The organism is Pseudarthrobacter woesei, from assembly GCF_055412745.1.
This window is the reverse complement of the sequence record NZ_JBVAYU010000004.1, coordinates 226097-283198: the sequence shown is the minus strand read 5'-3', so window position 1 is coordinate 283198 and position 57102 is coordinate 226097. Positions and strand designations below refer to the sequence as shown.

Here is a 57102-nt window from a genome sequence, read left to right as displayed (position 1 = left end):
CGGGTCTTTAACCCGGGCATCCCGGCTGAGCCATTCCGCTTTGGCCAGGACCAGGCCCGCGCCGGCCACCGGCGAGAACATTTATCAAACCTTGCCCAACCTCCACCCATCCGCCGGGGCGTGTGATTCGAATCACTCAAGACCAGCGGGACCTCCTCACTGGCCAAGAAAGAGGAGTTCATAGTGAATCGAAAATCAGTATTAGCCCTTGGAGGCTCAGCGGTTGCCTTACTTGCGGCAACCTCCCTGTCCGCAGCTCCGGCCCAGGCGCACGACGACCGAAGCGACACCAGAGACAACGACAAGAACGTCACCCTGACCGCCACCCTCACCCAACTCAATGGTTCCGGCGCTTCCGGAACTGCCAAGGCCGTCGTCGGCAACAAGATGATCAAGCGCATCGAAGTGCACGCCGAGGGCCTGACCCCCGACGCACCGCACGCCCAGCACATCCACTACGGCCAGCAGGCCCTGAACGAGTGCCCCACTCTGGCCCTGGACAGCAATCACGACGGCCGGCTGAATACGGTGGAAGGCATCCCCGCTTACGGCCCCGTGGTCGTGTCCCTGAACACCACCGGCGACACCACCCCGGCAAGCCTCCTGGCGGTGGACCGCTTCCCCGTTGCCAAGGACGGCAGCTATGACTACAAGCGCAAAAACATCAAATTCACCGACGTCGCCGGCACCGGCTACCCCGGCAACGGCGGCACCGGAACGGCGAAGGACATTGCAGAATCCATCCGCGACGGCGAAGGCGTTGTGGTGATCCACGGCATCGACTACAACCACAACGGCAAGTACGACTTCGATTCGGCCGGCGCCAGCGAGCTCGACCCGAAGCTTCCGGCCGAAGCCACCGATCCCGCAGCCTGCGGCGTCCTGGAAGACAGGTAGCGGTTCCGGGGACTTTCGGCACACCCAACTCCCTAAGAATACGGCGGGACCGGTCACCAAAGGTGACCGGTCCCGCCGTCGTACGGTGCTCTTTGGGACCCTCCAGACCGCGCGGTGTAACCGTCAGTACCGGATGGCCCGGACTCCGGAGCATGATGAAGATGCCGTCCTGGTATGGCATCGCTCGAAATGCTTTACTGGGTGCGTCAGCTCACTGGTGCCGGCAGCCCCCAGTCGGCACCGCGACAGCGCCAATAGCCGTCCTTTCCTCACACTCCAGCAACCCGGGGGCCGACATGCAGATGCCCAAACCGTCCGACGCCGACAAGGAGCGTTTCCGGTCCGTCCTGCCCCGCAACTCAAACATCGCGGTCAAGCCGATGTTCGGCAATCTGGGCGCGTTCGTCGGCGGCAACATGGCCGCACGCTGGGTGGCCAAAGCGTACTCCTTTGTCGCTGGCTTGCCGCCGAAGGCCCAAATCCGCCGCGGGTTCGGCAGTAGCCGTTGTCCTGACACGCGGCCCAACCCGCCCCGCGCCCAATAGCTTTTGTCTTTACAGCCATCCGGCATGCCAGGCGGCCCCGAACTGCATGCGTAACTCGTTGGATCAGCAAGTACCGCGACCCACTGATCAACCACCTATCGCGTTCAGGAGATCATCATGGCTACTCATACCAGCACCGCCGCAGCAACCCGCACCAACGTCCAGAAGGCAAGCCTCGCCGTCGGCGCCGTCTTCCTGCTGGTCGGCGTCCTGGGCTTCGTTCCGGGCATCACCAGCAACTACGACCAGCTGGCCTTCGCCGGCCACAACTCCGAGGCCCTGTTGCTGGGCCTCTTCCAGGTCTCGGCCCTGCACAACATCGTCCACCTGCTCTTCGGCGCGGCGGGCCTCCTGCTGGCCCGGACCGCGACCGGCGCCCGCTCCTTCCTGCTCTACGGCGGCGTGATCTACCTGGTGCTGTTTGTCTTCGGCCTGGTGGTCCCTGGAGATTCGGCCGCGAACTTCGTGCCGCTGAACGGCTTCGACAACATCCTGCACCTGCTGCTCGGCGTCGGCATGGTGGCTTTGGCCCTAATCCTCACCAAGGGCCACGCCAAGGCACGCGCCTAAGTCGGAGTCCGCAGAACCACCAGTCTCGACAGCCTCGGTCACCGCTGCCCGGTGGCCGGGGCTGTCGGCGCTGCCAGGGCTTCCGGCAATTCTCGCAGGGAGGCGACGGTGTAGTCGGGGGCAGTGAAATAGTTCGGATAGTTGGCCCCGTCCCGGTTGATCCATGCCGTGCGGAGGCCGGCCGCGGCCGCCCCGTGGATGTCCCAGGGGTGAACCGCCACCAGCAGCATCTGCCCGGGGTCCGTCGCGCAGGCCGACGCCGCGTGGTGGTAGGCGGCCCGTGCCGGCTTCCAGCCCGGGGCGTCTTCCACGGACAGCAGCCGATCAAACCGGTCCCGGATCCCGGCCGACGCGAGAAGTTCCTCCGCGACCCTGGCGGCGCCGTTGGACAGGGTGACCAGCCGGTACCCCGCCGCCCGCAAGGCACGCACTCCGTCCGCAACATCAGAATGCAGGCCCAGCCCTGCCATTCCCGCCATGACATGCTCCACCGCCCGGTCCCGGTCCGTGCCGGTGCCCGCGTCGGCCAGCAGCCCGCGCAGAACCTCCGCGCCGATCTCGGCAAAGGTGCCGTTGCCGCCGGCCGCCGTCAGGGCGAAGCCGTCGCGCATCAGCGTGGCGAACCAGAGTTTCGCCACCTGCGCGGGGGCTCCGACCTCGGCGAAGCGCTCCCCCATCGGCGCCATGTCCGAGAGCGTTTCATTGACGTCGAAAACGACGACGGACGGTGCGCTGTTCATGAGTTCTCCTTAATCGCCACGCAACATTGGATACGAGGCCCTGCAGGACCGGCGGGGGCTCAGGCCTTAGGGCAAATGACCCTACCCCGGACCCGCATGTCTTGTCACGCACTTACCTGCCCATTCACGTCCGCCTAGGACCTTCTCAATCCGCCGTGACTAGCGTGGCGGCCATGGACAACATTGCGCGCAGATCCCTTCTTTCCGCCGGCCTCGGGGCCGGGCGGCTTCGTGATCTGGACCCGGCTGGCAGTGGACCCGGTGGCCGAGGACGGCTTCGGCGGGATGCCGTCCCGCAACGTCGCGGTGGCGTGGGAAGTGGCGGAGGACGAGGGCATGCGCACGGTGGTAGCCCGCGGCGTCGAACACGCCCGGATCGAAACGGCGCACTCCGTGCACGTGGAGCTGAAAGGCCTGCGCCCAGGGCGCGAATACTTCTACCGGTTCCGCACCGGCCGGCACATCAGCCCGGTGGGCCGCACGCTGACCAGCCCTGCACTGCATGAGACGCCGTCGGCGCTGGCCATGGCGTTCGCCAGTTGCGCGCAGCACGAGCACGGCTACTTCACCGCCTACACGCGGCCGGCGCAGGACCAGCCGGATCTGGTTCTCCACCTGGGTGACTATCTGTACGAGTACAAGAAGGAATCTCAATGATGTTGTCAACGGATATTGGCGTGCCTATCGGGTGTCCCGGCCGTTCGCGGCCGGGACACCCGAGCGCTTCTAGTCCTTCCGGCCGGGGTAGAGCTTGCGGTCCTGCTCCGGCAGTTCGGCGGCTGTGGTGGGGAGGTTGTCAGGTCCGTCGGATTGGCCGGATGCCCAGTGGAAGAAGACCTCAGCGGTGATGGCTTCGAAGCAAGCGTCCTGGGACCGGAACCAGTACGTGGCGGTGTCGCCCTCGACATAGATTCCGTAGCCGAACAGCTCCCCGTTCCCGTCGCGGGTGCGGGTGGCGGCGACGATGAAGTAGGGCCACGCTCCGGCGTCCGACCCCTCACTGTCCCAGTTCGGCAGCACGGACCAGGCGGTGCCTTCGAGGTCTCCATCCAGTCGTAGCCATCTCCTGACCGGTTGTCGGCGGGAAGGACCGGGGCGGTGACCGGTTCGACGGTTTCCGCCGTGAGGTGGCGGGTGGCTGTTGCTTGGCTCATGAAGTGATGCTCCGTTTCGCTGCGGCGGGGCGGACGCCGGAAGTACCGGCTTCCCTGTCCCCCACCATGTTTTTGCCTGCTGGCGGAGCATCGCTTAGCTGTGCCCGACGGAACAGGGGCAACCCGAAGGGCAAGCAGCGGATGGATTGTGTGAGGAAATAAGCGAGGCCCTTTTCGTTCTTGCTTGATTCGGCTGGTAGACCGCGCCGGATGTTGACCGCATCGCCCTCCGAGACGCGCAGGAGCCTCCGGTCACAGCCCTGCGACCGTTGATGATTACCGGCGATCCTGCCGGAGTCCCTGGGTGAGGGGGCGAGCCCGACGACGCCAGCGCACCGGTCCGCCGTTTCGAAGACGGTGAGGTCCCCGCCGGTGGCGGCCTAGGAACTCCGCGGCGAGGACGGGTCCGAAGCCTGGCATGCTGAGCAGGGGCGTCCAGCTAGGCCAGCTGTTGCAGGTGAGCGCAGGTGTTGCAGCTGAGTACAGGTGCTACAGGTGTTGCGGGTGTTGCAGGTGAGCTCGACGTGGTACCATCCGGTGAGGTCAACAGAATACGGGGCGCTCGACGCGCTCACACTGGGGCTTTGGCGCCACCGCTTAATGACCAGGAGCCCAAGGATGAACATCCACAACCTGCTGCGCACCCACACTCGGAAACTGCTGTCGATCGGGATGGCGGGATTGCTGGCCGCCACGGGTCTGATCGTGGCGGGGGCGCCCGCAGCACAAGCCGCCGCGCTCACACAAACAACGTGGTCAGTGAGTAACAACCAGGCGGCCGCCGCCGGAGTCACCCATTCATACTCATTCAAGACCGCGACCGCTGGAGCGATCAAGACCATCACCTTCGCGGTCACCGGCGCCGGGCTCGGCGGGGCGCCGGCCATCGTGAAGGCTTACGGCATCGGCGCCGGCTCCGTCGCCCGCTCCGGACAGACCATCACCTACACTGTCACCTCGGCGGTGTCGGTTGCGGCCGGGATCCCGATCTATGTGGAGCTGTCGGGGTTGACCAACCCCGCGGCGGGCTCGTACACCGTAAACGTCGGCACCAATACTGCCGCGCCGGCGGTCATCGACGGCCCGACGGGGTCCAACACGGTCACGATGGCCGCGACGAACACCGCGGTCACCGCCACCATCGCCAAGAGCCTCACCTTCACCGTGGACACCACCGCGTTCCAGCTGGCCCTGGACCCGAGCCTTCCCGCACTTGCCGATCAGAGCCAGAACGTCGTGCTGACGGTCCAGACGAACGCCAACACCGGCTACACCCTGAGCGTCAGCGATGCGGCCACCGGCCTGCAGAGCAACTCCGCGGGGAACCCGGTACTTGCGAAGGCCTCGGCCGGCAAGGGGACCTCGGCGACGTGGCCCGGCGCTAACAGGTTCGGATATACCGTTACCGGCACCGGTGCGACCATCGACCCGGCCTTCAGTAGTACCAAGTACGCGGGCTACACCACAGCCGGTGAGCAGATCGCCAGCCGGACCGGCCCCACCGGCGGCACCGCCGACACCATCACGGTCACCAATCGGGTGGCCGTCGACTACGCCGCGGCGACCGGCGACTACACGGACACCATCACCTACACGGTAACGCCCAACTACACGTGACCGCGTCGGCCGCCGTCCCGGAACCGGGCGGGCCCCGACGGGCGCACCGGCGAACCCGCCGTTGGGCCAGCACACTCACCGGCATCGCAGTCCTCGCCTCAGTCCTCCTGATTCCCCCGACGCCGGCCGCGGCGGCACCCCGGCTGGCCCCGGCAACAGGTGCGGCCGGGGCGGGCAACAGCGCGCTCACCGTATCGGTGCCCCCGGCACCCGTCCCCGTGCACCCAGGTCAGGAAGCGGCGGTGGTGATCCGGCTCATCAACCAGGGCACCGACCCGGTCCGCGTGACCCTGAGCGACCGCGGAGCCGAGCTGGGCGACAACGGCAGCGTTCAGCTCATGGACCAGGCCGACCCCCTTTGGGCCGGACGCGTCACTTTCCCGGCCGGCGAAGTCACCATCCCGGGCCAGGACTTTCTGCCGGTTTCCCTGCAGATCCGGGTGCCGCAGTCGATCCATCCCGACCTCTACTTCCTCGGCCTCGTGGTCACCCCCGCACCGACAAAAGCCGGCTCCGTTCAAATCGTCAATCAGATCGGGGCGCTGATCACCCTGGACGTGCCCGGACCCCGGCAGCGCGAGCTTAGTGCCGTCCTCGACACTTCCCCGGTCCAACTCTCCGGGACCGCGACCGGGACCCTGCAGGTCCGCAATCCGGGCCGCTCCGTGGTCCGCTTCTTCGGCGAGAACAACGTCACCGCCTCCCCGGGAGGCGGCACGCCACAGCAGTACCGCATCGACTCGGCGATCCTGCCCGCGGGCAGACAAAGGTCGTTCCCCGTCGCCGCACCATCATCCTGGCCGATCGAACTGGTCACCATGGATGTTCGGCTCAGCTACCCCGATCAAACGGAGTCGCAGACCACGGAGGTCACTGCCAGCGCCGACATCCTCCTCATCCAGCCCTGGGTGCCCATCGTCGCAGCCCTCACCGTACTGACCGGCGTCACCATCCTGCTACTCCGCCGATTTCGGCCCCGCGCACGTGGACGCGCACGTCCGGTTGCTTCCGGCCGTGGCCGGCGCGTCATGAGGACGCCCGCTAACTGAGCCCTTTGAGCTGAAAATGCCGCGCAGCTGCAACGGCCAGTGTTGGTCGGCCGGTCACCTTGCGAGTGCCGGCAAGGATTCCTCAACTCAGCGGGTCCATTCCGGAACGCATCAAATAGGGTTGCTGGAACCGTGGGCAAATAGGGAGGCGGTCCACACACTCGCAGGCTCGAAGTTTCCTCCACCTTCCCCGCCGTCCAGGCGGACAGCCTCTTTTTGCAGACGAGAACCTGTTTCTGGTGGGGCGCACTTCAGGCCTGATTCTGAGCTCGCGGCGACTTCGTCAGGCTGCCAGACGCGGCGCCGGCTGGGACAGGACTGAAGGTGGTGCCTCCCCTGGGGTAGCCACGACCCTGCAACGGTCACGGAACCACCCGTCAACACCATAAGGACAGCTATGTGATCGGCGGCGGCAACCCGCGCGACCACGCCGGTCCCGAGACCACCAGCCTGGCCTGCTACCGGCAGCGGCACGCCCAGTACAAGGCCGACGCCGAGCTGCAGGCCGCGCAAGCGGTGGCGCCGTGGCTGGTGGTGTGGGATGACCACGAGGTGGACAACAACTGGGCGGACGAGGTCCCGGAGAACCAGGATGCCGGACAGCTGAACGGCACCACCGAGCATTTCCGGCAGCGCCGGGCCGCCGCGTTCCAGGCGTACTACGAGAACATGCCGCTGCGGGCCTCGTCCGTGCCGGCCGGGTTCGACATGAAGATCTACCGGCGGCTGCAGTGGGGCCAGCTGGCCAACTTCCACATGATGGACACCCGGCAGTACCGGGACGACCAGCTCGCCGGCGACGGCTGGCAGAAGAACGTGGCGGGGCGCCTAGCCGAGGACCGCACCATCACCGGCGCGGAGCAGGAGAAGTGGCTGCTGGACGGCTTCAGGAACTCCACGCAGCGCTGGGACATCCTGGGCCAGCAGGTGTTCTTCGCCGAGCGGGACCGGAACATGGCGCCGGAGATCGACGACGTCTCCATGGACGGGTGGGACGGCTACGCCGCATCGCGCCGCCGCATCACCCAGGGCTGGGTGAACGCCAAGGTGCGCAACGCCGTGGTCCTGACCGGAGACGTGCACCGCAACTGGGCAACGACGTCAAGGTGGACTACAAGGATCCGGCGTCGCCCGTGGTGGGCTCGGAGCTCGTCTGCACGTCTATCACGTCCACCGGTCACGGCTCAGGCTCCACCACGGACCCGACCATGGCCTGGAACCCGCACCTGAAGTTCTACAACGACAACCGCGGCTACGTAAACACCCGCATCACGAAGGACGCCATGACCGCGGGCTTCCGGGTGCTGGACTACGTCACGACGCCGGGAGCCCCCGTTTCCACGAAGGCGTCCTTCGCGATCCAGGACGGGGTTCCTGGGCTGCAGGCGCGGGGCTAGAAGCCGTTGCCGCCGCGGGCATACCCTGCGGGAGCAGGTAGAACAGCTCGGCCGCCGCGAAGGAGGCGGCGACGGAGACCGCGAGCGCCAGGGGTAGCGAGACGGACCGCAGCAAGGTGACGCCGGCCAGGAAAATCGGCAGATGGACCAGGTAGAGGCTGAAGGACACCCGTCCGTATGATTTATGTATGCCAATCTCGCGCCTCAAACCAGCCCTCCGTGCCATGCAGTCCGCCGCCGAGCAGTGCGGGGGTGCTCTGTGAGCGGCGGTCTCGTCGCGCTGCTGGATGACATCGCAGCCTTGGCCCGGATAGCGGCCGCGTCGGTGGACGACGTCGCTGCCGGGGCGGCGAAGGCGGGAGCCAAGGCCGCCGGCGTGGTGATCGACGACGCCGCCGTCACCCCGCAGTACGTGTCCGGGGCGGACCCGTCCCGCGAACTGCCGATGATCAAGCGGATCTTCTGGGGCTCGCTCCGGAACAAGCTGCTGATCATCCTGCCGGCGCTGCTGCTCATCAGCGCCTTCATCCCGGGGGTCATCCCGTTCATCCTCATGGCGGGCGGCACCTACCTCTGCTACGAGGGTGCCGAAAAGGTCTGGCACAAGATCCGCGGCGACCACGAGGCCGAGAAGGCGCCGGCGGTCGACCGGGGCCCGGAGGCGGAGGCCAAGGTCACCAAGGGCGCCATCACCACCGACTTCATCCTGTCCTGCGAGGTTATGGTCATCTCGATGAACGAGGTGGCCGGTGAGTCCTTGTGGGTCCGGGCACTCATCCTGGTCGTCGTGGCGATCACGATCACGGTGCTCGTGTACGGGGCCGTGGCGCTCATCGTCAAGATGGACGACATCGGCCTGCACCTGATGACCAAGGACTCTGCAGGATCCCAGCGCTTCGGCGAGCTGCTGGTCAAGGGGATGCCCGCCGTGCTGGCCGCGATCACATTTATCGGGACGATCGCCATGCTGTGGGTAGGTGGTCACATCATGCTGCAGGGGGCCTACGACCTCGGCTGGCACCTGCCGTATGACCTGGTCCACGTTCTCGAGGCACCTGTCGCCGGGATCCCGGCGCTGGGCGGCTTCCTGGCCTGGCTCGTGAACACCCTTTGCTCGGCCGTCCTCGGGCTCGCCTGGGGCCTCCTCGTCTTGGCCATCGTGCACCCGCTGCTGAAAGTGCTGCCGTTCGGCAAAAAGAAGGGCGGGCACGAGGAGGGCGACGTCCGGGCCGAACTTGCCGGTTATCGGCCGGCGAAACGTACCGCAGATTCCGCCTAGGCTAGCCGTCAGCTCCAGTGCAGCGGCCAGGGGCGCCATCCGCCGGTGACCTCCGCAGCCGGACCTCGGCGTCGTGGAGCCGGGCGGCGGTGAACGGGCCCGGTTCACCTTTGCCGCTTTCCGAGCCGGACCGTCCCGACGTGGTCATCAAGCCGATGTTCGGAAACCTGGGGGCGTCCGTGAAAGGCAACATGTTCGCCGGCCTGTTCGGCCCCACCCTCGGTCAGGCCGAGGAGAAGTAGCCAGGCCCTCCCCCGCCGAATACTGGGAATCGTTCTAGCTGAATAGCGGCGCCGGTCCTACTCGGCCCGTAGGCGACCAGGGTCAGCGGGGCAAAAGGCGGCTCTGCCGAGGACACCCATCGTGGCCACTGGCGGGCCCGGAACTTGGTCCTCGCCAACGCCCGACGGCGGGACCCACTATCTGGTGGGTCCCGCCGTCGTAGTCTCCCGGCTGTTGTCCGGGGCTGAAGTCGCCTAAATGCAGCTGGGCTGGTACGCCGGATCAGCTGGGCCGGAGGCCCGCCCCAGCGCGTGGGCCACGAACTGGTGCACCACGGGGTCGTTCGGCGTCTGGTCATGTTCGAAGACATCGGCCGGGCACTTGTCCTGGATGGTGATGTTGGTGACCTGCCGGGCCGGGCCGTTGAGGAACTGGCTGTTATAAGGAATGACCACTTCGTCGTAGACCGTGGACAGGACGGTGTAGGACGGCCCCGCAACGGTATCGCCGATGGAGTTCAGTTTCTGCATGAATGCCGATCCTGCCTGCTGGTCGGCGCAGGCAGCACAGCCCGCTGCGGTGAAGTCCGGAGGCGGGACGAATCCCGGCGGCGGAACGATCACACCTTTCGTGCCGTGGTTGGAGGGTGCGATGCCCACCAGCTGACGGACATACTTGGCGCCGCCGAGAAAGCCCATGTAGTAGCGGGGCATCATGCCGCCCTGGCTGTGGCCCACCAGATCCACCTTCTTGGCGCCGGTCGCGGAACGCACCTTGTCCACGAACGGGGCAAGTTCCTTCGCCGATTTGGTCACCGGCGCGGTGGCGTAGACGCCGTTCGTCTCGCCGTAGTTGAGGGCGAACACGCAGTACCCGGCGCTCTTGAGATACGGCGAGAGGGTGGACCAGTTCTTGTCCATGCTTTCAAAGGTTCCAGGCACCAGGATGACCGGATACGGATGTTCAGCGCTTGGTTTGCAGGACCAGTCGTTGGCGCCCGGCGGGGAAACGTCAAGGGTGCCCGCCTGGGCGGGAGCCACGGCGAGGGAGCCGGCAAGGACCGCGGCGGCGGCAATGGACAGGGTTCTGGTGAGCAGTGACATAGAAACCTCTTTGTTCGCGTGTCAGCGGGTGGGACCAGCCGCGACTGCCGGTTCGTCTTGCCGGTCGAATCGTTGCCGCGGTCCTAAGAGGCTAGGCAGATCAAGGGCCCATGCGGCGTGAACTGCACGAATGTGCGCTAAATTCGGCCGCTTAGCTCAACCTCGTGTTCCGCGGTCGAAACACCTCATTCACACCATAGCTACTGGTGAGTAGCTATTCTCGCTCGGGCCGCTGGCCCAGTGACGGCCGGGGGCATCTGCACAAACGTTCACTTCCTGCAAAACTGGTTCGGCCGAAAAACTGACTTCCGGGTACTGGACTAAGTCACGACGCCGGGATCCCCTCCCGCGCGAAGGCGTCCTTCGCGATCCGGGACGGAGCGCCGGGGCTGCGGTAGCGGGGCAGAGCCTGCCACAACCAGCCAGGACGTCGGCGAGCACGCCCCGCCGTTTTCGTCGGCTCTTCTGCCGTTGGCCTGCCCAAAACCTCTGTTACGCCCGCGTCGCCACTGCGCATTAGCCGCACTTACGAGGAAGAAGCATGAGGACAGCAGAACTGTGGCCCCGACGGTACGATCTCCCTAGCTGCCGGGCAGCACGGATTCGACCGGGCCGGAGATCGTTGGGGGACGACTGAATGGTGGAACTGAAACGCATCTACTGGAGCCGCCAGGCTCTGCGTGCGGCGTATTCGGCGGTCGTTGTGTGGTTGAGCACCTCCGTTGTCTTGGCGCTCATGCCGAAGACGAACGCGGCGGGCAACCGCAGCGCAGCCACCGTCGCTGAAATTCTTCGCGGCATGGTTGACGGCGTTCTGGCCGCGGCCGCCCTCCCCGGGCTTTTCGTGGTGGTTCTGATGATTGTTGCGGCCGTCATTCGCGCCAGAGACATCAAACGCCGGGACCCGGTCCGGCGTTTCAGTCGCCAGCAGCGCCGGGAGGGCATGGCACGCGCCGGTGGCCAGTGCGAGATGGAGTCCGGACTCCGAAAGCGGTGCCCACAGCCCGCTGAGCACGGTGACCATTTCTACCCGTGGTCCAAGGGCGGATCCACCAGCCTGCAGAACTTTGTCGCCGCCTGCGCCAGGTGCAACCGGACTAAGGGCGCGGGCGTTCCCTCGCCCGGTCATCAGGAAAGAATCGAACGACGACGGCGGGAGTACGTTGCGCCGGCCGGTTCCGTGAGCGTCGGCGCACGGCAGCCGCTCTCATGAGCAGCCCCAGTCGACGCCGCGCGAGTTTCCCGCTAAAGGCTCGCGTGTATCGATCCCAGCCACGTCTGCCGGGTCAAAGTCACGGTCGTTTCTTCGGGTTTAGCAAACCCTATTCGAGTTGCAGTTGAGGCTGGCGTGTACCACGGCCTTGGCTCTCTTCAGCATTTAGTAGGCCCTCTGCAGGATCTTCGATCAGGTCCGGCTCAAGGCCATTGTCGGACAAATACTTCATCGCCCTTTCGATGGTCTCGAGTTTCTTTTTCAGCTCTTTCAGGCCTTGGGCTGACTCGTCGGAGAACTCATCCAGACGTTCGTATTCCCGGCGGAACACACTCTCGTTCGCTGCCAGGATCCCCCACAATGCGTAATCCGGTTCAAGGTTTTGCCGCTGCCGCAATATTGCAGCGGCCAGACGACGCTGTACCACTGCTTCAACGGTTTCGGCTGTGGTATCAGGGCTGGCAAGGCTGAAGGCGATGCCACCGCCGCCCGCCCCAACCAGCGCGCCGGCGGTCAACAGTCCACCGATCATTCCGCCCGGGCCGAATCCGGCCAGGGCGCTTGTGATGATGGCTGCGCCGACCACTCCGGGTGCCGCAGCCAAGGCAAGGCCGCCGGTGGCCACCACGAGCGCAACGGCGCCAGCACCCAATGCCCCCCATTTTTTCCAATTGACCATAAGCGCCCCGCTGAGGACGTCCTGGGCCTTTTTTGCAGCCTCAAAAACGTGAGCACCGTATGGGCTTCCCAATCCCATCTCCGCAGTGAGGTCCTGCATGGCGCCGAGCCATTTATCGCGGTCAACGTTGATTTCAAACGGCCTGATGACATTTTCGGATGCAAGAACCGTGAGCAGGGTTACCGCATCTTCTTTGGACAGATGGCGGCTCGGCAGAGGCTCAGGCACCTTGGCTTCTGGGTCCGATGGGTCGAAGGCCAACCGGGCAACTTGCGACGGCAACGGCCTACCCGCTGCCCTATTCCGTTGGCGGATCTCATTGATGGCAGTCGCCTGCACCTGCCGCAAGGCTCCAGCAAATCTGACTCTTTGCTCGCCGTCAAGCCGTAATTTCAGCAGATAGGCATAGCGCAGGGCAACCAAAGCAGTGAGTTCAGATGCATCCAGTTGGATGTCCAGACCCTTGTCAACGCTGACGATTTCGGTGGATTTCGATCCGAAGAGCGCGAAACCTACGGCTTCGGCGACGGCGTCGTGGGAGAGGTATGCCTCAGCGTCGTGTACGTGGTGGTTGAATCCGGTACCAATGCGGAAGTCAAGCATCCAGTTGTACACCGAAGACAGGCCCCTGTGAGCCGCTACTGGATCCAACACGTTCCAGAAGTTGGCCCACCAGGCCAAGTTGGTGGGAGGCTCCTGCATGCTCTCGCGCAGTTTGTCGACGTCGAACCGGCCGCTGGCGAGTGGACTGCCGATGGTAACCAAGCCAACCACCTCGAGTCCTGTTGGCAATCGCTGAAGGAGGTCCGCGGCGATCACGGACCCCAGGCTATGACCGATAATCACGATCTGGCCGGAATCGGGCAGTTTTTCCAAAATTCGATGCAGAACCTGCGCCCGGATATCTCCGTTTCCGAGGTACTTGCGTACTTGCCCGAAGCCGGGAAGGTTGGCGGACCCGTTGACGACTAATTCAGCGCCGCCCCAGCCATTCCCTTGGTTGTGTCTTCCCAGCCGGAATTCGAGTGCTGCCGTGCGGCGCTCGAAGTCCCGGCGATTCTGGCGGACTTTATCCCTGGCCGGTTGCTTGACGGTTATTCGAGGGAGCGAAGAGGTTTCGTCGCTCCCTCGTAGTGCATGAGCGTAGGTTGGCGCGATTAGGCGTTCCGGGTCTACGGAAGGATATCCCAGGCGGGACAACGCAACGTTGAGGCCGGTCAGCCAAGCGCCGTCCCTGTTTCCGTCACCGACGCCGTGCAGGAAGAGCAGTGTAGGTTCTTGAGACATGCGAGCTCCGATCGAAAATTGAAGTTCAGGATGGTGAAAGGTGCCGCCTTGTCCGCCGCGTCTGGCAGTGCAAGTGATGGCCGTCCGTGGTGGGAAGGACGCGGGCACCCTGTATTTTGGGACTAACCGGCGCCAGCATCCAGGAAGGTGACCTGCATTCCGAAGGAGTTGAAGAGTCCAGTGAGGGTGGAGCGTGCACTTGTGGAAGCACGCTCGCGGAGCTCGGACTTTTCAGCCGCAGCAGCCATTTCGTGCTCAGCTCGGAGGAAAATCGCCGCCTGCTCAGGGGACCCAAAAACGTCAGCGATGCGGTCAAGCACTCCGCGGTCCCTGCGATACACCTGGGAAGCTTCATGGTCGAGGTTGGGTTTTTCCAGTTGGGCCTCAGGTAAACGCAGCGTGGCAGACTTTCCATCGGAGGACACCTTCAGATCGCCCTCGTTGATACCTGACAGATCGACGTGGGCGTCTACCGTACCAACCGCCAAGAACAGTGTTCGCCGCCCGGAAATTTCGTCGGGCATGAATGCGTTGTCGTCACCAGTGTCTACGACCAATTCGAAGGTCCCGATAGCACTCTGCAGCTGCGAAACGTCCTTGATGGACTGCATGATGACTGTCTGGTCAGTGGATTTCCCGCTCCAGGGATACTCATTAAACCCAAGCAGGCTGGCTCCACCGATTGCCCCTAGGACAGCGCAGGCCACCACGGCGACGCCCTTCAATTTTTTCAAATTTCATTCCCCCAGTTATGCGAATCGGCGGAGCCGCGTTCCGTCAGTGAGACTTCATCCAGGAAATATCTCGCCCGGAGAGCTCAGATTAGTGTAAGCGGGCTCACCGTCGGGGTCGGGAGAATTGCCGGAGAAGTTGTCACTTCTTGCTAAGCCGAGCCGGCGTCGAACATCAGTTACTGAAACGGCGCGAAACGCTTGGCGGGGCGTGGCAGGACCGGTGGGACACACCTGGCGGTGTCCACATCCCCGGAAGCGCCGCGCCGGTACCGCGACCAGGACCTGCTCTATTGGATGATGCAGCTTGCACGCTGCGGCCCCGACTACGGGCTGAACGGCCTCACCGTTGGGCAGCTGCCCTCCCCCGCGGCGAGGTTCGTCTGCAACCCGCTGGTCTCCGGCGCCGACGGCGGCCACGACATCCACCTGCGGGACCTCGGCCGCCGCGGCGTCCGGCTGCACGGCCATTTGGAAGCAGCCGACGACGGCGGCCTCGTCTTCAGTGATGACCTTCCGGAACGCCTGGCCCTGGTGGAGGCGGCGTTCTACCAGCGGATGAAGCCGATGTTCGACAGCTATATTGCCGCCACCGGCAAGTCGGCACCGGAGCCGGAGCCGCCGCGCAAGGACGACTGGCTTCCTTCGGAGCCGGCAAGGCTGAACCTCGAAGCCGCCAACGTCACGTCGGTCCTCTGGGCCACGGGCGACCGGCTGGACTTCAGCATCCTGGGCATCCCGGTGCTGGACGAATGGAACTGCCCCCGGCACCACCGCGGCGTCGCCGAACACCCGGGCTTGTACGCCGTCGGGTTGCCGTGGCTGACCGGGCACGGCTCGTCTATCGTGGCGGACGTGGGCCGCGATGCCGAATACATTGCGCAGCACATCGCCGGATACAGTGCCTCCAGGTGAAGGCGACGTTCCAGAAGGGTGGCTACCCCGCGCAAGTCCCTCGAAGTCCACTGGCGCAGCGAGGCCGGCCGAGCTGAACCAGTCCCTGGCCCAGGCCTGGACCGAGGGTATCGCGAGTTGCTCCGCAACAAGCTCCGGCGGCCCGCCGAACACGGACTTCCCCTCCTCCAGGAGGTCCCCGGCGCCGCTGCCGGCGAGGAGCCCGAAGAGCGCAGGCTGGTCGAGGAAGGGAAGCTTCCCGCCGTCGCTGTCGGTCAGCACGCCCCAGCGCGAGGTGAACAGCGAAAACTCCTCTGGAGGTTCCCCGCGGTCCGCCACGAGCGGGCAGGCTTCGCCGTCGATCTGGATCCGCCGGTAGTTGGGCTCCGTTTCGTCGAGGGCCATAAGTTGGACATCGTCCAGCCACGAAAGCCAGACCGCTGTGCACTCTCCCAGCAGCGGATACGGGGCGGCGGCAATGTAGCCGGCCTTGCTCACGTGGGCGGAGTGGCCAACGGCGATGTTGTGCAACTGCCCCCTGACCAGCGGCAGGACCGCGCTGACAGGCTGGTGGCAATTGGCGAATTTGCGCCGCATCACGTCGGCGCTTGAGTTCGAGCCGATGGAGACCACCAGGGAACGGGCTTCCAGCGGTGCCGCGCTGACTTGCGCGAGGGCTTCATCCAGTCCGGCTGAAGCTCAAGGGGCCGGAATTCATCGCCGTCCATGACACCCGAGGCCACGGGCGGGTCCCACGGATACAGCAGCGGATCGAGATGGCCGGTGCCGCCGGCCGCGCTCAGTCCCATGGAGTCAGCCAGGTGAAGCCGTCGGCATCCTGCTGGAGACTAATCAAGGCGGCCCGCTTTCATGGTCGGGTCTTCGATTGTCCCGCACTTTGGGGGAACCGGACCTTCGGCGCTGGCGTCGACCAGCCCAGCTGCTTCGGCGCGAGGCCCATCCTGCGAGTGGGCTTTGTCCAACAAACGCGTCACACTCCGCGGTACTGAGATTCCCCAACAGACGCAAGTGCGGAATAACGTGCACTAGGACGCCGTCCGGTTCCTATCCCAGCCGGTGGAGGCCCAGCCCGGTTCGCCCCTCCGGGTTGCCGTGTATTCCCGGATCGCCGGAGCCGTTCGCAACAACTTGCCGACGCCCGGCTCGATGCTCCCTACTGAAACCGAGCTGGGCGCGGACATGAAGGTCAGCCGCACTGTGGTCCGCGAGGCCCTGATGCTGCTCGAAGAGGACGGTCTCATCCGGGCCCGCCGTGGCGTCGGCCGGTTCGTCGCCGACGCCCTACCCCGTATCGGAATCGAGCGGATCCGCCCCTTCGAGGAAGTCCTTGGCGGCCCCGGACAAGACTTCGAGGTCAAACGCATTCAGCGGCAGTGGCAGCCCACCGCCGAGTTCGTGGCCCCCGGCGTCGGCGTGGAGCCTGGTGACGATTGCTGGCTGTGGGAGTCAGCCCTAATCCGCGACGGCGAAGTCATCGCCCACCTGCAGGAATACATCTCCGCCCTCCCGGTCAGCTTGGGCAGCAGTTCCGCTGCGCCGACGCCGTTAGAGGTGGACGACAGATGCTGATCGTGATCCGGCCGGGGGAGACATCCTGCTCGACGCCGACTCCACCGTAGGTGCCCTGGACCGCGAACTGCGCGGCTTCGAAAAGCTGTCCGTGACGACGCCGGGCATCAACACTATGCAGGAGTTGGCCGATTCGCAGGGCATCGAGGTGGACTGCTTGGGCGGCCGGCTGCGCAGCGTCAGCCAAAGCTTCGTCGGGCCCTTGGCCGAGGCCGCCATGGAGCGGATGAACTTCGATCGCGTCTTCCACGGCGCCGACGCCATCGCCGCGCATGTGATATCAATTTCATGATTGCCTTGCTGCGGCAAGCAGGGATTAGAAGTCCCCGGTACTCGACGACGGGGAACAAGCGCCCACAACGCGTGCACGGTTAGGGATTGATGAGTTCTAAAGCGACTAAAAAATTGACGGCTAACGACATCGGCGATACAGGCGGGCATCAGGCCGGAATAACAATCCCTAGGTCAGGCTCGATGATTGGGTTTTTCCCGAGCCTAAATCCCCATGAATTCAACCCACGCGCAACGCTACGAGCGATCGATTTCCATACAAATGAAATGTTTGAAATGGAGTATATTTACTATAATGGAAGACTACTTGGGCGTAACACGCGCAATGAGTACCGCCTCACCGGGCTCAGTCGGTTCCTGAAGAAACATAGAGCAGTTGTTGGCGACATCCTGCACATCCAGCGGGAAGATGAACTATTTTGGCTATCCATTGACAGGCTAATCACAGACGAAAAGTTGTGGACCCCGACGGTGGAGCCTGCGAATGCAAGTTGGTCTGTTGTGACACAAATTGACCGACCCCATTTGGGTGACTACAACCCCGAAGAGGAAGGCGGTTTTATGCTAGTGCTTTCACGTCGCTACGAACGCAGCCGCCTCAATCGGAAAGTTGCCATAGAAATTCATGGCCGCAAATGCTGCGCATGCGGGTTTTCCTTTGACGAAACCTACGGCCCTTTGTCAGACGGCTTCGTTGAAATTCACCACTTGGTCCCTGTAAGCAAGATGCAAGCTCCCAAGGCTCTCGATCCGAGTGTTGACTTAGTGCCTCTGTGTGCAAATTGCCACCGGATGGTGCACAGAGCGTGGCCACCCCTCTCACCCGAGAAGCTCCGACAAGTAATCTCGACGAAAGGCGCGTAACTGCCCCCTCTGCACCTCCAGCTCAAGCCGCCGGAGCCCGTCCTGGCTCATCCAAGAGGGGGCCCGCCGACCAACTAAAACCACGCATCGCGCTGCTCCGGCTCCCGGCCACTCGTCATGACGTGTCAGCCTTAGGTTGCCGCTACTGATAGAGACCTGCCTGCGGATCCTAGGTGTATTAACCACGGAGGTTAGTGACGCGGCTTGCCGGTGGCTGACCTTTGAGTGAGGTGTGGCCTCGGTGATGATTGTAGTCATGGAGCCAGGCCGGGAAAGCGGCAACGCGCTCGGTCTCTGAGGTGTAGGGGCGGGCGTAGGCCGACTCCTCGAGCATGGTGCGGTTGAAGCGCTCGACCTTGCCGTTGGTCTGGGGCCGGTAGGGCCGTGTTCGTTTGTGTGTGATGTCAGGGCCCAGGGCGTCTTTGAAGGCGTGTGAGCGGTAGCAGGAGCCGTTGTCTGTCAGTACGCGCTTCACGGTGATGCCGGCGGTGTTGAAGGCCTCGTTGGCGCGTTCCCAGAAGCGGCGGCGGTCTCTTTCTTCTCGTCTTCGAGGATCTCGGTGTAGGCGAAGCGGGAGTGGTCGTCCACGGCGTTGTGCAGGTAGGCGTAGCCGGGGCGCCGGTTCGCCGCGGTCCCTGTCTTGTTCCTCTTGCCTGCTGCCCGGTCCATGACGCGGTGCCCGCCGCCGTCGGGGATGCGTCCGAGTTTCTTGATGTCGACGTGGATCATGTCCCCGGGCTTCTCGTGCTCGTAGCGGCGGATCACCCGGCCCGTGGCACGGTCCAGCCAGGAAAGTTTCGCCAGCCCGAACCGGGACAGGACCTTGTGCACGGTGGATGGCTGGAGGCCCAGCAGATACCCGATCCGGGCGGGCCCCCACCGCCGGTTCACGCGCAGGGCGATGATCCGCCGCTCCTGCCGTTGCGGGGTCCGCGAGGGGGAACCAAGAGGGCGGCTGGAGCGGTCCTCCATCCCGTCCTCGCCGTGTTCGCGGTAACGCTCTGCCCAGCGTGCCGCTGTCGGTACGGAGATCTGGAAACGCTCCGCGGCCCGCCGCAGCGGCCACCCGTCGTCAACAACACACCGGGCCAGCTCAAGCCGTCCCCGGGGAGCGAGAAAAGCATTAGGGTGGGACACGAAGATCTCCGTTTGTGGAATTGGACTCTAGACAAGCCCCACTCCACCCGGAGGTCTTCTTTTTGTCACCTATCCACGCCGCGTGTCACTAACGTCCGTGGTTAATACACCTAGGCATCGTCACGGACCGATGCACTCGCGACCAAAAGACTGGGCGGGCTGGGGCACGCACGCGATCGAACTCCAGCAGCAGGACCCAGACTCCTCGCTGGCGCTGGTGACCAAAGCGCTGCAGCTGCGCCGCCTGCTGTGGAAGACGGACGTCTTCGGCCCCAACGACGGCGGCACCTGGCGCGTCGAAGCCGGGAACCTGCTGATCTGCGAACGGAGCGCCGACTTCTTCGTCGCCGTCGCGATGGGCATCGAGCCGGTGCGGCTGCCGTCCGGATCTGTGCTGCTCAGCGCCGCGCCTCTAGCCCAAGACGGCTGGCTCCAGCCGAACAACGCTGTGTGGGTGCTACGGGCTAAGTCTCCTCAGGCAAAGGGCTGTCTACCTTCCCATGCGGGAACGTGGGCAGTCCTTTTGCTCGTCCACCGACTACCGCAGCCGTCGTGCACGGCTCGGGGCCAGGAGCGAGGCTCTGGTTACCTAGTGGACAGCGAAAACCGGAGCCGCGCCAGGTAGACATGACAGTTCGCGCGAAGCACAACTCGGCCGACCTCCGGGCGTACCAATCTTCTCCTCATGACGCGCGCGCAGCGGCTTGTTCTCGAAGCAGAGTCCGCCGAACGGCACTACGCCGGGTTAGAATGTATGTTCTACTGTCGGCGTGGCGCCAAGCTCTGGGTCAGGAACATGACATGCTGTCCGCATGCCGACACATTCTTCACGCGAAGTTCTCGCCCTCTTAGACCTTGCCCTTGATCGATTCACTAAGGCCGAACTGGCTTCCGCTCTGGGAGTAGACAGCCGGACGATCAGTCGCTGGGCGAGTGGAGAGACAACTCCAAAACCTCTGCTTGGATCAGCCCTCCAATCACTTCTCATTCCACGCTCCGCGACCCTTCACGATGAACCGGCTTTCACGTTCATTGATCTATTTGCCGGTATCGGCGGCATCCGGCAGGGTTTCGAGCTCAATGGTGGCGAATGCGTCTTCACCTCCGAGTGGAACAAGTTCTCGGAGAAGACCTATAAAGTGAACTTCGGCGACGGCCACGAGTACATCGGTGACATCATGGGCAAACATGAAGAAGTTCCTCAGCACAACGTTTTATTGGCCGGCTTTCCGTGCCAGCCGTTCTCCATCGCGGGCGTGAGCAAGAAGAATTCGCTTGGACGGCCGCACGGCTTCCAGGACCCGACGCAGGGGACGCTATTCTTCGAAATCAAGGAAATCCTAAAGGCCACGTCGCCTGATGCTTTCGTTCTTGAGAATGTCAAAAACCTCAAGTCGCACGATCGCGGGAACACTTTCAAGGTGATCATGGATGTCCTTCAGGAGCTCGGCTACGAGGTTCATGAGCGCATAATCGATGGCGCTCACTTCACTCCCCAGCACCGCGAACGCATCGTGATCGTTGGGTTCGCCCGGCCTACCAACTTCACGTGGGATGACCTCATTCTCCCGGAGAAGTCGAGTCACACTTTGGGAGAGATCCTTCACCGAACCGACGGTACCGAACCAATTCTCGCACACGACGGAGACAAGTATTTCGATCATGAGAACAAAAAAGTCCTGGATAAGTTCACCCTGACAGAGAACCTCTGGATCTACCTCCAGAACTATGCCAAGAAGCACAAGGCTGCAGGTAACGGGTTCGGCTTCGGCCTCGTCACCGGCGAGAGTCGCACGCGTACGCTATCGGCGCGCTACCACAAAGATGGTTCTGAAATCCTTGTGGAACAGCCAGGAAAGCGCCCGCGGCGACTGACCCCACGCGAGTGCGCGCGCCTGATGGGTTACGACGACGGTTTTGTTATTCCGGTGAGCGACACCCAGGCGTACCGCCAGTTCGGCAACTCGGTCGTCATGCCAGTGTTCAAAGAGGTTGCTCGGATCATTAAGCCGCACGTCTTGTCTGTTATTCAACAACGTGCGCTCGAGGCGAAGGAAGTTGCCTGAGTATGCTTCACATTGGTGACTACTTTCGGGGTTTCGCCAGCAAGAGACTTGCCGCCGTTGATGTCAATAAGATGATGTCCAACCAGCACGAATTCAATGGGGCCGCCGAATTCAGGGCATTACTAGGCACTCCCGCAGTCAAGACCCACTACAAGGCTTTCTTTGCCTACTTGACTGATGAGCAAGATATTCCAGAGTTGTTCGAGTCGAAACTGACCTGGTACGACACGCGCGGAAATAAACCCAAGCGGAGCCCTGAATACCGGCTTTACTACCCAGCCGCGGCAGAGCCTGTGGTGCGTGCCGCCGCCCCTGGTGACACCATGTTCCTAGCCCGTAAGATCGACGGGTCGCTGCTTCTCGTCATGGCCAAGCAAGGCTCTACGGTTCTCCGCCAACTTGAGTGGATATTCAACTCTCGCCCGGAGGAGGAAGGTGCGCTATTCGTCGCAAACGATATGCGGGCTCAACCTGGTCGCAACGAAATGGCCAGCGAGGCGTTGTTGGAGATGCTGGGGATTGAGATCGACAGCAGTGACGACAACCTGCTCGACGAAGTTGCACGGACCTTCCCCGGCGAGGCATGGCCGTCAACGCCCATATTTGCAGCATTCGCTCGAAAACTTGTCCCGGATGTTGATCCCTTAAGTGAACCGGACGAAACTCTTTTGCGATGGGTCGGCATGGAACACAAGCTGTTCAGGACGCTGGAAAAGCACCGGATCTCGACCCAGATCGCTGATGGCTTCACGGATGCGAACGGACTCGTGGATGTTGATGCCTTCTTGAAACTATCCCTGTCCGTGCATAACCGCCGCAAGTCACGAGCGGGTCTTTCGCTTGAGCAACACATTGAAGCGCTATTCGATGTGCACGGAATTCGGTACGTCAAAAAGGCCAAGACCGAAGGCAAGAAGGAGCCGGACTTTCTGTTCCCGTCCAAGGCATCCTACGACGACGGTGAGTTTCCCGACGCCTTTCTGACGATGCTCGGTTCCAAAACCACGCTCAAGGATCGCTGGCGCCAGGTTCTCAATGAAGCAGACAGGATCCCGAATAAGCATCTACTGACACTCCAACCTGGAATTTCGGAGGACCAGACCGCTGAAATGAGAGCAGAAAATCTGCAGCTTGTCATTCCTGCCGAGCTGCAGATGGAGGGATTCTCCGCCACACAGCGATCCTGGCTAATGAGTATCGCGGACTTCATTCAGGCGGTGCGAGTCAAAGAACACCATTCCGGCCTTGTATCTCCGTCCTGGGCGTTCACCAGCCCCACTTTACCGATAAGTTACTGAAGCCGGGCTCGCTCCCGAGATCAGAACTTAAGCCATGTCAGACCGCATCTTCACTTGGTGTGCCCTGACTTTTGCCGACTCGGCTAGTCGCTTCTGCCACGATCTCGTCCAAATATGTGGCGAGAACGCTGTTGTGCATTGCGTCCATGGCGATGTGAGATCGCTCAGCACGTATCAGCTTGATCACGTCGCGTAGCACTTCTGCGCGGTTGCCCTTAAACCCCTTCGTTTCGAGCCTCCACAGGACTTGCTTCAACTGTTGCGCGAGCCTTCCGCTTTTTGCGATCGTTGGACGCTCCATGATTTGGACGGACTCATCTTCATTCAGGGGCGTGCAGCCTGGCGGAACCCATGTCAGATCGGGCCCCAGCACATGAGCTCTCCACCAGAGCCTGCGCAATGTGTTGCGAGGCTTGCCGAGGAGGCGATCCTCATGTCGGGACGGGAACCGCCAAGGCGCAAGCTCGGGAACTAGCACTAGCGTGACGAATGACCACACGCCCTCCTCTGCAGCATCCGCCGGAACAATCCCCATGTTACGGCGAAGAATTGTGCCGCACACGCGGTCAAATTCGCCCTGTCGAGAAGTCGCGAGCGGTTTCGGGAAACCAAACTCATGGCACAGTTCGCGCAGCGTGAACTGGAGGCCGAGAAGGTGATCTTCAGATACAGGGAGGCCACCGGTTGGCGAACACGCAGCATCCGAATGATGGCTGGATCCAAGGGCACGAAGCGACTCCAATGAGAGTCCGCCATGTTCTTCGATGAGCAGCGCGGCGCGGTGAGCGTCGAGCCTGGGATAGAGAAAGACGCAATCATTGGCACTCATTTGAACAGTCCTCGGTTCTGTTGAATTCGGGCCTCGAAGGCTCCCGTATCATTCTCGAGTTCATGGGCCAGATGATCTACTGGGACGTCTGGCCACAGGAGACTCAGGCTCGCCCGGAGCCCGCCGGCCACGCTGAGATCATCAAAATCTGCCTCACTGTCCAGGACTTCAGGCATGCTGAGTCCCGCCGTCGCTATTCTCCTCGAAACGTCGACGTCGATCAGTCTCTGGAGCTGAGCGGTCGACGAATCCTTTGCGCCGCTGAGGAGCTTCTGGATTTCGGGGCGACCCGAGTTCAACACGACTTTGATGTTGGAAAGGAAGAGTGCGTGGGGGTCGGTTGTGTCGATCTCGATCACCCAACCCGCGTGGTTCAGTTTCGGCTTGGTGACATTAAAGTCTTCGGCGTATGTAGGGAATTGCGCGCCGATGCCTTGCAGATACGTCTTCTGCTCCGCTGCCCAAAGGATCGACCCTTGTTTCGAGGGTGCTACTCCGTCCAATGGGTCCGGAACGGTCACGACCACCTGCGTGTCGACAGTAAGCCGCCGGGCGAAATGTTGTCCTGGAACTTCGACGGTAACAGCGCGCGTGTCGTTCCAACCCCGTGGAATATCGACAAGCGCGAGCACGCTCTCCGTGCTCGTAGCGTCAGAGGAAGCCACAACCAAGACGCCAAGTCTCGCGCCGGGTCCGAGGTGACACTCGGACAGAATCTGTGGTTCGTTGATGGAAATGAACGCGGACAAGACAAGCCGAGTCTGGTAATCCCAGTGCTCGAGCTCTTCGGGTAATGCGACGTTTTCATCGCCCAGTTGTTGGTACCAGCCATCGAAAGTCACGTTCTCGGTAGCCGGAACCAGAAATGGGGGCACTTTGACTTTCAATTGTCTTCTCCTTGCGCCAGCTTCGCATCGATGTCCCAGAGCACGCTCAACCGCCCTGAGTTCGCTGCTTCAAGGACTATGCGCTGTTTGTGCTCACCGACAACCGTGACATCGGTGTTGATTCCATTGACGATGAAATCAACACCGTCGATACTGAAGTGGCGAAGGTGCAGCGACTGATCGAGTGAGGCATCCAAGCTACGCCCATCGAGGGCGATGCCCACTCTGACACTTACCTGCGTGCGACTATGGCCTCTTGCCGGCGTCACGTCGAAAATAGCTCTCGAAACGTGAAAATCGTCCACAATTTCGACGCCGGATCCGATGAACGAGAGAGTCGGACGAGCAGCAGCCGGAGTAACTGGAGGGGCTGGACGAAGTTGCCGTCCCTTGCCCTGCCCCGATTTCCCAAGCACCAAATGCCCGAGCGCGTCCGCCACTCCCGCGGTGCTCACGGCGCCCTTGGACGGCGGCGGGGCAATGGTGCCCCACCGTTCGGTGACGGCTCTCTGGATGTCCCGTAAAACCTTTCGCAGAATGTTCTTCTCGATCCTGTCGTCGACGGTGTCCGGATTCCAGGCGTCATGTGTGGGCGGCTCCGCCCGGGCAAAGATCCCATCGAATTCGTCAGCCGCGCGGAAGACGCCAACCCACTCGATAGCGGGGTCGGGCGCCGCTGGGCCAGGCAAATAGTCGATGACGAGCTCAGGCCCACGGAGCAAAGCGACATGATGTGCGGCAGAATTCGTAAACGGGGACGCTGGCGGTGGCGAATCGTCGTCTTCAGGGTTGTGCCCATCATCGACGGAGGCTCGCTGCTCGCGCGCAAAAGGAACAGTACCCAGATGACCGAGGAGCATTTTGGTGGGTGTGCTGCGTCCAATAGCCCGCTTCTGGAAAGTGATCGATACTTCTTCCCCCATGACTAGCTCTTGATACGCCTCGACGTACTTGGCGAGCGGAGGGCGACTGGTGAACGCAGGGATAGGGACTTCAGCGCCGTCGTGGCGAACCGAGCACTGGATGGGCACAATGCCATCCGAACGAGGGACCAGTTTGGGCCACAGATGCCATAGTATCGATTCGCTTAGGAACGTCACCGCTTGGTGTGGAGTCCGTTGCCCAAGCTCTGGAGCAATGATCATGACATTTGTCCCCAGCTCGCCATCAGCAAATGGCGGCATGCCGAGCCTTGCGGCCAACTCCTCGGCTGCAGCCCCCTCGATCGGTAGGGGCGCGCCGCCCCCGTTGACCCCCCACCAATGCCGGCCTGTAAAGTTCTTACCCTGCGACGCGAACCGCTCGCCAATAGCAGCAGCGATAAGCCGGGAAATAGTCCGCCCGTTGTGCTGCGTGCGGCTGTGGATGATGACGGAATTGGCTTGGGAGACGACGTAGGCGATAGTTTTGCCGAATCCGTAGGTTCCGCCCGTGTTGCCTTCAGTCTTGGACTTTCCAGCATTGAGAACGAAGTTCGCCCAATTCTGTTTTCCGTCGATCGAAACCTCGTCGGCGGTCGCCGGCCCGTCAAGACCGCGCGTGCCACGGTCAGAGACCGTCAGCACGTGCAGGTCCCGGTCCTGGAGGACTTGATCCAGCCGAGTGCCGTGAACGATGTTTGCGCTCTTGAATATCTCCGTCCGCAACACCTGCCTCAGACCGTCTTCTGCTTTGCGAAGTTCGAGTTCGAAACGAACAGATCGTGCACCCTCTGTGCGGGCATCCCAGCTGTTTTGCGCCGTTTCACGGACAAGCACCGTGAGAGGGTCCAAGGAAGGACGCCCCAGAAGCTTGTAGAAGCCCTCGGCCGACAGCCCGCCGCTTGCAGGAAGGCGTTCAGGAATCCAATCAAGCATCGGTCGCTCCTCCTGCTACGGCCTCATAGACCGCGTCAAGCTGGCCCTGTGTCAGGGCCCCTCCCACGTTCCCAGCCAAGTCGATGATGTAGCTGATCTGTTCCACGCCAGGCGGCACATGTCCACCAGCGAAGGAGCCTGGCACAATCTTGGGGAACGAACTGTCAACCACGTCGAATGTGTGTTCCTGATAGATGCTGAGAGTGTAAGCCCCATAGACGTCGTCGAAGCCCGATCGGTATCCAGATCGCAGAAGCAGCAGTTCGAACTGATGCGGGTCAACGCCCAGAGCCTTGATCCGTCGAACGGCCTTGGGCAGGGAATCCCCATCAGGCGCAATCTGAAGCTTGAACAGACTCAGGTGGAGAGAGCTGCCGGCCGGTGCATTCAGTTGTTCGACGCTGCTGATGCTGGTCCGTTGTCCTTCTCGAGCGAGCGTCGCCTTGACCTCCAGCGCATGACCGGCAGATCTGAAGTCATGCTGTGACTTCGCGGGGCCGGCCCAGACTGCCAGCCTCCTCGCTTGGTCACGTGACAATATGCGCTCCAAGGTCAGGAGTTCAGCAAAGAGCCCTGCGACTTGGGGAAGCGACAACAAACCAGACGTTTTCGACTCCGCGAAGAGGTCTCTCCAGTGGTCAACATGCTCAATCAGAAGGCCAGCACAGGGCCCGCTCGCTGGTAGACGCTGGACCAAGTCCCGAACGAAAATGATGAAGACATCGTTGAGGTCCGGGTCGGCGCAAATGACGCAGGCGTACGGTGTGCCCTTAACCAAAGTCCGAGTTAGCCGGATCGCCCTGCCGCCTGGCTGATCTGCGAATGCCTCGTCGCCGAGCAAGGGGACAAGTACAGCAAACTGGCCGTTTGGGTTTGCCGCGGCCATTAGCATCCCAGCCTCAATTCCGTAACCGAGGCTATGCATATGAAGTTCTGATGTGCCTTGAACCGCCAAGGACCTAACAACGTTCCAGATGGATTCGAACGAATACTGACTAGCCGCCAAGAGACACCTGATTCAGCGTTTTCTCGTTGTCCACGTAGCCATCATCATCCGTCGACGAGGTAATACCGCTCGTGTCCAGCGTTCCCAAATCCACTTGCATCATGTCTCGGGGTTCGGAGCCGGGAGCAGCGAGGGGCAAGGACAACGCAAGGCCCACAAGCGGGCCAACAGCGTCCAATACGACGCGCTGCTCGCCCTTCTTGCCCGCAGCTCGTTCTGGGTTACCCGGCTTCGAGTTGGGTGCGATGGGGTAGATCAGGAGAAGCGGCGTGTCGGACTCATTACGGGCTTTGATAACGGCGGCGGTGGACGTCGGATGCCCGTCAAGGTCCACAGTGAAGTCTGGCGTGGATGTGATGGCTTTCAGATAGCCGGAATCACCCCAATCCTCGGCGTCTCCGATGACAACTCGTGAACGGCCGATTGCGTGGAACGGACGGTCAAGTCCCAAACTTACGTCTTCATAATCTTCATGTTTGGAATCACGGGAGATCACCGCGACGTTCCAGGAAGCCAGTTTGCCGAACGAGAGCTGCCGGCGGACGTAATCCGTGAGCAACTTCCCACCCATCTCTGAAGAAGGATGGAACGAATACTTGTCCAAGAACTCAAGGACGTCTCCGGACTGGACCCCGGTAATCAGAAGCGGGCCAGGCTTGTCAGCGCCGCCCTTGGAGATGGTCCCCGAGTGGCCGGAGATTAGCCTCGTGGCAGCTGTCAAGTTGTCGACAACGCTGGTCTCGTTTCGGTGCTCGAACATGATGGTCTGTGGGCGGGCCGCGCTAAAAGAGGCGGCTACGGGCACTGCATACTGCATCTTCAGCTTTGATGTGATCTGCATCTTGGGGTGCAGCAGAAGTCGAACAGCCAGTTCGTTGGGCGTTAGGCCATCAACTGCGTACCTCGCGATGTCATCTCGGATTGAAGATTCGATCTCTGACAGGAATCGGAAATCTTTGGCCAGCGATGCCGTCGTCCACACGCGGGGAAGGTCTGCATAGCCGGTTCGATAGCCGAACCAGCGTCCCATCTGAAGGGCCGAGTCGTACATGGTTGAACCACGGAGAAAGAACGACGAAATAAGGCCTTCCAAAGTAAGTCCGCGGGACAGTGTGTTTCCGCCAACCGCGATGACAGTGGCTGGCTCGTCGGTGTAGATGAGCCGTTCCTCAGCGATACTGTTGTCCGCCAAGACCTGAAGTTTGCCGAGGACATCGCTTACAGCAGAGGACATCTCGTCGAAGCTGATCGGCCGGAGTTCGTGCCGCTCGGCAGGCTCGGCCAGCGTTTCGAATTCCCACTGCTCGCGCCAAGGATTCACTGCGCCGGTGGACCATTCCGCGGAAAGTGTTCTGATGTACTTCTTGATAACCGGGACGAAATCCAGCTGCGGCTGAACACGCATGGTTGTGTGGACGAGCATGCTGGAGTGATCAGCGTGGCCGACTCGGAATCGCCGGGCAGCCGTTGCCATGATGAACCACCTGATGGCGTCTCCCAGAGCCGGTGAGACTTTCGCTACGGGAAGTTTCCTCGCGGTAACGACATACCCCTTGGCTTCTGCCTCGGGCACGAAGCGGATCATGTCGTGGCCCTGGGTCTCAGGCGACTCCTCGTCTTCCGAGACGGGCGTCCCGAAGAGTTCTTCGGCCCCGAAGTAGTCCTTCGGCTTGGGGAGGGGATATATGAAGTCGCGCGGATAGATCCCGTCAGGATCCTTGGGGTTCGCCAGCACGTTGGCAAACGGAGTCGCGGTATATCCCAAATAGCTGACCTTGGGGAAATTAAGCAGCTCCTTGAGTTTGGCATGAATTGCCGAGGAATCCAGTTCCGATCCAGGTTTGGTTGTGTTGGCAGTGTTGACACTTGCTTGGTCTGCTTCGTCGTCAATTATGAGGATTGGGCACTTGTTGAGCGCCCCATGCTTCTGGGCCGTCTCCAGCCAGTTCACAAGGTTGGTCAGACGAGAAACATTCTTCTTGACCACAGCAAGGAGCTTAAGCTCGCTGCCCGCGACGAGCGGAAGGGCCATCACAGGGTTGCCGAAGTCAGCGTCTTCAGTAGTCAGACCGACCCAATTGATGGGATTGACGTCGACGATTTGCTGCTCCAAGCGGAGCTGGGTCTGTCGTCGGAGGGAGTTGTGCACACCGGAGAGGACGATGAAGAGGCGATAGCCGGCATCGGCGGCCTTCGCTATCGTTGCGGTGAAGTTCGCTGTTTTACCGGACTGAACGTAGCCGAGAACAAGGCCCCGTGTAGCGAATTGCGAGATGGACGGATTGCCCAGCCGCGCCACAACAGCTGTCGAAGTCTCGTCCAAGGACGGTACCGCTTCTTTCCACATTGGTTTCTGGAGCAATTCGTCACGGAGCTTGGGCCAGAACTGGTCGCTTTCTTGCGGCCCGAAGTACCAGGGGTCTTTGTTCATGGGCGCCAGTACTTCATCGTCTTTTGTCCGGAGTACATCCTCCAAGATATTCCGGTAGCGGGTCTCAACGGCATTGAGGAGCTCGGAATCTAGCCCCAGCATCTTCAGAGTGTCCTTCGCTTCCTGGACCGAGCGACCTTGGCCGATGATCATCGTTAGCTGCGTCAAACACGCTTCATGCCGGTCGGTCCACACCATTGTTAAGTCCCCATCTTTGGTCCTGCGTACGTATGCAGCTCTCATTCTGGGAGGAGCCACCGACAATATACAAAACGACTCGCTGTGGCGTGTCCTTTGCCCTTGGGAGTTCGCTTCCACGGACGCGCAAGCACGGCCTTCTGATGGCGCGCGGTGACGTCGTCAGCGTGAAGAAATTGGGCTTTTTGAGGTAGAGGACTAGGGCTGGCAACAGTTCTGGCTGATCTCCGCCCCGTAGGCACCAGCGCTCCAGCCCTTTCACCGCGACAAATCCCCAAAATACGGCACGTCTAGGAGAGGACGCTGATGCTCATGGGTCCGGCCGGTGCTTGGTAACGGCGACTCTGATGGAGAGAGTCCATGATTCAGGCTCCCTGGCCAAGATCTTGAAGTTCAGATGTTGACTTTTGATGACTGCCAACCGATTCCTCGGTCCGTGTTGAGCAGCATCGGCTGAAATCCCATCCGAATCTGTGGATCCTGGCAGCAGATTCAACCCCGGATGATTTCCGAGACGGAAGAGCGGCGGTTTCTAAGACTCCCGCGTTCTGCGTAGATCACTGCACTCCTCTGGGACCGCGCATCCGCTGATCCGGTTGCCGTTGACACTATTCTTCATGCCAAGTCCACCATTCAAACGAACGCCTCGCCGGGGTGGTCGTTACGCCGAGACCCGCACCCACAACCGCGAGCAGCGTGAACGGCTCATCCAGCAGCTCCGCCGGATCCGGGGCCTCCGCGTAGGCAGCCCGCAGCCACTCCACCGCCTTCGCCACAATCTCCGCGTGGCCGTACGGCAGCCCGGCGATCAGCTCCGGTTCCTGGTCGCCGAAGCCAGCCGGACGCCGTCGGAAGTCAACGCCTCCTCCAAGGCCGCCAGGGGCACTACATCAACGTGGGCCACCGACAGTACCCAGCCGCGGTCATCGCGGCCGGGCTCGTAAAAGACCTGCAGCTGGCGAGGCACCTGACCGGAGATTCCGGCCTTCTCCCGTAAGCACCTCAGCACCGCATCGCCCAGAGTCTCGCGTTCGCGCAGGAAGGTGCCGGGCAGCGCCCACTTCCCATGCTGACCCGATTCCTGCCGCTTCGCCAAAAAGCAGCGGCACGGGTTGGCGACACTGAAGGCCTGGCGGAGGGCAGCGATCATGTTGCCCACCGCAACGATGCCCTGCCCGCGCTCGGAGCACCCGCTGTTCCAGGCTGCTTTGGCGGCCGGTCCGGGCTCGCCGGAACGGGACATGTTCCACTTTGTTGAAGGGCGCGACGCGAACACGCCGCCGAACAACTGGCAGAGCGTCTTCGGCGGCCGCGCCTGGAGCCGCGCCAACCCCGGCTCGGCGACAGACACGGACTGGTACCTGCACCTCTTTTCCCCCGAACAGCCGGACTGGAACTGGCGCAACCCGGCCGTCGGCGACTACTTCGACGGTGTGCTGCGCTTCTGGTTCGACAAGGGCGTGGACGGCCTCCGGATCGACGTCGCCCATGCCCTGTTCAAGGCCGACGGCTTGCCGGACTCGCCCTACACGGACGGGGTGGTGGACGGACTCCGGTCCAACCCGCAGGTCTCGGACCAGGAGGAAGTCCACGAGGTGTACCGCCGCTGGCGCACCCTCGCGGAGAAGTATCAGCCGCACCGCCTGCTGGTAGGCGAGGTCAACCTGGAACCGGCCCGCGCCGCCCGCTACACCCGGGCGGACGAGATGCAACAGGCCTTCGCCTTCGCGTTCGTGAAACTCGGCTGGGACCCTGCGGCGTGGGCAGAAGTCGGGAACGAGCTCGAAACGGCGCGGCAGCTTCACGGCGCCACGCCGACGTGGGCGCTGGAGAACCACGACATCGTCCGCACCGTGACGCGGTTCGGCGGCGGGGAGCTCGGCGGGCTGCGGGCCCGCGCAGCGCTGGTGGCTTTGCTGGGCCTGCCCGGCCCGGCGTACTTGTACCAGGGGCAGGAACTCGGACTGCCCGAGGTGGACGTCCCGCTCGAGGCCCGGGTGGATCCCATGTGGGCCCGCGGCGGCGTCTGCCGCGACGGCGCCCGCGTGCCGCTGCCGTGGACCGAGGACGCGGCGCTGAACCACGGCTTCTCGCTGACTGAACCCGCCGCGGAACCCTGGCTCCCGGTCCCCGCGGACTGGGGCATCCACGCGATCGAGCGTCAGCAGCAGGACCGGCGTCGTCGCTGGCGCTGGTCTCCAAAGCGCTGGAAATGCGCCGGCTGCTGTGGACGACGGGAGTCTTCGGCCCGGACGACGGCGGCACCTGGCGGGTGGAGGAGGGCAACCTGCTCATCTGCGAGCGGAGCGCGGACTTCCTCGTCGCCGTCGCGATGGGCACTGAACCGGTGCGGCTCCCGGCCGGATCCGTGCTGCTCAGCGCCGCGTCGCTGGCGGAGGACGGCCGGCTGCAGCCGAACAACGCCGTGTGGGTGCTGCGGGACTGAGGCTCCGCTGTCGCCGTCGTCCGGGACGGGGTCCGGGTGCACGCCGTCTTTGGCCGCGCCGATGACTTCGGACGTCCGATGACCACGCAGACACCGGTGCTGCTGGCCTCCACCTGCAAGATCATCACCGCTATCGCCGTGTCAAAGCAGGTTGGGGCTGGCCGGCTCTGGCCGGTCCCGCGGACAGTGTCACTGCTCCTTGGGGATGCGGGGGCACGCTGCCCGTCGGCTTGATCATCAGTGAACGGGCATCGGCGTCAGCCCGGCCCGTGATGTCCATCGCGGATTCGAAGCAGTGCCGCCCATAAGATGAGGCATGGACTTAGTGGACACGCTCTGGACGGTTTTGGGGGCCGGGCTGGTTCTGCTGATGCTCGTTGACGTCTTTCGTACGCTCCTCTATCCGCATGGTACGGGCCCCGTAGGCCGGGCGATCATGCGCGGGTTCTGGCTGGTGTCCAGGAAATCGCGGGGCCGGGGCTCCTTCATCGCAGCGCCTTTGGCCATGGCCGCCGTCATTGGCGCCTGGGCAGGTCTGGCGGCCACCGGCTGGGCCCTGCTCTATCTGCCCCATCTGCCGGCCGGTTTTGTGCACGGAGCCGGGGTGCCACAGCGGGGCGACTTTGGCGAAGCGCTCTACATCTCCCTGGTCATGCTTTCCACTGTGGGGTTCGGCGACATCGTGCCGGCGCATCCGCTGCTCCGGCTGGTGGTGGCCCTCCAGGCCGTCGCCGGATTCGGGTTGCTGACGGCGACGGTCACGTGGATCCTGCAGACGTTTCCGGCCCTGAACCGCCGCCGGACCCTTGCCCACCAGCTGAACCTGTTCAGGGAGGCTGCAGGGCCGGCGGGTGTACTGTCGCTGGATCCCGTGCATGCTGCCGGTCTGCTGGAATCAATGGCCGGAAACGTGGCTTCGGTGAGCATAGATCTGCTTGCGTTCCACGAAACCTATTACTTCCGTGAAGTCGAGCAGCGCGGCTCGTTACCGGCCACGGTGGCCTACGCCCAGGAGCTGGCATCCCAGGCCCAGCGCAGCGAGAGCCCTGAACTCCAGTTCGCCGGACGGATGCTGCACGCGTCGCTGGACGCGCTCGCGGAAGTCCTTCGCGGCAAATTCGGCCATTCAGGAACCACGTCTTCCGATGTGTTCGACAGCTACGAGCAGCACCACCGGCACCTGCGGGGTGGGGAACCAGACACGAAGTAGCGTGCGGGCACTGATTTCCAAGTGCCGCGTTCCAATCTTTCGCAGATACGCTGAACCGGCCCCCGCCTTGATCGCGGAAGCTGGCTCCCTCGGGTTCGCGGCAGGCGGCGGCAATGCGTTGCGTCGTTGATCGGTGCCAGGCTCCGGCCTACCCGCGCTGGGCGATGTTGATGATGTTGCCCTCGCTATCCAGGAACCAGGCGGCCTTCCCCCAGTCGGCGGTGGCAATGCCGTTCTCCGTCTTCAGGCCGGGAAAGTCGTACTCTTCAAAGACGACGCCGCGGCCCCGCAGTTCCTCCATCTCGCCTTCGAGATTGTCCGTTTCCCAGCCCATCTGGGTGTTCTTCGCTGACCCGGCATTATCTGTCTGGTAAACGAGGAAGCGGGTTCCTTGGCCGCAGCTGTACATGACGCTCTCGTCCTCCATGGATTCGGAGGGTTCGATGCCCAACTTGTCCCGGTAGAACTCCTTCGCCCTGCTGATGTCCTTCGCGGGGAGGACAGCCATGATGTTTGAATCCTTGAGCATGATCATTCCCTTCTTTGCGTTCAAAGTCGCGATGGCGTTGTTCCCCCGTTTCGGTCCCCGGAATCCTCGTCCGGAGTCCGTGACCGCCCCTTGCGCCGAGCCGGGGCAGCCACAGGGACTCTTCAACGCCGCGCTACCCATCACCGGCGCGAGGGGTCCCCGAAGCTTATGTGGCCATCATGGTCCGCCTGGGCCTCCGGAAATAGGGGTGCACGGCATCACGGTGCAAGGTGCTGGGGAGGCCCCGGAGCAACGCCCCAGTCGTAGCTGACGTAGAAGGCTGTCCGCGTTTCCGGTCGGGACGCGGGGACAGCCTCCCTGGGTGCACGACTGCGGCTGTTCCGGCCGCCGTCGTGCTTCGGTTTTACTCAGGCCATAGCCATGGCGCCGATCTGCCGCATGATGCTCAAATTGTCAGTGGTGCCCCAGTGCTCGGCTACCTTGCCTTCTTCGACGCGGATGATGTCGGTGCAGTCGAACTCGACGGTCTTGCCCGTTGCCGGGATGCCGGCGAGTTCGCCACGATGGGTGCCCGTCAGGATCACGTGGCACGCCTCCATGTTTCCGGCGCTAATTGAGGGCGCGATCTCTTTGACCTTGATGTCCGGGAAAGCCGACCGCATTGTGTTCGCGAAGTACCTAACCCCGTCCCTGCCGGCCGGTTGTCCCGGGAGGCCCTCCTCGTGATCGACATAGCTGTCCGTTGCCAACTCATCGACGAGCGCGAGGTTTCCGCTCTCTAGTACGTCCTTGTAAAACCGCTCTATCAGTCCAATACCTTCAGACATTTTCGACTCCTTGCAGGCGAGAGACCGGATGGGACCCCCAGCGCCTTTACCGGGCATGCCGCACGAACCCACGCCGTCAGGCTGCCATTCCGGGCAGCGAGCCCCGCGCGGAGTGCCGAGAAAGACTGTGGAAAAAGTAGTGGAACCGGCGAGATGCCCTGTTAAGTCAGAACATATTCCGGTGTTCCGAGCGTGTCAAGATGCTGTGGCTACTGCCCGCTCAGCCTGCCGGCCCGGCGTGGGAGCCAGCCAGCCTCGGCCTGGCGCAGTCAGGCGTATGTATGGCCACGCGCAGACGCCCGACTGCTACCGTGGGCAGCACAGACACTGTTCGTCCGCTCATCGAGGAGCACCCCATGGCGCGCACAACCCGGACCGCCGACGACAACGTCCGCCGTCTTCGCCCCTACAACGTAGTGGCTGGCTCTCTTCACCTGGTCCAGGCCATCGGCTTTGCGGTCATCCTCACAATGCTCAGCACCCAGGTCACGTTCGGTGTAACCGCGGACTACCTGGCGGGTCCTCCCGGCTTCCCGGTGCCAGCTGAGCGCGTGGAACTTTTTGCCGTCAATGTGGGTGCCGGCGTTGTTGTGTTCCTCGCCCTCTCCGCGCTGTTCCACTTCGCCGTAGCGTCGCCGCTGTTCTTCCCGCGCTACGGTGCCGGGCTCAGAGCGAACCACAACTACTTCCGCTGGGTCGAATACTCACTCAGTTCGTCCGTGATGATCTGGCTGATCGCCCAGACCACAGGAATCACCGATATCGCCGCCCTGTTCTCAATCTTCGCCGTCAATGCCGCGATGATCGGCTTCGGGGCGCTGCAGGAAAAATACGAGAAGCCTGGCAGCGGCAATTTCCTGCCTTTCATCTTTGGGTCCATGGCCGGGGTGGTGCCTTGGATCGTGATCCTTGTCTACTTCTTGTCCCCTGGGTCGGCTGGCACGGTGGAGCCGCCCGCCTTCGTCTACGGCATCATCATCTCGCTGTTCCTGTTCTTCAACACCTTCGCGATTAACCAGTGGCTTCAGTACCGCCAGGTGGGTCCGTGGCGCGACTACCTCTACGGCGAACGGGTGTACATAACTCTCAGCCTCATCGCCAAGACAGCGCTCGCATGGCAAGTCTTTTCAGGCGCCATCATCCCGGCTTTGACCAGCTGACCGAACCGCGCGGTGATCACGTCCTGGCCAGCGCACCGGCGACCGTCCGAGCCGCGGCCACAGCTGGTCGTACGAGAACAGAACGTCCGATCACCGCATTGAGAATAAACATCGGTACGGCCATCACCGAGTCCCGGGCGATCGCAGTGTGCTCCCCGGGCCCGACGGGGCTGGCGCGTCAGCTCGGCAGCGGCAAATTCACACCCCCAGCGTTCCCGCGGCTAAGCTGATGTTGTTTATCCAACATTCTATGTTTGTCTGGTAAACCTCGGCAGCATCCGCCCCCTCAAAGTAGTGGTGGACGCCGGAAACGGCATGGCCGGGCTGACGGTCCCTGCAGTTCTCGGGGACCAGATCCTCCCGGCGTTGCCTCTCTCAGTGGTGCCTCTGTACTTCGAGTTGGACGGCACCTTCCCCAACCATCCGGCAAACCCCCTGGACCCGGATAACCTCCGCGATCTGCAGGCCGCCGTCGTCGAACACGGCGCAGACCTCGGCCTGGCCTTTGACGGAGACGCGGACCGCTGCTTTGTGGTGGATGAGAAAGGCCAGCCGCTGACCCCGTCTGCCATCACGTCGCTGATCGCCGTTCGCGAGATTGCACGTGCAAAGACCGCCAGCGCGGCGGAACCAGCCGTCATTCACAACCTGATCACCTCAAAGGCGGTACCCGAGTTCATCACGGCCGCCGGCGGGCGGCCGGTGCGCACCCGGGTCGGGCACTCCTTTATCAAGGCCCGCATGGCCGCAGAGGGCGCAGTGTTCGGCGGCGAGCACTCGGCGCACTACTACTTCCGTGACTTTTACAACGCGGATACCGGGATGCTGGCCGCGATGCATGTCCTGGCGGCCCTGGGTGAGCAGCCGGTGCCGCTCTCTGAACTTGGCCGACAATTCGAGCCGTACACGGCCAGCGGGGAAATCAATTCGTCAGTGGATGGCGTCGCCAGCACCGTGGCCCGGGTCCGCGCCGGCTTCGAAGGTGACAGCGGCATCACCGTGGATGAGCTCGATGGCTTGAGCATTGCCGCCGGAACGGGCGACTGGTGGTTCAACGTACGCGCGTCCAACACGGAAGCGCTGCTGCGGCTCAATGTCGAAGGCAAGGACGCGGCAACCATGCAGCGGGTGCGGGACAGTGTCCTGGAACTGATCCGCCGCTAAGGCGCGGAATCGCAAAAAGGTGCCGGGCCGCAACGGGCCCGGCACCTATTTCAGCTCTGCAGCGACTTCACTGCGGCCGGGTCGTCACCGCGCCACGATCAGTTTGACGGACGCTGCCCGCAGCGCAGCTTCAATTTCCCGCGGCGGCGGAGCGTCCGTCACGAGAACATCGGCCGCTTCGAAGGCGGCGAGCCGCGCCAACGCGTACCTGAGCATCTTCTGCTGGGTCGCCACCACCACCACCTGCTCGGCGGAGTTCATCAGCGCCAGCTTCGTGGCACGTTCCACATCCCGCTCGATGTAGAACCCCTCGTCGTGGATCCCGCTCACTCCGATGAACGCGGTCTTTGCTCGGAGCCCCGCAACGGCCGCAACTGTCATGTCCCCGTTGAACGCCTGGCTGTCCAGTAGCAGCTCCCCGCCGAGACAGATGGTCCGTGCCGAAGTGAGCTGCAGGCACCGCTGGATGGCAGGGGCCGAATGGGTGATGATGGTGCCCGCGAACAGCGTGGGGAGCTCCTGCGCAATCTGGTACGTGGTGGTACCGGCATCCAGGATGATGGCGTCACGCTCCCCGATGAGGGAAACGCAGGCGCGCGCCACCCGCTGCTTCGCATCCGCGTCCTCGCGGACCCTCGCGGCAAAGTCAGCGTTCTGGCCGGCCGCGTTGACCGCGCTCACCCCGCCATGCACCACCCGGACCAGCCCGCGCTGCGAGAGCTGTCGGGTGTCCCGGCGTACCGTCATGTCCGACACTGAAAATGTCTCGGCCAGGTCGGTCGTGGAGATGAACCCCCGCCGCTCCAGTTCATCAAGTATGGTGCGCTGTCGGGGCGTCAACGGCGCCTCTTCACTTGAGATGCTCATGTCCCCTTCTCCCTGCGTCCCTTGACCGGACGATTTGGCCTGGCGGGATATTCACTCCACGCACAAATGTACTTGTGAACTTCCGTCTCAGCTGACCGCGATGTTGGCATTCAAGAGCTCAACCGGGCGTCCTTCAACGATGGAACGCTCGGCAGCCAGGCCCATGCGCACCGACTGCAGCCCGTCCGCGACCGTGACTTCCACCGGCCCCTCCCCCAGGATGGCCTTGCGGTAGCCAAGGTGCTCGTAGTAAGTGGAGCCGTGGTGGGCACCTGCCGCCAGCACCGCTTCGTCGACAGGGACTTCATGTGCTTCCGGGCCCAGAGGTGAGCGGGGGCTGAATTCAACCACTGCTTCGGACTCATCGCCCTCGATCCAGTGGTTGGCCGCCACGGGAATGAGGCACTCGATCTTGGCGGCATCGCCCACGATGGAGATACGCTCCTGGAACTTGGATCCTTCGGCGAACATGGACAGCTCCAGCATGGCGCGCCGGCCGCTCTTGAAGTCCACCACTACATAGGCGTTGTCGATCATGTCCGAGACCCTGCCGTCGTACAGTTCGTCCATGTGGTTGACGTCATGGCCGCCGCTTGCATAGATGCGGGTGGGCTCGTCCTGGAGGATCAGCCTCATCAGGTCGAAGAAGTGGCAGCACTTCTCCACCAGGGTCCCGCCCGTGCGCTCGTTGAAGCGGTTCCACGCATCCACTTTGTGCAGGAAGGGGAACCGGTGCTCCACGATGGACAGCATAACCACGTTGCCCAGCTTGCCGCCGTGGGCTGCCTGGATGATCTCCTGCACGGGGGGCATGTAGCGGTACTCCATGGCCACCCAGACGGGTGCGGAATAGCCCGCGGCGAGGGACTCCAGTTCGTCCGCTTGTTCGGCCGTGGTGCAGACCGGCTTCTCCACCAGCACGGGAAGCTTCACCTGGTTCGCGAAGATGTCCTTCAGGATATCCAGGTGCGTGTCGTTCGGGCTCGCGATCACCAGGGCATCAACCAGTCCTGAATTCAGGAGTTCCCGGTGGTCCGAAAACGTCCTCACTTCAGAGCCGATTTCGGCCACAGTCTCATCGAGGGAGGAACGCTGGGGATCCGAAACCGCGGTAATCAGGCTTCCGGGGATCAAGGCAAGGTTGCGGACGTGTTCCCGGGCCATGTGGCCGGCGCCAATGAGTCCGTAACGAATCGTCCGGACCGCTTCCGCAGTGGGCAATGACATGAGCTGCTCCGTTTCTCTACATTGAGGATGGGATCGCGATGCATCCCAGACAGAACTATACAGAAAGTGTTGATATTCCAACATAGCGTGTGTATATTTCTTCATTACAACCGTGACTACAACGAGGTGGAACGTGTCCCAACCGTCAACCAGAACTCTGCTATTCGTAGGCTGCGCAACCCTTGACTCCATTGCCCTGGTCCAGGACTACCCCGCGGAGGACAGCCGCACCGTCGCAACTGACTTTGCCACAGCGGGAGGCGGGCCCGCCGCCACCGCAGCGGTCGCCGCTGCCCGCGCCGGATCTGAAACGGCCTTCGCCGGGGTGCTCGGCACGGATGAGGAAGGGGATCGGATCATCTCCGGTTTGGAGGCCGAAGGGGTGGACACCTCCGCCGTCGTCCGCGATCCGGGCGTCAAAACAGGTGCCAGCGTAATCGTCGTCAGCAAGGGCTCCGAAAGCCGGGCCATCGTCACCCGGCCCGTACCGCCGGTCCGCTTCCCCGCCGACGGACGCTTCCGGGAACTGCTCAACGCCGCAGCGTGGGTCCATGTGGACCACCTCGGCTGGAACGCCGTCACGGGCATCCCCAACCTGAACCTCAGCGTCGACGCGGGCAACCCCATCCCCAACTTCAGCCCGCGGGGCGTGGCCCTCTACGTCCCCACCGTCGAGCGCCTGCAGGCCGAGTACGGCGCGGACCTGCCGGTTGAGTCGCTGCTCCAGAAAGCGATCGACGACGGCGCCTCCGCCGTCGTCGCCACTGCCGGCGCGAACGGGGCCTGGGTAAAGGCCGGCAACAGCGAAGCGGTACACGTACCGGCGACACCTGCCGACATTGTGTCCACCCTCGGCGCCGGCGACGTCTTTCACGGCGCCCTGCTGGCCGCAGTGGCCGCCGGCCTGCCCCTCGGCGACGCCGCAGCCTTCGCCGGCCGGATTGCCTCGGCATCCTGCGCCGGACTGGACGGCCGCTCCGCCATCCCGCGCGAAATCATCAGCCCTGTTCTTGCCTCACACCACACCGCCTAGCTGAAAGAAGCAGCCCATGACCGTCACAGATCTCTCACCCCTCCAACGCCCCTCAGGCGCCTTCGCGATGCTCGCCGTCGACCAGCGCGAAGCCATGCGCAACATGATCGCCGAACACCAGGAGACGCCGGTCACCGACGAAGACCTGCGCGACTTCAAGCTCGAAGCAGCCCGAATCCTCAGCCCCTACGCCTCCGGCGTCCTGATCGATCGGCAGTTCGCCCTGGACCAGGCCATCGAGGCTGGGGTGGTTGACCCGGCCTGCGGTCTGATCGCCTCCGCCGACCACTTCGAATCCGCCCACGGTGAACTGGTAGGCGAGGTCACCATCGACCGATTGGTTGATCCGCACAAGTACGCCGCCCTGGGCGTAAAAGCACTCAAACTGCTGGTGCTTTACCGCCCGGATGAGCCCTCCGAGGGCCGGGTGCAGATGGTCCGGGAGTTCGTGGAACTGTGCAAGTCCGCCGGACTGATCAGCATCATTGAACCGCTATCCCGCAAGCCGCTCTCCGGGGAAGATTTCGACTGGAACGCCGGCATCCTGGCCGCCGCCAAGGAACTGGGCAGCCTCGGAGCGGACCTGTACAAGGCCGAAGTGCCGTTCCACGGGCAGGCCCCGGAGGAAGAGGTACGGGCAGCCTGCGCTGAACTGACCCGGGCCATCGACGGCCCGTGGGTTATCCTCTCCTCCGGCGTCCCCGAGGACGTCTTCCCCGACGCCGTCCGGTGGGCCTGCCTCGAAGGTGCCAGCGGTTTCCTCTCCGGCCGCGCCGTGTGGGCATCCTGCATCGGCTCCCCCGACGTCGTCGCTTCCCTGTCCTCCGACGCCGTCCGCCGACTGCAGCACCTCTGCGCCGTCGTGGACGACGTGGTCGCTTCCCAGCGGACCAACGTATGAGCACCGCCGGCGCCAAGAAGCGCGTCCTGATGATCGCGACGGCGCGGCCCACCTTCGTGGTGGACGTCGCCGACAAATACGCGGCGGCCGCCCGCGCACTGGTTGAGGAGCTGGGCGCCGAGGTCTTCGGGCCCAGCGAGCTGGTGATGACCCCCGAGGACATCGAAGCCGCCCTGCCGTACCTGCAGGAGGACTTCGACCTGGTGGTCAACGTCTGCGCCAGCTTCTCCGACGCCACCCCGGCCCTGGCCCTGTACGCGGAGCTGGACCAGCCGGTGCTCCTGTGGTCCTTCCGCGAACCGGGGCCGGTGGGAGACAGGCTCTGGCTGAACTCGCTGTGCGGGTCCAACCTTTACGCCCACGCCCTGGTCCGCGCCGGCAGGAGCGTCCGGCTGATGTACGGGAACCCGGATGAGGACAGCGTGGCGGCCGTCCTGCGTGACGCCATCAACGGCACGCTGCCCTCCGGCACCTCCCTGGACGCAGTGCACGGCGAACGTGCCAAGGACAAGGAAGCCGTGGGAGCGTCATTGCTGGGCATAAAGGGCCAGCGCGTGGGACTCGTGTCCGAGGCTCCCCCGGGCTTCACTCCCAGCCAGTTTGATCCCGACCTGCTGGAAAAGCTCTTCGGACTGCAGGTGGAGCAGCTCGGCATCGATGAGATGTTCAGCAAGATCGACGACGTGGCCCCCGCCCAGTGCGACGCCGAGCAAAAGTCCGCCCGCGCTGCCCAGCCCAGCCTCGACTCGGTGAACCCGGACGAGGTGGCACGGTCCGCCGCCACCACGGTCGCGATGCGCGAATGGGGAGCTGCCAAGGATTTGTCCGCAATCGCCGTCCGCTGCTGGCCGGAATTTCCCACCCAGCGCGGGGTCTGCCCCTGCTCCTCGCTGTCGCGCATCGCCGACGAAGGCACCCCCACGGCCTGCGAGCGCGACGTTTACGGCGCCGTTACCATGCTGCTGATGCAGTCCCTGGGCTCCGGCCCCACCTACCTGGTGGACACCGTGGACCTCAATACGGACAACAACAGCGTGCGGCTCTGGCACTGCGGCTCGGCGGCTACCGCCTTGGCGGCCGATCCGGCCGAGGCCACCCAGTTCACCCACTGCAACCGGAAAATCGGCGTTGCCGGCAACTTTCCGCTCAAGACCGGACCGGTGGTCATGGCCCGCCTGACCGAGAACAACGACGGCGGTGGCGGACTCCGGCTGCTCATCGGCGCCGGCGAATCGATCCCCGCGCCCAACCACTTCCAGGGAAACACTGCGGAAGTCCGGCTCGACGTGGACGCCAGTTCGTTCGTGAACTCCCTGGTGGTGGGCGGGTTCCCGCACCACACCGTCCTGGCTTGGAAGGACATCCGTCCCCAGCTCCGCACCGCGGCTGACCTCCTGGGGATCCCCGTCACCGAGTGGTGACACCCTCATCAGCCGGCAACAAGGCAACGCAAACACTCAACGAGGAGATTATTGTGAGTCAGATTTCACGCAGGCAGGCCCTTACGGTCTTTGGCGCCCTCGGCTTCGGCGCAACGGCCCCGGCATGCGCGGGCCCCGGCGGCAGCACGGCACCTGGCGGCAGCACCGGCGCCGCTGCCCCGTCCGCCGGGAACATCACCGGCAAGGTGTCCTTCGCGCACTGGCGCGGCGAGGACAAGGCGGTGTTCGACGAACTGATCAAGCGCTTCGCCGCCAAGCACGACGGCGTGGAGATCGCGCAGGACATCTCCACCTCCAACGACTACAACGCGCAGGCTCTGCAGAAGTTGCGCGGCGGTTCGATCGGCGACGCCTTCGCCACTTTCCGTGGAGCACAGTTCAAGAATTTCACCGAGGCCGGGATCTACACTGACCTGAAAAACAGCAAGGCCGCCTCGAACTACCAGCCGGGGCTTCTCGCCGCCGGCAAGTCCGGGGACAGCCAGCTCGGACTCCCCTACCAGGTGGTCTTCCCCATGCCCATGGCCAACGTTGACCTGTTCGACAAGGCGGGGGCCGACGTCGTACCCAAGGACTGGGACGCCTTCCTTGCGATGTGCGAAAAGCTCGCAAGCTCCGGCACCATCCCCATCTCCTGGCCCGGCGGCGACGTCGGCAACGGCGGCCAGCTGTTCAACTGCATGATCGCCAACAATGCCCCCGTCGACGACATGTGCGCCCAGATTGAGCAGGGCAAACTCAAGTGCACGGACGAGTGGTTCCTGAAGATGCTCGGACAGTACAAGGATCTGGTCCCCTACCTGCAGCCCAACGCCACGGGCACCGCGGTGGAACCGGCACAGAACCTCTTTTCCCAGGGCAAAGCCGCGATGCTTGCCACGGGTTCCTACCACATCGCCGCTGTCCGCGGACTCGGCGCCCAGTTCCCCATTGAACTGGTGTTCCCCAACACCTCCACCGGCGGCAATGCCAAGTACGAGGGTGTCTACAACGCCACCTTCATCCTGGGCGTCAACGCCGCCAGCAAGAACCAGGCAGCCGCAGCCGCGTGGATCGATTTCCTCTCCGAACCGGAGAACGCGGCTTACTACGCCAACAAGACGGCCCAGCACGTGTCCGTGGACAAGGTGGACTACACCAACCCCGATCTGAAGCGGCTGAGCCCGTGGCTGGAGAAGAAGACGGCGCTGGCCGCCAGGTTCCAGTTCCAGAACCTGGACGTCCGCAATGCCGTGGAAGCCAGCGCCACGGCGGTCATCTCCGGCACCAGCCCGGAGCAGGCAGCGGAGGCCGCCCAGAAGATTGTTGACGAACGGCTATGAGCATCCATCCCGGAACGGCTGCGAAGAGTAGCTCACCGGACAGCCGTCCCGACACCCCCGGCCCGAAGGCGCGCCGTCGTTCACCCACCCGGGTAAACCCGGTTCTCTACCTCTTCCCGCTGCCCGCCGTGGCCATCATTGCGTTTTTCCTGGTGATGCCCACGCTGCAGGCCTTCCAGTACGCCGTCACGGACTGGAACGGCTTCTCGGCCGCATTCAACTACGTGGGGCTGGACAACTTCGTCCGCGCGTTCACCAAAGACTCGCTTTTCACGAACGCACTGACAAACAACTTGAAGTTCGTACTCCTGGTGGTGGTGGCGCAGACAGTGTTCTCGCTGCTGCTCGCACTGCTGCTCACTAAGAACTCGCGCGGAAGCATCCTGCTGCGCGCCCTCTTCTTCTTCCCCACCATCCTTTCCTCCGTGTCCGTCGCGTTCATCTGGAAGTTCATCTACGACCCGAACTTCGGGCTTGCCAACTCGGTGCTCGGAGCCGTCGGCCTGGAAGGCCTGCAGGGCTCCTACCTCGGGAACAATGCGCAGGCGCTGTACTGGGTGGCACTGACACAAGTCTGGTTCCACGCAGGACAGATGATGGTTGTCTTCATCGCGGGCCTGCAGGCCATCCCGCGGGAACTCTACGAGGCAGCCGAGATGGACGGCGCCGGCAAATGGCAGCGGTTCAAGTCGATCACGTGGCCGTTCGTGGCACCCGCCACGTCCATTGTGGTGGCCTACTCCACCGTCCAGTCGTTCAAAGCGTTCGACCTGATCCTCGGTATCGCAGGGAATCCGCCGAAAGCGTCGCTGGACATCCTCTCCACCCGTATCTACAGCACTTTCGCCAACTCGGAGTTCGGCTATGCCGCCGCCCAGTCAATCATCTTCATGGCGATGATTGCCTTGGTCACGTGGCTGCAGCGCCGGTTGCTCCGCCTCACCCCGAAGGGGGAATGACAGCATGCTCTCGTCAATAACCCGCCGCGGAATCCTCGCGATCTACACGGTCATCATCATCGTTCCGCTGACCGTGGTGGGGTTCGGCAGCTTCAAGTCGACCCAGGAGCTCTTCGAGGGGCCCTTCAGCCTTCCGCAGTCGCTCTCCCCTGCCAATTACGCGGAGGTCATCGGCGGCCAGGACCTTGGTTCGTCGTTTATGAACAGCGTCATTGTCACCGCCATTTCCGTACCGCTCACGTTGTTCCTTGCCAGCCTCGCCGGCTATGCCGTGGCCCGGCTCAGGGGCTTCATGTCCTGGGCCATCTTCGGTTTCCTGGTCCTGGGCATGGCAATCCCCGCCCAGGCCAACATGGTGCCGCTCTACGTACTGTTCGGACGGCTCGGGCTGCTGGACAACCTCACCGGCCTGGTGGTGGCCAATGTGGTTTCCACGCTGCCGATCGCAGTCTTCATCCTGGGTGGGTTCATGCGCACCCTGCCCAAGGAACTCTTTGAGGCATCCTCCATTGACGGAACCGGACCTTGGCGGACCTACCTCTCCATCGCCCTTCCGCTGTCCGCCCCGTCGGTGGCTGCGGCGGCAATCTTCCTGTTCGTGATCCACTGGAACGAGCTGCTGTACCCGCTGCTGTTCATCCAGTCCCCGGGCAACCGGACCCTGCCGCTGGCACTGCTCAGCTTCCAGGGCGAGTTCCAGACCAACTATCCGCTGCTGTTTGCCGGTGTCATCATGGCGTCCCTGCCCGTGGTGGTGGCGTATGTCTTCCTGCAGCGCTACTTCGTTGCCGGGATCACCGCCGGGGCAAGCAAGGGATGAGCGCAGCAAGCCTCCCGGGCAGCTGGGAAGACCAACTCGCCTCCCTCCGCCGGCTTTCCGTGGAACACGGTGCCCACACCGTGGTGCTGCGGGACCCGCTGAATCTTTCATGGTTCACGGGAGCCAGGTGGCACGTGCCGCAGACGTTGAACACGGCCTGCTTCGACGTCGTGGTCTCCGGCCTTGCCGGACCGCAGGCCGCCGAAGAGGTGCGGATCGTCACGAATGCCATCGAGGCTCCACGGCTGCGGGACACCGAGTTCGCTGGCCGCACGGTGGAATTCGACGTCGTGGACTGGACCGAGGACCGGTCCACCCGGCTGCCCGCGGGCCCCGGTGTCCTGACGGACCAGCCCAACGGAATGGGCGCTGGCAGCATAGACGCACAGGCACCACTTGCCGCCATCCGCCGGATCCTCACCCCCGGCCAGCAGCACACCCTCACCGGGCTGTGCGCCGACCTCGCCCGCATCACCGGACGGGTCGTGGCCGCCATCAGGCCAGGCGAATCCGAGCAGCACATTGCCGGCCAACTGGCCGCAGCGCTGCTCGACGAAGGCATCGAGGCCGTGGCCCTGTTCGTGGGCTCCGACGAACGGATCGGCGCCCACCGCCACCCCCTTGCCACGGCGAAGCCGGTGCAGGACCGCGTGATGGTTGCCTGCTGCGGACGGCGGGGCGGCATGGTGGGATCAGTCACCAGGATGGTCTCCTTTTCACCGCTGGAGGCCGAAGCCGCCACGTACCACTCGCTACTGCGGGTGGAACAGGCCTTCCTTGACAACAGCACACCGGGCGCCGTCCTCAGTGAGGTTTTCGCCCTCGGGGCAGCCGCCTACGGCGAGAACGGCTTCGATCCTGGGGAGTGGCGCCGGCACCACCAGGGCGGCCTCACCGGCTTCAACCCGCGTGAACTGATCGCCAACCCGCGCACCAACCTTGAACTGGCCGAAGGCATGGCGCTGGGCTGGAACCCCTCAGGTGCAGGGTTCAAGGTCGAGGACACCGTGCTGGTCACCGCCGACGGTCCCCGGATCCTCACCACCGACGACGCCTGGCCCACCCTGGCCGTGGGTGGACGACCCCGCCCCGCCGTGCTGGAAATCCACTAGCCCAAGAAGAGAGAACACAATCGTGAACCTGAAATCAGCCCGACACCTGGTGAACGGGACCTGGCATTCCGCCGACAGTGCAAAGGACATTATCGATCCCGGAAACGGAATCACCATCGGTGAGGTGGCCTGGGGAACGGCGGACGATGCCACAAAAGCAGCCGACGCCGCTGCCGACGCGTTCGAGTCGTGGTCCCGGTCCACCGTACGCAACCGCGCCGACCTGCTCCGCAACGCAGCAGATCTGCTCGCCGAACGGCGCGATGAACTGGCCCACACCCTGGCCCTGGAAGCGGGCAAACGGCTCCCCGAAGCCCAGGGCGAAGTGGACTTCTCGGTCGAATACTTCCGCTGGTTCGCCGAGGAAGTCCGCCGCTCCACCGGAACCGTCAGCCCGCCCGAGCACCCGGGGCGCCGACACCTGAGCACCAGCAAGCCCATCGGTGTGGCACTGAGCCTCACACCGTGGAACTTCCCGGTGTCCATCCAGGCCCGCAAGCTCGCCGCCATGCTGGCCGCCGGCTGCACCGTGGTGGGACGGGTCTCCGAAAAGGCGCCGCTCGCGGCGACAGGGTTGTTCGAGGTCCTGCACGACGCCGGGTTCCCCGCCGGCGTCGTGAACCTCGTCCATGGTCCCTCCCGGGACATCACCGCTGCCCTGATCCGCCACCCGGCGGTGAGGGCCGTCAGTTTCACGGGTTCCACCGGCGTGGGACGGCAGATCATGGCCATGGCGTCCGAGCGTGTGGTCCGCCCCCTGCTGGAACTGGGCGGCAACGCACCATACATTGTGTTCGAAGATGCCGACCTGGACGCGGCGGTGGACGGCGCCGTTCTTGGACGGCTCCGCAACACCGGGCAATCCTGTGTTGCAGCCAACCGCTTCCTGGTCCACGAGAGCATCGCCGAGGAATTCGCGGCGAAGCTTGGGGCACGGTTCGACGCGATGTCCATCGGGCACGGCGTTCCCGACGACGGTTCCGCCGTTCCGGATCTTGGTCCGATGATCGACGCCGAGCGGGTGTCCGCCGTGCAGGCCCTGGTGGACGACGCCGTCGAACGCGGCGCCCGGCCGATCACCCAGCGGACGGAAGTTCCCGGCGGCGGGGCATTCATGGCCCCGGTGCTCCTGATGGACGTCCCGGACGACGCCGCTCTGGTCACCGAGGAGGTCTTCGGCCCGGCAGCCGGTGTTGTCACGTTCACCTCGGACGAGGACGCCATCCGAAAAGCCAATGCCACCGAGATGGGACTCGCAGCCTATGTCTGGAGCACCGATCCCAAGCGTGCCTGGAACGTCCCGGAACGGCTGGAAGCAGGCATCGTAGGGGTCAATGATCCCCTGCCGTCCGTGGCATTCGCGCCGATGGGCGGAGTCAAGCAATCCGGCCTCGGCCGGGAGGGATCAGACCTGGGCATCGCCGAGTTCGAGGAGGTCCAATACGTGGCCTGGAGGCCATAAGTGCTGACCACCGGACTGGTGCTGGCCGCCGTCGTCATGGGCGCTGGGATGCAGCGCATCACGGGAATGGGTTTCGCCCTGGTGGCCGCTCCGTTCCTGGTCCTGCTCCTCGGACCAGTGGAAGGAGTGGTGCTGGTCAACCTCTGCGGAGCCGTGACAGCAGGCGCCATCATCTTCCGGGTGGTCCGGGACATCGACTGGCGCCGGTACGCAGCATTGGCCGCGGCGGCGCTCCTCGGGATCATCCCGGCGGCGTTCCTGATCAGGCTGATACCGCCGGCCGTCCTGGAAATTTCGATCGGCGTCCTGCTGGCTGTCGGGCTGACCGTCCTGCTGGCACTGAAGTCGGCGAAGCTGCCGGCCCGCCGCCGCTACCTCTGGACGGCCGGAGGACTGAGTGGATTCATGAATACGGCAGCGGGCGTGGGCGGGCCAGCGGTGAGCATGTACTCCATCGCCACCGGCTGGAACCATCGTTCGTTCGCAGCCACGATGCAGCCCTACTTCTTCACCATTGGATGCTTCTCTTTGGTTACCAAGGCGATTACGGCTCCCGATACCTTCCCCATCCTCCCGTGGGGCATGTGGCTGGCTGTAGCCATCGCGTGCCTCGCGGGACTGGTTCTGGGCGACATCACTGCCAAGTACGTCCCCGCGAGGACCGCCCAACTACTACTGATAGTTCTCGCCTACCTTGGCTCTGCCGCAACTATCGTGCGGGGTGTCCTAGACATCCTGGTCTAGGACAGTGCACCGATGCCTCTCACTTTTTAGCAAGCTACCAATAACCCACCCACCCAGCCGGGACGGCTCACGCAAGGATTTCCTTGTCTGCCATCTCCCCGGAAGAAACGTTTTTCGTGTTTCGGCCGCCCGCAACGAGCCCATGATCCTCCCGCTCGCATAGCGGACGGTCGCGGGCCGGCGCCGGTCCGTACCAAGTTCTCCACGGGAACAGCAGTTGCGCTATCATCCTTAGCTGTCTTCAGCGCTCAGTGACCCATAAGTGATAGCGCAACGGGAACGGAGACAGGCTTTGTCGCGTCTTCCAGCAGGGGTGGACGCAGCCGTGGGAAAGTTGCTGTCATGGCAGCTTTCAGTCAGTCCGATGACCTCCGTGGAGCAGAATTCGTTGATGTGAACCTGCGGGGCGCCCGGTTCGTCCGGTCAGACCTGTCTGGCGCCGTGATGCGCGGGGTGGACGTGGCCGGGGCAGACATCGATGCGCCGTGGCTGTTCGATGGCGGGAACGTCTTGCGCGTCAACGGCGTGAATGTGATCCCCTTTGTCGAGGCCGAACTCAACCGCCGCTTTCCCGGCCGCGCCGAAAGGCGTGCCGGAGATCCGGACGGCCTCCGTGCCGCCTGGGCCATGCTTGAACGGACGTGGCGGGCGACGCTCGAGCGGGTCGCGGCGATGCCGGCCGGCACGGTCGATATCTCGGTGGATGGCGAGTGGTCCTTCACCCAGACACTGCGTCATTTGGTCATGGCCACCGACACGTGGCTTCGCAAGGCGGTCCTGGAGATCGAACAGCCTTATCACCCCATAGGTCAGCCAAACGTAGAGTACGGGACCGACGGTTACGATATGTCGGTGTTCGCGACGGACGCACCGTCGTTTTCCGAAGTGCTCCAGGTACGGGCCGGCCGGGGAGCCATGGTGCGCGGTTTCCTGGCCACTGTCACCCAGGACGAGCTGTCTGCGGCCCGCAAGAACCCCTGGGGCCCCGGGCAACCGGAGACTGTCCTGTCCTGCCTGCACACAATTCTCGATGAGGAGTGGGAGCACCACCGCTACGCCACCCGTGATCTGGAGGCGATCGAGGCGGGGTCCGACGCATAACCAGTGGCGCAACTCCTTATCGTGGCCCGGGTCCAGATCCCTGACCTACCGCTTCTCCCGCCACAGCAGCGACACCACAAACACCACCGCGCCCAGTCCCAGCATTACCAGCACCATGAGCCCCCAGTTGGCCTGGTTCACGCCGGTGCCGTAGAAGATGCCGATCAGCACGGTGGCCGCAATCGCCCCGACATACCGGCAGGTCTGGTAGATCCCGGCGGCCACCCCGCGCTCCTCCGGCCGGGTGGAGACATACATGCCCTGGCTCGAGGCGATGCTGACCACCCCGTACGGCACCCCCAGCAGCGCGGTCAGCGCCAGCACCAGCGGGATAGCAAACGACGCAGTCAGCAGCCACATCATGCCCGATGCCACCACAAGTAGTACGACGCCGGCAATCAGCACGCGCTTCACGCCGAACCGGTCGATCGCGCGGACCGCGACCGGCGTGACCACCACCGACATTGCTGCCAGCGGCAGCATCAGCACCCCCACGACGCCGGGACTGTAGCCCCCGGCTTCCTGCAGCAGCTGCGGCAGCCCGAAGAAGGCGAAGTAGTACACACCGCTGAAAACGGCGAAGCCCAGGTAGACCAGCAGGAGCGGGCGGTTGCGCCCCAGCAGGCGCAGGTCCAGGAACGGCGTGGCAAACCGCAACTCGCGCCAGGCAAACAGCGCAGCCAGCAACGTGCCCGCGCCGAGCAGCCACCAGCGGTAGTCCGGCAGCACGTTCAGCAGCGCCATCATCACCAGGACCATGGAGCCGACGAAGGCCAGGACGCCCGGAATGTCCGAGTCCCGCAGCAGCTCCGACGCCCGGCCGCGTTCACTGTCCTCGTCGGCCGGCGCGAACCGCCGGACCAGGAGGATTGCCACGAGCGACAACGGGACGTTGATCAGGAACAGGGCCTGCCAGCCGACGAAGCCCACCAGCAGTCCGCCCACCACCGGCCCGACGGCGGCCGCCGACGTGTTGGCCATCTGGATCCGCCCCAGCGGCCGGGTGGACTTCACGTTGGCCCGCTTCGCCAGCGCCCCGACCATCACGACGGCACTCGGGTAGGCAGTCGCCGTGCCGAGGGCCATAAAGGCGCGGGCCACGCAGAGCACCGCGAAGTTCGGCGCGAACGGGGCCAGCGCGCAGGTCACGGCCACCACGGCCATGCCGAGCATAAAGAGCCGCCGCGGACCGAAGCGGTCCGCCAGCCGGCCCATCAGCGGCTGGCCGGCCGCGGACGTGAGGTAGAAGGAGGTGATCACCCAGGTGACGGTGGCGACGTCGAGCCCGAAATCCGCGCGCAGCACCACCAGGGCGACGGCGATCATCGAGGAGTTCAGCGGGTTCAGGGCCGTGCCCAGGCTGAGTCCGGCGACGGCCAGGCCCGTCCGGGGAGAGTTGCTCACGGCAACAGTCTGTCCCACCCGGGGTTCCGGACACCAACTGCATGATGTTTGCGGCCGCGGCCAGCTGGCGAGGATGAAATGCACCAGGTCGTCGCGCCTGCCCCTGAAATGCCACACCTGGCTGCCGCCCGAAGATTGTCACACCGGCCGCGTAGTCTGCGTTCACGAGCTTGAACCGTCCGGCAGGGGATGACATGGCTGACCTGATCCACGAGGCAATCGGCAGGACGCCGTCCCCGCCTGGAGTTGCTGCCGCGGTCCCTGAATCATTCGCGCCGGATGACCCTGACCGGCCGGAATTACTGGCAGATAGCCAGCGGGTCACCGACGACGCCGTCCCGGACTACCTGCGCCGGCTGCGCCACTACGACTTGCTCACAGCCGGGCAGGAAGTGGAACTGGCACAAGAAATCGAGGCAGGGCTTTACGCGGAACAGCTCCTGGCGGACGGAAGATCGCGGCATAGTCAGGACATGGGCGAGCTCCGGACCATCGTCCTGCTGGGCAAACGCGCCGCCGATGTGCTGTTCCACGCCAACCTCCGGCTCGTAGTGTCGATCGCCAAGCACTACACCCACCTGGGCCTCGACTTTCTGGATTTGATCCAGGAGGGAAACCTGGGACTACACAGGGCCGTCCGCAAGTTCGACTTCACCAAGGGATTCCGATTCTCCACCCACGCCACGATGTACATCCGGAACGCCATCCTCAAGGCGCTGGCTGACCAGGCCCGTCTCATCCGGCTGCCGGTAGATGTCGCCGCGCAGGTGCAGAAACTCCGGTCGGCGCAACGGACGGCCGCAATGACAGGGACCGTGTGCAGTAATGAAGATCTTGCCCGGCTGACGGACAATTCGATCGGGAAGGTTGAGTATCTGCTGACCTTGGACAAGCCGATCTGTTCGCTGGACAGCCAAGTGCCCGACGGCAAAGGCGGAACCGAGGCCCTGGCCGAACAGCTGTGGATCTCTGCCGAGCCCGACGCGGTTGATTCGCTCTTCCATGAACAGCTGAAGGAACGGGTACATGCCGTACTCGACACGCTCGAGGAACGGGAGTCAGGGGTCATCGCGATGCGCTTCGGCATAACAGGCGGTGAGGGCGTGGCCCTGGCTGCGGCAGCGGAAGTTTGCGGCATGACCCGCGAACGCATCCGCCAGATCGAGGTCGCGGCGATGGAGAAGCTCAAGAACCCCTCCCGGTCCGACGCCCTGCGGGAGTACTACTTTGACGGCGAGATTTGACGGCGAGGCGACGGCTCCGGCGCGACGGGCTCCGGCGCGACGCTCCTGCCCAGTTGCTTCCACTCGCGCCCGCCGGCTCCCGCGGAATCCTGCGGTTCCCTGGCGACGAAACTGGTTCCGCAACCGAGCAACTGGGCGGGAACGTCGGCGCCCGGGGAGTGAGCACGTATGCAGCAACCCCGCCACTGAGCATGCTCAGCGGCGGCGTTTCGTGGTTGCGGGCCGGCAGAATCTTCGGGACATGGTGGCAGTCGGGGCGGCCACCTGCCAACGATTCGCCAAAGATGGCCGGGATGACGGTCTCGTACCGGCCATCTTTGTCGAATGGGTGCCCGCGACCGTCCGGGCTGCGGCTTAGGCTGGTCGCATGCCACCGACTCCGTCTCCGACACCGATCGAGGTCTTCGTGTACACCGGCCCCGCCGAGTGGTGGCAGATTCTTGCCGCTCTGGGGCCGCTGGCGGTGCTCCTGGGTGCCATCATCGCCGGGTTCATCGGATGGCGGACCCTGCAGCAGAAAGCTGAAGCGGACAACCGCGCCGAATGGTGGAAGCGGACCCAGTGGGCCCTGGACGCCGTCCACTCCGGGGACAGGAAGCGCGGCACCCTCGGGCTGAAAGTCCTCAAAGTCCTGGGTGAAAGCGAATTGGCCGGCGACGGAGAGCTCGCCGTCCTGGAAGCCGCATCGGAAAAGCCTCTCGGCCAGGCAGCACAGGCCCGTACGCCCCGCAACAATGGCGAAGACCACCAACCCGGCGAATCTGGAGGAGGACCGATGAGCGCGGCAACCCACCCGGACAAGCACGGCGCCCACGCCGCGCCCCCGAAAGTCGAACCGGAAGAAGCCTTCGACGACGACGACCGCGCCCTGCAGATCGCGGCAGCCCAGCTCCGCGAAGTCACGGACCGGCGGCTGGGCAAGGTGACCCCCGAATGGGTCAAGGCCCTCGCCCAGGGACAGCCCCCCGGGCATACTGCCTGAGCGCTCCAGTGCCAGCGGCTCCAAGGTGTCGACGTGCGGCTCCGGTTCAGGAGTCCAGGGCCGGCGCTGGATGCCGAGGGCCTTGGGAACCTGCACGTTCTCGTGGAAGTACGATCCCGTCCGCTCGGTGAGGATCCGGCGCATCAGGGAGAATCGGCTGTTATGCGCCGCATGAGATGCAGGGTGTCGGTGGCGCCCCAGAGTTCGGCGACTTTGCCGTTCTCGCCGGGGACGATGTCCGTGGCCTCGAATTCGACGCTCTTCCCGGTGCTGGGATACCGGCCTCCAGCACCTCCGTGTAGTACCGCCCTGCTGGTCCAATCCCATTCCGGGCGTTAACCTCCAAGCCATCAGGGCTCCTCCGAAACGTCACGCGGACCCCCTATCGTGGACGGGTTGCCGGCGCATTGCCGGCACCCGCTATCCAGGAGGATCCCTCGTATGCGCACCATCCTGACCGCCGCGACCGCCGTCGTTCTCACTGCCGCGGCAGCGGGATTCGCCGTCGCGGCCCCGTCCCCGGCGTCGGCGACGCCGGCAGCGTCCCGTACCCAGACGACGTCGAACGCCAGCACGCCGGGCGCCAGTAAAGGCCTGGACCTGCAGGCGCACCGCGGCGGGCGCGGCGAATGGACTGAGGAGTCCCTGGCCGCGTTCGGCAACTCCCTCAAGCTCGGCGTCACCACGCTCGAACTGGATACGCACCTGAGCGCGGACGGCAAGATCGTCGTCTGGCATGACGACTTCATCCAGCCGGACAAGTGCATCGACACCGCCCCAGCCACCGCGGGCGACATCCAGTTCCCCTATGTGGGAGACCGCGTCGCGGACCTCGCACTGGCACAGCTGAAGACCCTTGACTGCGGCTTCATGCAGCTGCCCAACTACCCCGGGCAGCAGGTCATCACGGGCAACCGGATGGCCGAGCTCAAGGATGTCTACCAGCTGGCCCGCGCGTACAAGGCGGACAAGGTCCGATTCAACGTCGAAACCAAGGTGGAAACCGGCAAGTCCGGCGGCGACGGCATGGTGGCCCTGACCCGCGCGGTGGTGGCCGAGATTCAGGCTTCCGGCATGAAGGACCGCACCACAGTCCAGTCCTTCGACTGGTCCTCGCTGAACCTGACCAAGGAAATCGACCCCTCTCTGGTCCTGGTGGCGCTGTCCGAAGGCGATGCCTGGACCCAGGCTGGCCAGCCCGGCAAGAGCCCGGACCTCGGCGGGATCGACATCGACGACTACAACGGTTCGCTGGCCCAGGCCGCCGCGGCACAGGGCTACAACGCCATCTCCCCCGCCTTCAGATCCGTCACCCCGGCCATGATCACCGAGGCGCACGACCGGAATCTGGGCGTCTTCCCGTGGACCGTGAACGCCCAGGCTGACATGGAGAACATGATCGGCCTCGGCGTTGACGGCATCATCACCGACTACCCCACCCGCCTGCGCACCCTCATGGCGCAGCGGGGCCTGGAGCTGCCGAAGGCCTACCAGCCCAAGGGCTAACGTTCAGGCTGGACAACGACGCCGGTCCGGGCGCCGTCGTCGTCACCTCCCCGGGCGAGCAACGCGACAGAGCAGCCGGCCGCCCCGGATAAGCTGGTTCCTAAGACAGGCAGAACGTGAGGTTCCTGGCCCCTAGCCCGCCACCCTCAGCTCGTGCCGCCGGCCGTAAGTGAAAGAGAGAGCATGCAAGTTTCAACCCTGGTTTGGGCCCTGACGATCGCCGGAATCGCGGGCCTGCTGGCCTTCGACTTCTTCTTCCACGTGCGGAAGGCGCACACACCCAGCCTGAAGGAATCGGCGATCTGGTCGTCCATCTACGTCAGCATCGCTCTGCTCTTCGGGCTCGGCGTCCTGGTCTTCGGCGGCGTCGAGATGGGAACGGAGTACTTCGCCGGCTATGTCACGGAGAAGGCCCTCTCTGTCGACAATCTCTTTGTCTTCCTCATCATCATGGCCAGCTTCCGGGTTCCCCGCGCCGATCAACAGAAGGTGCTGCTGTTCGGGATCGTGTTCTCGCTGATCGCCCGGACCGCGTTCATCTTCCTCGGCGCCGCCCTGATCAACAGCTTCTCCTGGGTCTTCTACATCTTCGGCCTCATCCTGCTGCTCACGGCCGGTAACCTGCTCCGGCCGGATTCGCACGACGACGACTCCGACGGGCTGATCGTCCGCCTGGCCAAGAAGTTCCTCCCCGCCTCCTCACACTACGACGGCGACAAGCTCTTCACGATCGAAAACGGCAAACGTGTCCTCACCCCGATGCTCCTGGTGATGCTGGCCATCGGCGGGACAGACATCCTGTTTGCGCTCGATTCGATACCGGCGATCTTCGGCCTGACCCAGAACGTTTTTGTCGTCTTCACCGCCACGGCGTTCTCGCTGATGGGCCTGCGGCAGCTGTTCTTCCTGATCGACGGCCTGTTGGACCGGCTGATCTACCTCTCCTACGGCCTCGCCGCCGTCCTCGGATTCATCGGGGTAAAACTGGTCCTGCACGCCCTCCACGAGAACACCCTGCCGTTCATCAACGACGGCGAACACGTCAAGGTCCTTGAGATCAGCACCGGCGCCTCGCTCCTGGTGATCCTTGGAGTCCTCACCGTCACTGTCCTGGCTTCCATCTTCAGTCCCAAGGGCAAGGCCAAGAACGCCGTCTCCGGTGCCAAGCGGCACGCCACCGATTACCTGGACCTCAACTACGAAACCGACATCGTGGAGCGGGACAGGATCTTCACCAAGATGGTCGGTGAAGAAGAACAGCTGCGGAAGCTGCCGGAGAAGTACAAGCGACTCATCCACGATGAAACCGAGTTCATGGATCTGCTGCACCGTGCCCACACCGAGCACGACCAGGCCCTCCAGCGGGAGGAACAGCGCTAGGAGCCTGCTGATTTAATCCGGCGGGTTAAGGCGCGGCTGGCCGCGGTTGGCAGTGTCGTTGGTTCGCCGGTGGTCCAGGTCCGAGGCGGTGGGATGCCCGGGCCCAGGGACATGCCCCGCGCCGGGGCCGGCGGGTGGACATAGTCCGGTTATGCCCAGTCCCTGCCGGGAGGACTGGGCATGTCCTCCCGGCGGAGCAGCCCGGGTTCCCGCCGCCGGACCCACGCGCCGCCTGGCTCCCCGCCGCCGGACCCACCCAACGCCTGACCGGGCCAACGCCTGACCGGGCCGGGCGGCGGGCGTGCCGTGACGGTCCTGCCCAGTTACTTCGGCGCCCGGAGCCAAACGCGCCCGGGAATCCAGGCTTTGCGCGGGGCGGCAGGCGGCCGGGCGGCAGGCAACCGGGAAGGAGCGCTCCCGAGGGCCGCCAGCGACCGGCCAAGCACCCGAAAATGTACTCTCCCGCCCG

50 protein-coding genes and 7 pseudogenes (1 of these 57 running past the window's edge) are annotated in these 57102 nt (G+C 63.7%); 36 read left to right on the top strand and 21 right to left on the bottom strand.

Annotation, left to right across the window (positions count from 1 at the left end):
* On the bottom strand, positions 1 to 81 hold the 5' portion of the coding sequence (locus ACZYZE_RS08770) for a hypothetical protein (protein ID WP_463907351.1). 51 nt of this gene lie to the left of the window's left edge; the window shows 81 of its 132 coding nt (coding positions 1–81); the start codon lies at positions 79 to 81; the stop codon falls past the left edge of the window.
* Positions 82 to 183: 102 nt separating this feature from the next.
* On the opposite strand from ACZYZE_RS08770, the gene ACZYZE_RS08765 reads away from it, so the two are divergent.
* From ACZYZE_RS08765 to ACZYZE_RS08755, 3 genes and pseudogenes are all read left to right on the top strand, one after another.
* Entirely contained in the window at positions 184 to 897 is a 714-nt protein-coding gene (locus ACZYZE_RS08765; protein WP_463907350.1) for a hypothetical protein, read from the top strand.
* A 296-nt stretch (positions 898 to 1193) separates the two neighbouring features.
* Positions 1194 to 1322 (top strand): annotated as a pseudogene (locus ACZYZE_RS08760) (TfoX/Sxy family protein); the annotation flags it as partial.
* Positions 1323 to 1559: 237 nt separating this feature from the next.
* Complete coding sequence (locus ACZYZE_RS08755; protein ID WP_463907349.1) at positions 1560 to 2012, top strand: DUF4383 domain-containing protein; 453 nt, start codon at positions 1560 to 1562, stop codon at positions 2010 to 2012.
* Positions 2013 to 2050: 38 nt separating this feature from the next.
* On the opposite strand, the gene ACZYZE_RS08750 is transcribed toward ACZYZE_RS08755, so the two are convergent.
* Entirely contained in the window at positions 2051 to 2752 is a 702-nt protein-coding gene (locus ACZYZE_RS08750; protein WP_463907348.1) for a haloacid dehalogenase type II, read from the bottom strand.
* Between the two features lie 183 nt (positions 2753 to 2935).
* On the opposite strand from ACZYZE_RS08750, the pseudogene ACZYZE_RS08745 reads away from it, so the two are divergent.
* Positions 2936 to 3403, top strand: a pseudogene (locus ACZYZE_RS08745) (alkaline phosphatase D family protein); the annotation flags it as partial.
* A 75-nt stretch (positions 3404 to 3478) separates the two neighbouring features.
* On the opposite strand, the gene ACZYZE_RS08740 reads toward ACZYZE_RS08745, so the two are convergent.
* On the bottom strand, positions 3479 to 3772 hold the full coding sequence (locus tag ACZYZE_RS08740) for a hypothetical protein (protein ID WP_463907347.1): 294 nt from the start codon (positions 3770 to 3772) through the stop codon (positions 3479 to 3481).
* 370 nt (positions 3773 to 4142) lie between these two features.
* Positions 4143 to 4335, bottom strand: a pseudogene (locus ACZYZE_RS08735) (transposase); the annotation flags it as partial.
* 189 nt (positions 4336 to 4524) lie between these two features.
* Between ACZYZE_RS08735 and ACZYZE_RS08730 the strand changes: the two are divergent.
* The 5 genes and pseudogenes from ACZYZE_RS08730 (at position 4525) to ACZYZE_RS08710 (ending at position 9490) form a co-directional block, all read left to right on the top strand.
* Positions 4525 to 5523 (top strand): hypothetical protein, encoded by a 999-nt coding sequence (locus ACZYZE_RS08730; RefSeq protein ID WP_463907346.1) that lies wholly within the window; start codon positions 4525 to 4527, stop codon positions 5521 to 5523.
* Positions 5520 to 6572, top strand: coding sequence for a COG1361 family protein (locus ACZYZE_RS08725; RefSeq protein WP_463907345.1), 1053 nt, complete (start codon positions 5520 to 5522; stop codon positions 6570 to 6572). Before ACZYZE_RS08730 ends, ACZYZE_RS08725 begins: the two co-directional genes overlap by 4 nt.
* Positions 6573 to 6971: 399 nt before the next feature.
* A pseudogene (locus tag ACZYZE_RS08720) lies at positions 6972 to 7969 on the top strand (alkaline phosphatase D family protein).
* A 259-nt stretch (positions 7970 to 8228) separates the two neighbouring features.
* Entirely contained in the window at positions 8229 to 9248 is a 1020-nt protein-coding gene (locus tag ACZYZE_RS08715) for a DUF808 domain-containing protein (protein ID WP_463907344.1), read from the top strand.
* A 110-nt stretch (positions 9249 to 9358) separates the two neighbouring features.
* Entirely contained in the window at positions 9359 to 9490 is a 132-nt protein-coding gene (locus ACZYZE_RS08710) for a hypothetical protein (RefSeq protein WP_463907375.1), read from the top strand.
* Positions 9491 to 9724: 234 nt separating this feature from the next.
* On the opposite strand, the gene ACZYZE_RS08705 is transcribed toward ACZYZE_RS08710, so the two are convergent.
* Entirely contained in the window at positions 9725 to 10573 is an 849-nt protein-coding gene (locus ACZYZE_RS08705) for an esterase/lipase family protein (RefSeq protein ID WP_463907343.1), read from the bottom strand.
* Between the two features lie 637 nt (positions 10574 to 11210).
* Between ACZYZE_RS08705 and ACZYZE_RS08700 the strand changes: the two genes are divergently transcribed.
* On the top strand, positions 11211 to 11786 hold the full coding sequence (locus ACZYZE_RS08700; RefSeq protein ID WP_463907342.1) for an HNH endonuclease: 576 nt from the start codon (positions 11211 to 11213) through the stop codon (positions 11784 to 11786).
* A 109-nt stretch (positions 11787 to 11895) separates the two neighbouring features.
* Here ACZYZE_RS08700 and ACZYZE_RS08695 read toward each other — a convergent pair whose 3' ends face one another.
* Together ACZYZE_RS08695 and ACZYZE_RS08690 are read right to left on the bottom strand one after the other, a co-directional pair.
* Positions 11896 to 13752 (bottom strand): hypothetical protein, encoded by a 1857-nt coding sequence (locus tag ACZYZE_RS08695; RefSeq protein ID WP_463907341.1) that lies wholly within the window; start codon positions 13750 to 13752, stop codon positions 11896 to 11898.
* A 122-nt stretch (positions 13753 to 13874) separates the two neighbouring features.
* Positions 13875 to 14486, bottom strand: coding sequence for a DUF4230 domain-containing protein (locus tag ACZYZE_RS08690; RefSeq protein ID WP_463907340.1), 612 nt, complete (start codon positions 14484 to 14486; stop codon positions 13875 to 13877).
* A gap of 237 nt (positions 14487 to 14723) precedes the next feature.
* Between ACZYZE_RS08690 and ACZYZE_RS08685 the strand changes: the two genes are divergently transcribed.
* From ACZYZE_RS08685 to ACZYZE_RS08670, 4 genes are all read left to right on the top strand, one after another.
* On the top strand, positions 14724 to 15398 hold the full coding sequence (locus ACZYZE_RS08685) for a hypothetical protein (RefSeq protein WP_463907339.1): 675 nt from the start codon (positions 14724 to 14726) through the stop codon (positions 15396 to 15398).
* A 1056-nt stretch (positions 15399 to 16454) separates the two neighbouring features.
* Positions 16455 to 16967 (top strand): GntR family transcriptional regulator, encoded by a 513-nt coding sequence (locus tag ACZYZE_RS08680; protein WP_463907338.1) that lies wholly within the window; start codon positions 16455 to 16457, stop codon positions 16965 to 16967.
* A gap of 22 nt (positions 16968 to 16989) precedes the next feature.
* A complete protein-coding gene (locus ACZYZE_RS08675) occupies positions 16990 to 17259 on the top strand; it encodes a DeoR/GlpR family DNA-binding transcription regulator (protein ID WP_463907374.1) in 270 nt (89 codons plus the stop codon).
* Between the two features lie 89 nt (positions 17260 to 17348).
* Entirely contained in the window at positions 17349 to 18122 is a 774-nt protein-coding gene (locus ACZYZE_RS08670; protein WP_463907337.1) for an EcoRII N-terminal effector-binding domain-containing protein, read from the top strand.
* Between the two features lie 178 nt (positions 18123 to 18300).
* Here ACZYZE_RS08670 and ACZYZE_RS08665 read toward each other — a convergent pair.
* Positions 18301 to 19259, bottom strand: a pseudogene (locus ACZYZE_RS08665) (IS481 family transposase).
* A gap of 130 nt (positions 19260 to 19389) precedes the next feature.
* Between ACZYZE_RS08665 and ACZYZE_RS08660 the strand changes: the two are divergent.
* From ACZYZE_RS08660 to ACZYZE_RS08650, 3 genes are all read left to right on the top strand, one after another.
* Positions 19390 to 19884 carry a hypothetical protein gene (locus tag ACZYZE_RS08660; protein ID WP_463907336.1) on the top strand — a complete coding sequence of 165 codons (495 nt, stop codon included), beginning with the start codon at positions 19390 to 19392 and terminating at the stop codon, positions 19882 to 19884.
* Positions 19885 to 20071: 187 nt separating this feature from the next.
* Positions 20072 to 21325 (top strand): DNA (cytosine-5-)-methyltransferase, encoded by a 1254-nt coding sequence (gene dcm, locus ACZYZE_RS08655; RefSeq protein ID WP_463907335.1) that lies wholly within the window; start codon positions 20072 to 20074, stop codon positions 21323 to 21325.
* A 2-nt stretch (positions 21326 to 21327) separates the two neighbouring features.
* Positions 21328 to 22623, top strand: a complete 1296-nt coding sequence (locus ACZYZE_RS08650; RefSeq protein WP_463907334.1) for a type II restriction endonuclease — start codon at positions 21328 to 21330, stop codon at positions 22621 to 22623.
* A 37-nt stretch (positions 22624 to 22660) separates the two neighbouring features.
* Here ACZYZE_RS08650 and ACZYZE_RS08645 read toward each other — a convergent pair whose 3' ends face one another.
* The 7 genes from ACZYZE_RS08645 to ACZYZE_RS08615 all read right to left on the bottom strand — a co-directional run bounded on the left by ACZYZE_RS08645 (position 22661) and on the right by ACZYZE_RS08615 (position 31073).
* A complete protein-coding gene (locus tag ACZYZE_RS08645; protein ID WP_463907333.1) occupies positions 22661 to 23452 on the bottom strand; it encodes a DUF6339 family protein in 792 nt (263 codons plus the stop codon).
* Complete coding sequence (locus tag ACZYZE_RS08640) at positions 23449 to 24339, bottom strand: hypothetical protein (RefSeq protein ID WP_463907332.1); 891 nt, start codon at positions 24337 to 24339, stop codon at positions 23449 to 23451. The genes ACZYZE_RS08645 and ACZYZE_RS08640 overlap by 4 nt, the downstream gene beginning before the upstream one ends.
* A complete protein-coding gene (locus tag ACZYZE_RS08635; protein WP_463907331.1) occupies positions 24336 to 26195 on the bottom strand; it encodes a hypothetical protein in 1860 nt (619 codons plus the stop codon). Before ACZYZE_RS08635 ends, ACZYZE_RS08640 begins: the two co-directional genes overlap by 4 nt.
* Entirely contained in the window at positions 26188 to 27081 is an 894-nt protein-coding gene (locus ACZYZE_RS08630) for a PD-(D/E)XK motif protein (RefSeq protein ID WP_463907330.1), read from the bottom strand. The genes ACZYZE_RS08635 and ACZYZE_RS08630 overlap by 8 nt, the downstream gene beginning before the upstream one ends.
* 109 nt (positions 27082 to 27190) lie before the next feature.
* Positions 27191 to 29830 (bottom strand): Z1 domain-containing protein, encoded by a 2640-nt coding sequence (locus tag ACZYZE_RS08625; protein WP_463907329.1) that lies wholly within the window; start codon positions 29828 to 29830, stop codon positions 27191 to 27193.
* 608 nt (positions 29831 to 30438) lie between these two features.
* Entirely contained in the window at positions 30439 to 30606 is a 168-nt protein-coding gene (locus tag ACZYZE_RS08620) for a hypothetical protein (RefSeq protein ID WP_463907328.1), read from the bottom strand.
* 32 nt (positions 30607 to 30638) lie between these two features.
* Entirely contained in the window at positions 30639 to 31073 is a 435-nt protein-coding gene (locus ACZYZE_RS08615; protein WP_463907327.1) for an NUDIX domain-containing protein, read from the bottom strand.
* Between ACZYZE_RS08615 and ACZYZE_RS08610 the strand changes: the two genes are divergently transcribed.
* The 3 genes from ACZYZE_RS08610 (at position 31072) to ACZYZE_RS08600 (ending at position 33486) form a co-directional block, all read left to right on the top strand.
* A complete protein-coding gene (locus ACZYZE_RS08610; protein ID WP_463907326.1) occupies positions 31072 to 32358 on the top strand; it encodes an alpha-amylase family glycosyl hydrolase in 1287 nt (428 codons plus the stop codon). The two genes, ACZYZE_RS08615 and ACZYZE_RS08610, sit on opposite strands and share 2 nt — an antisense overlap.
* Positions 32313 to 32510, top strand: a complete 198-nt coding sequence (locus ACZYZE_RS08605; protein ID WP_463907325.1) for a hypothetical protein — start codon at positions 32313 to 32315, stop codon at positions 32508 to 32510. The genes ACZYZE_RS08610 and ACZYZE_RS08605 overlap by 46 nt, the downstream gene beginning before the upstream one ends.
* An 82-nt stretch (positions 32511 to 32592) precedes the next feature.
* Positions 32593 to 33486: a potassium channel family protein gene (locus ACZYZE_RS08600; RefSeq protein ID WP_463907324.1), complete on the top strand. Its 894-nt coding sequence runs from the start codon at positions 32593 to 32595 to the stop codon at positions 33484 to 33486.
* A gap of 148 nt (positions 33487 to 33634) precedes the next feature.
* Here ACZYZE_RS08600 and ACZYZE_RS08595 read toward each other — a convergent pair whose 3' ends face one another.
* The gene (locus ACZYZE_RS08595) at positions 33635 to 34015 is read right to left on the bottom strand and encodes a VOC family protein (RefSeq protein ID WP_459319151.1); all 381 of its coding nucleotides are present in this window, start codon (positions 34013 to 34015) and stop codon (positions 33635 to 33637) included.
* Between the two features lie 368 nt (positions 34016 to 34383).
* Complete coding sequence (locus ACZYZE_RS08590) at positions 34384 to 34803, bottom strand: ester cyclase (RefSeq protein ID WP_459319152.1); 420 nt, start codon at positions 34801 to 34803, stop codon at positions 34384 to 34386.
* A 356-nt stretch (positions 34804 to 35159) separates the two neighbouring features.
* Here ACZYZE_RS08590 and heR point away from each other — a divergent pair, with 356 nt between their 5' ends.
* Together heR and ACZYZE_RS08580 are read left to right on the top strand one after the other, a co-directional pair.
* Positions 35160 to 35963, top strand: a complete 804-nt coding sequence (heR, locus tag ACZYZE_RS08585) for a heliorhodopsin HeR (protein ID WP_463907323.1) — start codon at positions 35160 to 35162, stop codon at positions 35961 to 35963.
* 237 nt (positions 35964 to 36200) lie between these two features.
* Positions 36201 to 37127, top strand: a pseudogene (locus ACZYZE_RS08580) (phosphohexomutase domain-containing protein); the annotation flags it as partial.
* 84 nt (positions 37128 to 37211) lie between these two features.
* On the opposite strand, the gene ACZYZE_RS08575 reads toward ACZYZE_RS08580, so the two are convergent.
* Together ACZYZE_RS08575 and ACZYZE_RS08570 are read right to left on the bottom strand one after the other, a co-directional pair.
* The gene (locus tag ACZYZE_RS08575; RefSeq protein WP_463907322.1) at positions 37212 to 37994 is read right to left on the bottom strand and encodes a DeoR/GlpR family DNA-binding transcription regulator; all 783 of its coding nucleotides are present in this window, start codon (positions 37992 to 37994) and stop codon (positions 37212 to 37214) included.
* A gap of 87 nt (positions 37995 to 38081) precedes the next feature.
* The gene (locus ACZYZE_RS08570) at positions 38082 to 39221 is read right to left on the bottom strand and encodes a Gfo/Idh/MocA family protein (RefSeq protein ID WP_463907321.1); all 1140 of its coding nucleotides are present in this window, start codon (positions 39219 to 39221) and stop codon (positions 38082 to 38084) included.
* A 133-nt stretch (positions 39222 to 39354) separates the two neighbouring features.
* Between ACZYZE_RS08570 and ACZYZE_RS08565 the strand changes: the two genes are divergently transcribed.
* The 10 genes from ACZYZE_RS08565 to ACZYZE_RS08520 all read left to right on the top strand — a co-directional run bounded on the left by ACZYZE_RS08565 (position 39355) and on the right by ACZYZE_RS08520 (position 50117).
* On the top strand, positions 39355 to 40254 hold the full coding sequence (locus ACZYZE_RS08565) for a PfkB family carbohydrate kinase (RefSeq protein WP_463907320.1): 900 nt from the start codon (positions 39355 to 39357) through the stop codon (positions 40252 to 40254).
* Between the two features lie 16 nt (positions 40255 to 40270).
* On the top strand, positions 40271 to 41155 hold the full coding sequence (locus ACZYZE_RS08560; protein WP_463907319.1) for an aldolase: 885 nt from the start codon (positions 40271 to 40273) through the stop codon (positions 41153 to 41155).
* On the top strand, positions 41152 to 42576 hold the full coding sequence (locus tag ACZYZE_RS08555; protein WP_463907318.1) for a hypothetical protein: 1425 nt from the start codon (positions 41152 to 41154) through the stop codon (positions 42574 to 42576). The genes ACZYZE_RS08560 and ACZYZE_RS08555 overlap by 4 nt, the downstream gene beginning before the upstream one ends.
* 53 nt (positions 42577 to 42629) lie before the next feature.
* Entirely contained in the window at positions 42630 to 43919 is a 1290-nt protein-coding gene (locus ACZYZE_RS08550; RefSeq protein ID WP_463907317.1) for an ABC transporter substrate-binding protein, read from the top strand.
* Complete coding sequence (locus ACZYZE_RS08545; protein WP_463907316.1) at positions 43916 to 44878, top strand: carbohydrate ABC transporter permease; 963 nt, start codon at positions 43916 to 43918, stop codon at positions 44876 to 44878. Before ACZYZE_RS08550 ends, ACZYZE_RS08545 begins: the two co-directional genes overlap by 4 nt.
* A gap of 4 nt (positions 44879 to 44882) precedes the next feature.
* The gene (locus tag ACZYZE_RS08540; protein ID WP_459319161.1) at positions 44883 to 45698 is read left to right on the top strand and encodes a carbohydrate ABC transporter permease; all 816 of its coding nucleotides are present in this window, start codon (positions 44883 to 44885) and stop codon (positions 45696 to 45698) included.
* A complete protein-coding gene (locus tag ACZYZE_RS08535) occupies positions 45695 to 46810 on the top strand; it encodes a M24 family metallopeptidase (RefSeq protein WP_463907315.1) in 1116 nt (371 codons plus the stop codon). The genes ACZYZE_RS08540 and ACZYZE_RS08535 overlap by 4 nt, the downstream gene beginning before the upstream one ends.
* Positions 46811 to 46832: 22 nt before the next feature.
* A complete protein-coding gene (locus ACZYZE_RS08530) occupies positions 46833 to 48272 on the top strand; it encodes an NAD-dependent succinate-semialdehyde dehydrogenase (RefSeq protein ID WP_459319163.1) in 1440 nt (479 codons plus the stop codon).
* Positions 48273 to 49016: a sulfite exporter TauE/SafE family protein gene (locus ACZYZE_RS08525; RefSeq protein WP_463907314.1), complete on the top strand. Its 744-nt coding sequence runs from the start codon at positions 48273 to 48275 to the stop codon at positions 49014 to 49016.
* Between the two features lie 342 nt (positions 49017 to 49358).
* On the top strand, positions 49359 to 50117 hold the full coding sequence (locus tag ACZYZE_RS08520) for a DinB family protein (RefSeq protein ID WP_463907313.1): 759 nt from the start codon (positions 49359 to 49361) through the stop codon (positions 50115 to 50117).
* A 45-nt stretch (positions 50118 to 50162) separates the two neighbouring features.
* On the opposite strand, the gene ACZYZE_RS08515 is transcribed toward ACZYZE_RS08520, so the two are convergent.
* A complete protein-coding gene (locus ACZYZE_RS08515; protein WP_463907312.1) occupies positions 50163 to 51521 on the bottom strand; it encodes an MFS transporter in 1359 nt (452 codons plus the stop codon).
* A gap of 194 nt (positions 51522 to 51715) precedes the next feature.
* On the opposite strand from ACZYZE_RS08515, the gene ACZYZE_RS08510 reads away from it, so the two are divergent.
* Positions 51716 to 52765, top strand: a complete 1050-nt coding sequence (locus ACZYZE_RS08510) for a sigma-70 family RNA polymerase sigma factor (RefSeq protein ID WP_463907311.1) — start codon at positions 51716 to 51718, stop codon at positions 52763 to 52765.
* A gap of 367 nt (positions 52766 to 53132) precedes the next feature.
* On the top strand, positions 53133 to 53747 hold the full coding sequence (locus ACZYZE_RS08505) for a hypothetical protein (protein WP_463907310.1): 615 nt from the start codon (positions 53133 to 53135) through the stop codon (positions 53745 to 53747).
* A 143-nt stretch (positions 53748 to 53890) separates the two neighbouring features.
* On the opposite strand, the pseudogene ACZYZE_RS08500 reads toward ACZYZE_RS08505, so the two are convergent.
* A pseudogene (locus ACZYZE_RS08500) lies at positions 53891 to 54034 on the bottom strand (hypothetical protein); the annotation flags it as partial.
* A gap of 154 nt (positions 54035 to 54188) precedes the next feature.
* On the opposite strand from ACZYZE_RS08500, the gene ACZYZE_RS08495 reads away from it, so the two are divergent.
* Entirely contained in the window at positions 54189 to 55253 is a 1065-nt protein-coding gene (locus ACZYZE_RS08495) for a glycerophosphodiester phosphodiesterase family protein (RefSeq protein WP_463907309.1), read from the top strand.
* Positions 55254 to 55436: 183 nt separating this feature from the next.
* Positions 55437 to 56633 (top strand): TerC family protein, encoded by a 1197-nt coding sequence (locus ACZYZE_RS08490; protein WP_459318928.1) that lies wholly within the window; start codon positions 55437 to 55439, stop codon positions 56631 to 56633.
* The last annotated feature ends 469 nt before the right edge of the window (positions 56634 to 57102 follow it).

Coding starts and splice junctions, on each gene's coding strand:
- ACZYZE_RS08625 (WP_463907329.1), bottom strand. CDS start 29,830: ATGGTGTGGACCGACCGGCATGAAGCGTGTTTGACGCAGCTAACGATG.
- ACZYZE_RS08595 (WP_459319151.1), bottom strand. CDS start 34,015: ATGCTCAAGGATTCAAACATCATGGCTGTCCTCCCCGCGAAGGACATC.
- ACZYZE_RS08630 (WP_463907330.1), bottom strand. CDS start 27,081: ATGGCCGCGGCAAACCCAAACGGCCAGTTTGCTGTACTTGTCCCCTTG.
- ACZYZE_RS08495 (WP_463907309.1), top strand. CDS start 54,189: ATGCGCACCATCCTGACCGCCGCGACCGCCGTCGTTCTCACTGCCGCG.
- ACZYZE_RS08615 (WP_463907327.1), bottom strand. CDS start 31,073: ATGTCCCGTTCCGGCGAGCCCGGACCGGCCGCCAAAGCAGCCTGGAAC.
- ACZYZE_RS08610 (WP_463907326.1), top strand. CDS start 31,072: ATGTTCCACTTTGTTGAAGGGCGCGACGCGAACACGCCGCCGAACAAC.
- ACZYZE_RS08560 (WP_463907319.1), top strand. CDS start 40,271: ATGACCGTCACAGATCTCTCACCCCTCCAACGCCCCTCAGGCGCCTTC.
- ACZYZE_RS08635 (WP_463907331.1), bottom strand. CDS start 26,195: ATGCTTGATTGGATTCCTGAACGCCTTCCTGCAAGCGGCGGGCTGTCG.
- ACZYZE_RS08600 (WP_463907324.1), top strand. CDS start 32,593: ATGGACTTAGTGGACACGCTCTGGACGGTTTTGGGGGCCGGGCTGGTT.
- ACZYZE_RS08545 (WP_463907316.1), top strand. CDS start 43,916: ATGAGCATCCATCCCGGAACGGCTGCGAAGAGTAGCTCACCGGACAGC.
- ACZYZE_RS08750 (WP_463907348.1), bottom strand. CDS start 2,752: ATGAACAGCGCACCGTCCGTCGTCGTTTTCGACGTCAATGAAACGCTC.
- ACZYZE_RS08730 (WP_463907346.1), top strand. CDS start 4,525: ATGAACATCCACAACCTGCTGCGCACCCACACTCGGAAACTGCTGTCG.
- ACZYZE_RS08575 (WP_463907322.1), bottom strand. CDS start 37,994: ATGAGCATCTCAAGTGAAGAGGCGCCGTTGACGCCCCGACAGCGCACC.
- ACZYZE_RS08645 (WP_463907333.1), bottom strand. CDS start 23,452: ATGAGTGCCAATGATTGCGTCTTTCTCTATCCCAGGCTCGACGCTCAC.
- dcm (WP_463907335.1), top strand. CDS start 20,072: ATGCCGACACATTCTTCACGCGAAGTTCTCGCCCTCTTAGACCTTGCC.
- ACZYZE_RS08505 (WP_463907310.1), top strand. CDS start 53,133: ATGCCACCGACTCCGTCTCCGACACCGATCGAGGTCTTCGTGTACACC.
- ACZYZE_RS08695 (WP_463907341.1), bottom strand. CDS start 13,752: ATGTCTCAAGAACCTACACTGCTCTTCCTGCACGGCGTCGGTGACGGA.
- ACZYZE_RS08540 (WP_459319161.1), top strand. CDS start 44,883: ATGCTCTCGTCAATAACCCGCCGCGGAATCCTCGCGATCTACACGGTC.
- ACZYZE_RS08700 (WP_463907342.1), top strand. CDS start 11,211: ATGGTGGAACTGAAACGCATCTACTGGAGCCGCCAGGCTCTGCGTGCG.
- ACZYZE_RS08520 (WP_463907313.1), top strand. CDS start 49,359: ATGGCAGCTTTCAGTCAGTCCGATGACCTCCGTGGAGCAGAATTCGTT.
- ACZYZE_RS08705 (WP_463907343.1), bottom strand. CDS start 10,573: ATGTCACTGCTCACCAGAACCCTGTCCATTGCCGCCGCCGCGGTCCTT.
- ACZYZE_RS08590 (WP_459319152.1), bottom strand. CDS start 34,803: ATGTCTGAAGGTATTGGACTGATAGAGCGGTTTTACAAGGACGTACTA.
- ACZYZE_RS08670 (WP_463907337.1), top strand. CDS start 17,349: ATGAGTTCTAAAGCGACTAAAAAATTGACGGCTAACGACATCGGCGAT.
- ACZYZE_RS08660 (WP_463907336.1), top strand. CDS start 19,390: ATGCACTCGCGACCAAAAGACTGGGCGGGCTGGGGCACGCACGCGATC.
- ACZYZE_RS08490 (WP_459318928.1), top strand. CDS start 55,437: ATGCAAGTTTCAACCCTGGTTTGGGCCCTGACGATCGCCGGAATCGCG.
- ACZYZE_RS08555 (WP_463907318.1), top strand. CDS start 41,152: ATGAGCACCGCCGGCGCCAAGAAGCGCGTCCTGATGATCGCGACGGCG.
- ACZYZE_RS08535 (WP_463907315.1), top strand. CDS start 45,695: ATGAGCGCAGCAAGCCTCCCGGGCAGCTGGGAAGACCAACTCGCCTCC.
- ACZYZE_RS08510 (WP_463907311.1), top strand. CDS start 51,716: ATGGCTGACCTGATCCACGAGGCAATCGGCAGGACGCCGTCCCCGCCT.
- ACZYZE_RS08650 (WP_463907334.1), top strand. CDS start 21,328: ATGCTTCACATTGGTGACTACTTTCGGGGTTTCGCCAGCAAGAGACTT.
- ACZYZE_RS08570 (WP_463907321.1), bottom strand. CDS start 39,221: ATGTCATTGCCCACTGCGGAAGCGGTCCGGACGATTCGTTACGGACTC.
- ACZYZE_RS08755 (WP_463907349.1), top strand. CDS start 1,560: ATGGCTACTCATACCAGCACCGCCGCAGCAACCCGCACCAACGTCCAG.
- heR (WP_463907323.1), top strand. CDS start 35,160: ATGGCGCGCACAACCCGGACCGCCGACGACAACGTCCGCCGTCTTCGC.